The 56,304-nt window shown below is 71.2% G+C and carries 53 protein-coding genes and 1 tRNA gene (2 of these 54 cut by a window edge); 22 read left to right on the plus strand and 32 right to left on the minus strand.

Translation table 11 applies throughout. From position 1 onward, the window contains the following. The 3 genes from AH6_RS17970 to AH6_RS17980 all read right to left on the minus strand — a co-directional run. On the minus strand, positions 1–1,375 hold the 5' portion of the coding sequence (locus AH6_RS17970) for a chaplin family protein (RefSeq protein WP_067481246.1). It extends 1,022 nt beyond the left edge of the window; the window shows 1,375 of its 2,397 coding nt (coding positions 1–1,375); the start codon lies at positions 1,373–1,375; its stop codon lies off the left edge, out of view. Positions 1,376–1,555: 180 nt separating this feature from the next. Next, complete coding sequence (locus AH6_RS17975) at positions 1,556–2,323, minus strand: hypothetical protein (RefSeq protein ID WP_067481248.1); 768 nt, start codon at positions 2,321–2,323, stop codon at positions 1,556–1,558. A gap of 101 nt (positions 2,324–2,424) precedes the next feature. After that, on the minus strand, positions 2,425–3,735 hold the full coding sequence (locus AH6_RS17980) for a M20/M25/M40 family metallo-hydrolase (RefSeq protein WP_245679362.1): 1,311 nt from the start codon (positions 3,733–3,735) through the stop codon (positions 2,425–2,427). Between the two features lie 123 nt (positions 3,736–3,858). Between AH6_RS17980 and AH6_RS17985 the strand changes: the two genes are divergently transcribed. Then, a tRNA-Leu gene (locus AH6_RS17985) sits at positions 3,859–3,944 on the plus strand. A gap of 112 nt (positions 3,945–4,056) precedes the next feature. Here AH6_RS17985 and AH6_RS17990 read toward each other — a convergent pair. The 5 genes from AH6_RS17990 to AH6_RS18010 form a co-directional block, all read right to left on the minus strand. Continuing rightward, positions 4,057–4,473, minus strand: a complete 417-nt coding sequence (locus AH6_RS17990; RefSeq protein WP_067481250.1) for a hypothetical protein — start codon at positions 4,471–4,473, stop codon at positions 4,057–4,059. A gap of 2 nt (positions 4,474–4,475) precedes the next feature. Next, positions 4,476–5,288, minus strand: a complete 813-nt coding sequence (locus tag AH6_RS17995) for an aminoglycoside phosphotransferase (RefSeq protein WP_157431547.1) — start codon at positions 5,286–5,288, stop codon at positions 4,476–4,478. Positions 5,289–5,353: 65 nt separating this feature from the next. After that, positions 5,354–5,572: a DUF397 domain-containing protein gene (locus tag AH6_RS18000; RefSeq protein ID WP_067481252.1), complete on the minus strand. Its 219-nt coding sequence runs from the start codon at positions 5,570–5,572 to the stop codon at positions 5,354–5,356. 100 nt (positions 5,573–5,672) lie between these two features. Further along, on the minus strand, positions 5,673–5,855 hold the full coding sequence (locus AH6_RS18005) for a hypothetical protein (RefSeq protein WP_067481253.1): 183 nt from the start codon (positions 5,853–5,855) through the stop codon (positions 5,673–5,675). Continuing rightward, positions 5,852–6,115, minus strand: a complete 264-nt coding sequence (locus tag AH6_RS18010) for a hypothetical protein (protein WP_067481255.1) — start codon at positions 6,113–6,115, stop codon at positions 5,852–5,854. Before AH6_RS18010 ends, AH6_RS18005 begins: the two co-directional genes overlap by 4 nt. Before the next feature lie 260 nt (positions 6,116–6,375). Here AH6_RS18010 and AH6_RS18015 point away from each other — a divergent pair, with 260 nt between their 5' ends. Then, complete coding sequence (locus AH6_RS18015) at positions 6,376–7,815, plus strand: NsdA family TPR-like regulatory protein (RefSeq protein ID WP_067481257.1); 1,440 nt, start codon at positions 6,376–6,378, stop codon at positions 7,813–7,815. After that, positions 7,808–8,350, plus strand: coding sequence for a GNAT family N-acetyltransferase (locus AH6_RS18020; protein ID WP_067481259.1), 543 nt, complete (start codon positions 7,808–7,810; stop codon positions 8,348–8,350). Before AH6_RS18015 ends, AH6_RS18020 begins: the two co-directional genes overlap by 8 nt. Before the next feature lie 307 nt (positions 8,351–8,657). Here the strand turns inward: AH6_RS18020 and AH6_RS43820 are convergent, their stop codons facing one another. Both AH6_RS43820 and AH6_RS43825 read right to left on the minus strand, forming a co-directional pair. Further along, positions 8,658–11,216, minus strand: coding sequence for an SEL1-like repeat protein (locus tag AH6_RS43820; RefSeq protein ID WP_157431548.1), 2,559 nt, complete (start codon positions 11,214–11,216; stop codon positions 8,658–8,660). Next, on the minus strand, positions 11,209–11,610 hold the full coding sequence (locus tag AH6_RS43825; RefSeq protein ID WP_157431549.1) for a hypothetical protein: 402 nt from the start codon (positions 11,608–11,610) through the stop codon (positions 11,209–11,211). Before AH6_RS43825 ends, AH6_RS43820 begins: the two co-directional genes overlap by 8 nt. Before the next feature lie 1,306 nt (positions 11,611–12,916). On the opposite strand from AH6_RS43825, the gene AH6_RS18025 reads away from it, so the two are divergent. Then, complete coding sequence (locus AH6_RS18025; protein WP_169807871.1) at positions 12,917–14,578, plus strand: glycoside hydrolase family 84 protein; 1,662 nt, start codon at positions 12,917–12,919, stop codon at positions 14,576–14,578. A gap of 109 nt (positions 14,579–14,687) precedes the next feature. Here the strand turns inward: AH6_RS18025 and AH6_RS18030 are convergent, their stop codons facing one another. The 4 genes from AH6_RS18030 to AH6_RS18045 all read right to left on the minus strand — a co-directional run bounded on the left by AH6_RS18030 (position 14,688) and on the right by AH6_RS18045 (position 18,913). Continuing rightward, a complete protein-coding gene (locus tag AH6_RS18030) occupies positions 14,688–15,146 on the minus strand; it encodes a DUF4383 domain-containing protein (protein ID WP_067481263.1) in 459 nt (152 codons plus the stop codon). Positions 15,147–15,350: 204 nt separating this feature from the next. After that, positions 15,351–17,654 (minus strand): M20/M25/M40 family metallo-hydrolase, encoded by a 2,304-nt coding sequence (locus AH6_RS18035; RefSeq protein ID WP_067481265.1) that lies wholly within the window; start codon positions 17,652–17,654, stop codon positions 15,351–15,353. Between the two features lie 87 nt (positions 17,655–17,741). After that, complete coding sequence (locus AH6_RS18040) at positions 17,742–18,416, minus strand: DUF6766 family protein (protein WP_067481267.1); 675 nt, start codon at positions 18,414–18,416, stop codon at positions 17,742–17,744. A 101-nt stretch (positions 18,417–18,517) separates the two neighbouring features. Continuing rightward, positions 18,518–18,913, minus strand: a complete 396-nt coding sequence (locus tag AH6_RS18045) for a hypothetical protein (RefSeq protein WP_083983077.1) — start codon at positions 18,911–18,913, stop codon at positions 18,518–18,520. Positions 18,914–19,275: 362 nt separating this feature from the next. Here AH6_RS18045 and AH6_RS18050 point away from each other — a divergent pair, with 362 nt between their 5' ends. Then, positions 19,276–19,629 (plus strand): STAS domain-containing protein, encoded by a 354-nt coding sequence (locus AH6_RS18050; protein ID WP_083983080.1) that lies wholly within the window; start codon positions 19,276–19,278, stop codon positions 19,627–19,629. A gap of 13 nt (positions 19,630–19,642) precedes the next feature. Here AH6_RS18050 and AH6_RS18055 read toward each other — a convergent pair whose 3' ends face one another. Beyond that, the gene (locus AH6_RS18055; protein WP_067481269.1) at positions 19,643–20,827 is read right to left on the minus strand and encodes a sensor histidine kinase; all 1,185 of its coding nucleotides are present in this window, start codon (positions 20,825–20,827) and stop codon (positions 19,643–19,645) included. Further along, on the minus strand, positions 20,824–21,480 hold the full coding sequence (locus AH6_RS18060) for a response regulator transcription factor (RefSeq protein ID WP_067481271.1): 657 nt from the start codon (positions 21,478–21,480) through the stop codon (positions 20,824–20,826). The genes AH6_RS18055 and AH6_RS18060 overlap by 4 nt, the downstream gene beginning before the upstream one ends. Before the next feature lie 152 nt (positions 21,481–21,632). Here AH6_RS18060 and AH6_RS18065 point away from each other — a divergent pair, with 152 nt between their 5' ends. From AH6_RS18065 to AH6_RS18080, 4 genes are all read left to right on the plus strand, one after another. Next, positions 21,633–22,175, plus strand: a complete 543-nt coding sequence (locus AH6_RS18065) for a hypothetical protein (protein WP_157431550.1) — start codon at positions 21,633–21,635, stop codon at positions 22,173–22,175. Continuing rightward, the gene (locus AH6_RS18070) at positions 22,172–23,206 is read left to right on the plus strand and encodes a peptidoglycan-binding protein (protein WP_067481275.1); all 1,035 of its coding nucleotides are present in this window, start codon (positions 22,172–22,174) and stop codon (positions 23,204–23,206) included. The genes AH6_RS18065 and AH6_RS18070 overlap by 4 nt, the downstream gene beginning before the upstream one ends. Continuing rightward, positions 23,203–23,892, plus strand: coding sequence for an ABC transporter ATP-binding protein (locus AH6_RS18075; RefSeq protein WP_169807872.1), 690 nt, complete (start codon positions 23,203–23,205; stop codon positions 23,890–23,892). Before AH6_RS18070 ends, AH6_RS18075 begins: the two co-directional genes overlap by 4 nt. A gap of 173 nt (positions 23,893–24,065) precedes the next feature. Beyond that, positions 24,066–25,220, plus strand: a complete 1,155-nt coding sequence (locus tag AH6_RS18080; RefSeq protein ID WP_067481277.1) for an ABC transporter permease — start codon at positions 24,066–24,068, stop codon at positions 25,218–25,220. Between the two features lie 53 nt (positions 25,221–25,273). On the opposite strand, the gene AH6_RS18085 is transcribed toward AH6_RS18080, so the two are convergent. From AH6_RS18085 to AH6_RS18095, 3 genes are all read right to left on the minus strand, one after another. Further along, on the minus strand, positions 25,274–26,218 hold the full coding sequence (locus AH6_RS18085; protein ID WP_067481279.1) for a hypothetical protein: 945 nt from the start codon (positions 26,216–26,218) through the stop codon (positions 25,274–25,276). 162 nt (positions 26,219–26,380) lie between these two features. Then, complete coding sequence (locus tag AH6_RS18090; protein WP_169807873.1) at positions 26,381–27,697, minus strand: MFS transporter; 1,317 nt, start codon at positions 27,695–27,697, stop codon at positions 26,381–26,383. A gap of 145 nt (positions 27,698–27,842) precedes the next feature. After that, on the minus strand, positions 27,843–28,661 hold the full coding sequence (locus AH6_RS18095) for an SAM-dependent methyltransferase (RefSeq protein WP_067481283.1): 819 nt from the start codon (positions 28,659–28,661) through the stop codon (positions 27,843–27,845). A gap of 356 nt (positions 28,662–29,017) precedes the next feature. Here AH6_RS18095 and AH6_RS18100 point away from each other — a divergent pair, with 356 nt between their 5' ends. The 5 genes from AH6_RS18100 (at position 29,018) to AH6_RS18120 (ending at position 36,254) form a co-directional block, all read left to right on the plus strand. Next, the gene (locus AH6_RS18100; protein WP_067481284.1) at positions 29,018–29,512 is read left to right on the plus strand and encodes a hypothetical protein; all 495 of its coding nucleotides are present in this window, start codon (positions 29,018–29,020) and stop codon (positions 29,510–29,512) included. Next, positions 29,512–30,876 carry a hypothetical protein gene (locus tag AH6_RS18105; protein WP_067481286.1) on the plus strand — a complete coding sequence of 455 codons (1,365 nt, stop codon included), beginning with the start codon at positions 29,512–29,514 and terminating at the stop codon, positions 30,874–30,876. Before AH6_RS18100 ends, AH6_RS18105 begins: the two co-directional genes overlap by 1 nt. After that, positions 30,873–32,252 carry a VWA domain-containing protein gene (locus tag AH6_RS18110; protein ID WP_067481288.1) on the plus strand — a complete coding sequence of 460 codons (1,380 nt, stop codon included), beginning with the start codon at positions 30,873–30,875 and terminating at the stop codon, positions 32,250–32,252. Before AH6_RS18105 ends, AH6_RS18110 begins: the two co-directional genes overlap by 4 nt. A 10-nt stretch (positions 32,253–32,262) precedes the next feature. Further along, a complete protein-coding gene (locus AH6_RS18115) occupies positions 32,263–33,381 on the plus strand; it encodes an ATP-binding protein (protein WP_067481290.1) in 1,119 nt (372 codons plus the stop codon). 68 nt (positions 33,382–33,449) lie between these two features. Further along, complete coding sequence (locus AH6_RS18120) at positions 33,450–36,254, plus strand: DUF5682 family protein (protein WP_067481292.1); 2,805 nt, start codon at positions 33,450–33,452, stop codon at positions 36,252–36,254. Between the two features lie 37 nt (positions 36,255–36,291). Here the strand turns inward: AH6_RS18120 and AH6_RS18125 are convergent, their stop codons facing one another. Further along, positions 36,292–37,281, minus strand: coding sequence for a hypothetical protein (locus AH6_RS18125; RefSeq protein WP_157431552.1), 990 nt, complete (start codon positions 37,279–37,281; stop codon positions 36,292–36,294). Continuing rightward, positions 37,278–37,793: a SigE family RNA polymerase sigma factor gene (locus AH6_RS18130; protein ID WP_067481297.1), complete on the minus strand. Its 516-nt coding sequence runs from the start codon at positions 37,791–37,793 to the stop codon at positions 37,278–37,280. The genes AH6_RS18125 and AH6_RS18130 overlap by 4 nt, the downstream gene beginning before the upstream one ends. 135 nt (positions 37,794–37,928) lie before the next feature. Between AH6_RS18130 and AH6_RS18135 the strand changes: the two genes are divergently transcribed. Further along, the gene (locus tag AH6_RS18135) at positions 37,929–38,528 is read left to right on the plus strand and encodes a DUF459 domain-containing protein (RefSeq protein WP_067481299.1); all 600 of its coding nucleotides are present in this window, start codon (positions 37,929–37,931) and stop codon (positions 38,526–38,528) included. Positions 38,529–38,536: 8 nt separating this feature from the next. On the opposite strand, the gene surE is transcribed toward AH6_RS18135, so the two are convergent. Further along, the gene (gene surE, locus AH6_RS18140) at positions 38,537–39,310 is read right to left on the minus strand and encodes a 5'/3'-nucleotidase SurE (protein ID WP_067481301.1); all 774 of its coding nucleotides are present in this window, start codon (positions 39,308–39,310) and stop codon (positions 38,537–38,539) included. Then, positions 39,307–40,296, minus strand: coding sequence for a 1-phosphofructokinase family hexose kinase (locus AH6_RS18145; RefSeq protein WP_067481303.1), 990 nt, complete (start codon positions 40,294–40,296; stop codon positions 39,307–39,309). The genes surE and AH6_RS18145 overlap by 4 nt, the downstream gene beginning before the upstream one ends. A 137-nt stretch (positions 40,297–40,433) precedes the next feature. Here AH6_RS18145 and AH6_RS18150 point away from each other — a divergent pair, with 137 nt between their 5' ends. Then, positions 40,434–40,874: an SRPBCC family protein gene (locus AH6_RS18150; RefSeq protein WP_067481359.1), complete on the plus strand. Its 441-nt coding sequence runs from the start codon at positions 40,434–40,436 to the stop codon at positions 40,872–40,874. On the opposite strand, the gene AH6_RS18155 is transcribed toward AH6_RS18150, so the two are convergent. Continuing rightward, positions 40,871–41,092: a hypothetical protein gene (locus tag AH6_RS18155; RefSeq protein WP_067481305.1), complete on the minus strand. Its 222-nt coding sequence runs from the start codon at positions 41,090–41,092 to the stop codon at positions 40,871–40,873. The two genes, AH6_RS18150 and AH6_RS18155, sit on opposite strands and share 4 nt — an antisense overlap. A 112-nt stretch (positions 41,093–41,204) precedes the next feature. On the opposite strand from AH6_RS18155, the gene AH6_RS18160 reads away from it, so the two are divergent. Beyond that, a complete protein-coding gene (locus AH6_RS18160) occupies positions 41,205–41,918 on the plus strand; it encodes a DsbA family oxidoreductase (RefSeq protein WP_067481307.1) in 714 nt (237 codons plus the stop codon). 106 nt (positions 41,919–42,024) lie between these two features. Here AH6_RS18160 and AH6_RS18165 read toward each other — a convergent pair whose 3' ends face one another. Next, positions 42,025–42,891, minus strand: coding sequence for a 3-methyladenine DNA glycosylase (locus AH6_RS18165; RefSeq protein ID WP_067481309.1), 867 nt, complete (start codon positions 42,889–42,891; stop codon positions 42,025–42,027). A 77-nt stretch (positions 42,892–42,968) separates the two neighbouring features. Continuing rightward, positions 42,969–43,514, minus strand: coding sequence for a YceI family protein (locus AH6_RS18170; RefSeq protein WP_067481311.1), 546 nt, complete (start codon positions 43,512–43,514; stop codon positions 42,969–42,971). Positions 43,515–43,616: 102 nt separating this feature from the next. Here AH6_RS18170 and AH6_RS18175 point away from each other — a divergent pair, with 102 nt between their 5' ends. Together AH6_RS18175 and AH6_RS46655 are read left to right on the plus strand one after the other, a co-directional pair. Further along, positions 43,617–44,492, plus strand: coding sequence for a helix-turn-helix domain-containing protein (locus AH6_RS18175; RefSeq protein WP_067481313.1), 876 nt, complete (start codon positions 43,617–43,619; stop codon positions 44,490–44,492). Positions 44,493–44,517: 25 nt separating this feature from the next. Next, entirely contained in the window at positions 44,518–46,647 is a 2,130-nt protein-coding gene (locus AH6_RS46655) for a sensor histidine kinase (protein ID WP_067481315.1), read from the plus strand. Here AH6_RS46655 and AH6_RS18185 read toward each other — a convergent pair. Continuing rightward, positions 46,627–47,232 (minus strand): response regulator transcription factor, encoded by a 606-nt coding sequence (locus AH6_RS18185; RefSeq protein WP_067481317.1) that lies wholly within the window; start codon positions 47,230–47,232, stop codon positions 46,627–46,629. The two genes, AH6_RS46655 and AH6_RS18185, sit on opposite strands and share 21 nt — an antisense overlap. Positions 47,233–47,317: 85 nt before the next feature. Between AH6_RS18185 and AH6_RS18190 the strand changes: the two genes are divergently transcribed. Continuing rightward, positions 47,318–48,049 carry an ABC transporter ATP-binding protein gene (locus tag AH6_RS18190; RefSeq protein ID WP_067481319.1) on the plus strand — a complete coding sequence of 244 codons (732 nt, stop codon included), beginning with the start codon at positions 47,318–47,320 and terminating at the stop codon, positions 48,047–48,049. 14 nt (positions 48,050–48,063) lie between these two features. Next, positions 48,064–50,454, plus strand: coding sequence for an ABC transporter permease (locus AH6_RS18195; protein ID WP_245679363.1), 2,391 nt, complete (start codon positions 48,064–48,066; stop codon positions 50,452–50,454). A gap of 26 nt (positions 50,455–50,480) precedes the next feature. Here the strand turns inward: AH6_RS18195 and AH6_RS18200 are convergent, their stop codons facing one another. From AH6_RS18200 to AH6_RS18215, 4 genes are all read right to left on the minus strand, one after another. Beyond that, on the minus strand, positions 50,481–51,362 hold the full coding sequence (locus tag AH6_RS18200) for a CE1 family esterase (RefSeq protein ID WP_067481321.1): 882 nt from the start codon (positions 51,360–51,362) through the stop codon (positions 50,481–50,483). A 160-nt stretch (positions 51,363–51,522) separates the two neighbouring features. Further along, entirely contained in the window at positions 51,523–51,966 is a 444-nt protein-coding gene (locus AH6_RS18205; RefSeq protein ID WP_245679364.1) for a DUF8820 family protein, read from the minus strand. A gap of 11 nt (positions 51,967–51,977) precedes the next feature. Continuing rightward, positions 51,978–53,198: a DUF6745 domain-containing protein gene (locus AH6_RS18210; protein WP_067481325.1), complete on the minus strand. Its 1,221-nt coding sequence runs from the start codon at positions 53,196–53,198 to the stop codon at positions 51,978–51,980. Between the two features lie 108 nt (positions 53,199–53,306). Next, positions 53,307–54,227, minus strand: a complete 921-nt coding sequence (locus AH6_RS18215; RefSeq protein WP_067481327.1) for a proline dehydrogenase family protein — start codon at positions 54,225–54,227, stop codon at positions 53,307–53,309. 85 nt (positions 54,228–54,312) lie between these two features. On the opposite strand from AH6_RS18215, the gene AH6_RS46660 reads away from it, so the two are divergent. Then, a complete protein-coding gene (locus AH6_RS46660) occupies positions 54,313–55,584 on the plus strand; it encodes a helix-turn-helix domain-containing protein (protein WP_067481329.1) in 1,272 nt (423 codons plus the stop codon). A 23-nt stretch (positions 55,585–55,607) separates the two neighbouring features. Here the strand turns inward: AH6_RS46660 and AH6_RS18225 are convergent, their stop codons facing one another. After that, positions 55,608–56,304 carry the 3' portion of an esterase/lipase family protein gene (locus tag AH6_RS18225; RefSeq protein ID WP_067481363.1) on the minus strand. It continues 569 nt past the right edge of the window, so the window shows 697 of its 1,266 coding nt (coding positions 570–1,266); its start codon lies beyond the right edge, outside the window; it ends in the stop codon at positions 55,608–55,610.

A 56,304-nucleotide genomic window follows, 5' to 3' on the forward strand; every position in this document is an offset into this window, starting at 1 on the left:
CAGGCACGCCCGCGGTCCTGCTCCCCTGCTCGTAGGACTGGTAGCCGCCCCAGCTCGGGCCGTCGTCGCACTGCGGCTTGGGCTTGCCCGCGACCGCGACGACGTTGCCGCACACGTCCACCGGGGCCTTGCCCGGGGCGTTGACCTGGTTGCCGCCCTTGGTGTGGTTGCCCGAACCCTGCGGGCCCTCCACGACCGCGCTGCCGTCGCACCCGGCGGCCGCCGAGCCCAGCACCGCGACGGCGTTGCCGCACACGTTCACCGGGATGTTCACCGGCGCGTTGGCCTGGTTCCCGGCCAGCACGCCGGACTGCCCGCTGGTGGTCTGGCCGCCGCCCGAGCTGCTGCGCACGTGCGCGCCGCCCTGGCAGAACGCCCCGGCCTCGCCCAGCACCGCGACCGCGTTGCCGCAGGCGCTGACCGGGACGCTGACGGGCGCGTTGGCCTGGTTGCCGCCCAGCACGCTGTAGTCGCCGTTGGTCTGCTGGCCGCCGGAGCCGTGCCCGCCGTTGCGGACCGAGGCGCCGCCGTCGCAGTCGGCGACCGCGTTGCCCACGGCGTTGCCGCAGACGTCGACCGGGGCGCTGATCGGGGCGTTGACCTGGTTGCCGCCGCCGACGCTGGACTTGCCGGAGGTCTTCTGCCCGGCGCCGGTGTGGCCGCCGTTCTTGACGGTCGCGCCGCCCTCGCAGCCCGCCACCGCCTCGCCGAAGATCGCGGCGGCGTTGCCACAGATGTTGACCGGTGCCGAGACCGGCGCGTTCACCTGGTTGCCCGCGATGACGCCGGACTGGCCGGAGGTGAGCTGGCCGCCGCCGCTGCCGTTGTCGGCCTTCGCGCCGCCCTTGCAGCCCGCGTCGGCCGAGCCGAAGATCGCCGCGGCGTTGCCGCAGGCGTTGACGGGCACCGAGATCGGGGCGTTGACCTGGTTGCCGGAGGCGACGCCGGACTGGCCGGAGGTCTTCTGGCCGCCGCCCCCGCTGTTGTTGACGGTCGCACCGCCCTTGCAGCCGGCCTCGGCCTGGCCGAACAGCGCCAGCGAGTTGCCGCAGGCGTTGACCGGGGCCGAGATCGGCGCGTTGACCTGGTTGCCGGACGCGACGCCGTGCTTGCCGGAGGTGGTCTGGCCGCCGCCGCTGCCGCCGTTGTGGACGTGCGCGCCGCCCTTGGAGGCGGCGGTGCCGTTGCCGACGGCGTTGCCGCTGACGTCGATCGGCGCGGAGACCGGCAGGTTGACCTGGTTGCCGCCGAGGACGCCGGACTCGCCGCTGGTGGTGTCGGCGAAGGCGGTGGCGGGGACGACGGTGGCGCCGAGCGCGACAAAGCTCGCGGTGAGCGCGACGCTACGGGCGGTGCCCTTGGCCCACGTTCGCATGATGGCTCCGTTCGGGGGAGGTTCGCTGACTTGTCTGGACGGATCGAGATCTGGGCGTGCGGCGGCCGGGGAAAGGCGGTCGCACGGGTTATCTCGGGAGATGACGGACGCCAGGGGGCGTCACGTCCCGGCCACGGCCCGAGCCGCTCGGGACGGGGACCGGAGTTTTCTGGACGCGCGCTAGTCGGGCGCGAAGGACGGCTCGTCCGCTGCGGTGCGGACGGCCGGGGGCACCGCGCCTGGGGCGCGCAGCAGCACGCCTCGGGGACGGTTCAGTGCCCAGGGGCGGCGGGTCGGCGCGGCGCCGATCCCGCCGATGAGGATCAGGCCGGAGGCCGGCAGGACCGACCCGGCCTCGGCGAGCACCGGGAGCGGCGGGGCCAGGGACCGGGCGTTGCCGACCTGGTCGGCCGCTTCGGGAGCGGCGTGCCGCTTGGAGTGCTGCGCCTTGCGGACGTGGGCGCGCTCGGCGGGCCCGGCCTTCTTGGCGGGGCGCCGGGGCGTCCACGAGACGTCCGCCGCCTTGCGGACGGCGGGCGCCTGGACCTTGTCGGCGGCCTGCGCCTGCGGGACGGCCCGCTCGACGTGCCGCGCGCTCGGGGCGGCGGGCACGGCGACGGGCGGCACGGTCGGGGTGACCGGCCGCCGGTTCTTGACGACCTCGTCCGCGATGGCGCGGACGGGCAGCGCGGGGCGCGGGGCCCGGTGCGCGTGATCGGTGGCGGTCTGGGCGACGCGGACGGCGTCGCCCAGCACCGGGGCGTCGGTGACGACGCGCGCGGCGTCGGCCGGGGACGGCCCGTCGGCGTGCGCCTGCGCGGCGCCGCCGAGCAGCCAGCCGGCGGCCAGGAGGCCGAGGACGACCAGGAGCCTGCGGACCGCCCGGCTGGCGGCGACACGGCACAGCAGGGCGGAGACCGCCCGCGTCAGTGCCGAGTCGAACGCCACAGGTGCTCCCCACCGATCGTCAAGAACGGGTCATCCCGCTCCCTACGTTTGGTGACCGTAGCACCACGGATCGCACCCGTGACGGCAATACGGAGAGAAATTCAGGCGTGATCAAGGAAATGTTCGAGAACGCGCACGCCGAAGCGCAGCCCGTCCACCGGGACCCTTTCGTCGATTCCGTGGAACATTCCGGAAAAGTCCAATTCCGGGGGAAGCCGGAGCGGCGCGAACCCGTAGCAGCGCATGCCGAGCTTGGCGAAGTGCTTGGCGTCGGTGCCGCCGCTGAGGCAGTAGGGCACGGGCAGGGCGCCCTCGTCCTCCGAGAGGAGGGCGCGCTCCATGGCGGCGACGAGGGCGCCTTCGTACTCGACTTCCAGCGCCTGGTCGTTGTAGACGAAATCCCGCTTGACGTCCGGTCCGAGAAGTTCGTCCACGACGGAGAAGAATTCGGCCTCATAACCGGGCAGATAACGGCCGTCGACCTGAGCGGTGGCCGTCTGCGGAATGACGTTGGTCTTGTACCCGGCGTCCAGCCGCGTCGGGTTGAGGGTGTGCCGGAGGGTGGCGCCGATCATCCGGGCGAGCGGCCCGATCTTCTCCAGGCACGCCTCGGGGTCCCGCGGATCGAACTCGACGCCGTAGGCCATGCAGGCACGTTCGAGGAAGGCTCGCACGGTCTTGGTCATCTGGACGGGGAACTCGTGCGCCCCGAGCCGCGCGACAGCAGCAGCAACAGCCGTGACGGCGTTGTCCGGATGGACCATGGACCCGTGCCCGGCCGTCCCGGTGGCGGTGAGGTTCATCCAGGCGATGCCCTTCTCGGCCGCCTCGATGAGGTACATGCGCTTGTCACCGGGAACCGTGAGGCTGAACCCGCCGACCTCGCCGACGGCCTCGGTGCACCCGTCGAACAGCTCGGGATGCTCCTCGACGAGCCACTGCGCGCCGTACTTGCCCCCGGCCTCCTCATCGGCGAGGAAGGCGAGCACGATGTCGCGCGGGGGCCTGCGCCCTTCCCGGAGCCGCTGGCGGACGACGGCGAGCATCATCGCGTCCATGTCCTTCATGTCGACGGCCCCGCGCCCCCAGACGCACCCGTCGGCGATCTCTCCCCCGAACGGATCGCGCGACCAGTCCTCTTTCTTGGCGGGCACGACGTCGAGATGCCCATGCAGGAGCAGAGCATCGCGCGAGGAGTCCTCCCCCTCAATACGAGCGACGACGCTGGCACGCCCGGGATGCGACTCCAGGATCTTCGCCTCCAGCCCGACCTCGTCCAGCGCGGCGGCGACGTACTCGGCGGCCGCCCGCTCCCCGGGCCCGGAGTTGTCCCCGGGGTTGCTGGTGTCGATCCGGATCAGCTCCTGGCAGAGCCGGACGACCTCGTCCTCAGCGGTGGGCCGATGAGCCACAGTGATCACCTTCACGCCTGGGAGTCCCGTACCCGACCATGGTGCCCCTCGATCGACTTCGCCGCGACTCCGGACCTTTGGTATGGTGAAGCCCGCCGCAGCAGCACTGCGGCATGCACACCTGTCCGGGTGGCGGAATAGGCAGACGCGCTAGCTTGAGGTGCTAGTGCCCTTTACGGGGCATGGGGGTTCAAGTCCCCCCTCGGACACGCACCGTTCCCCCAAATCGGGGGTCACGGGATGACACGATCCGATCCGGGTCGAGGTTCGCCTCGGCCCGGATTTCGTGTTTTCCGGTGCTTGTTCGTCAGACAGGCGCTTCTACGCAAGAACGGTCGCCAGGTCAGGCAACTGGCCTTTGGGAAAGTAGATGTTGCTGTAGTCGGCCAGTCCTTCGGGGCCGAGCCAGACTTTGGAGTCCCAGCCGTCGTCGGCCTTGGTCGTCAGCCGCGGGGCGAACTGCTCGTTGAGGCTGAGGGTTTCCATCAGGGCATGCGCGTCGTCCAGCGGCATCTTCAGCCAGGCATAGCCGCGCAGGAAGGCGTGCCAGCGCTTCGGGACGGGCCACATGCCGCCGCTCGCCATGGCTTCGCCGACGTCCTGGCAGCTCATCAGGGTGGTGAGCTTGCGGTCCCACAAGGCTTGGATCACTGGCGCCATGTCGAGGTCGATGGCGGCTGTCAGGCCGCTGGGCGTGCGCAGCGAGCGAGTGGGGTGGACGTCGGTGATACGAGGCATGGTCAGGGGGCTCCTCGGTGATGTTCGGCCCAGCGCCGCGCGGCCTGGACGGTGGCGTTGCTCCAGGTGTCATCAGTGGGCTGGGGATACAGGCCGGTCCAGGTCGCCTCGGTCGACAGCACACTGACGCGCACGGCCTCGGGGTCGGCGTCGTTCCACACCGGCAGTTCGGCCAGGATCGCCTCGGCGTCGCGTGGGGTGTGGCCGCAGGTGATCAGGCACAGGCCGACGTCGGCGGCATCGGACCAGGCGACGCCGCGCGTGGGGACGGCCCAGTCCACCAGCCAGGCGCGCTTGCCGCTGACGCGCACGTTGCCGGGGTTCCAGTCGGTGTGCAGCAGCGCCTCACCGGCAAAGCGCCACAGGTGATCGGCCGGGGTGTAGTTGGCCATCCGCGCCTCCAGCGTCGGCAGCGGCGGCGTCAGATCCGGGGCCGCGGTGCCCGCCAGCGCCTCCAACGTCTCCAGCACCAGCGGCAGATCCGGGGAGGCGGGCGAGTAGTCGACGCGGCGGCCGTGGATGTACTCGAACCCCAGCAGCATCCAGTCGGCCTGATGGACCTGCCATAGCAGCGCTGGCGAGACGGCGGTGACGAAGGGGCTGATGGCGGCCTCGCGGGTCAACGAGCGGACCCGGCGCGCATCGCCGGTCTGGACGCCCTTGATGAACACCCGGTCGTGGCGGGTGTGGGCGATGAGGGTGATCTGCGAGTTGACGCCTTCGCAGATCGGTTCGGTCTTCACCACGGTCCCTGTCTGCTCGGTGACGGCTTGGCGTACCTGGAGCGGCAGGTCTTCCCACTGGACTCGCGACATGCGGGGAAGACTGCCACGGGCGAGCGCCGCCTGAGACCGAACGACGCCCGCCCGCATGACTCACCTCAACCGAGGCCGGTGTTGCCGGTCTTGATCTGGGTGAACAGCGCGGCGATCGTCGCGCGGTCCACCGTCAGGTGCCCGGCCTCGGGAGCCTGGCTGTCGCGCAGCCCGATCGAGGCGGCCGGCAGTCCGGCCAGCTCGACGCACTGGGCCTTGTTGGTCTCGTCCCCGCTGTGGGAGGACTTGCGCCACGCGGCGCGGGTTTCGATGGTCAGGGACATGGGCTCCTCCAGAGCCGTCAGGCACGGCCCGTTGCCGTGCTGAAGCCTTCGGGCGTGGCGTCCCCTCCGGGGGCGAAAGCGCCGCCACGCCCGAAGGTGTCTAGGGGTCGTCCTGGTCGGCCAGGGCGGCAAGGTTGTCCTCGGCGTAGCTACTGATCAGGATGATCGTGCTGGGCAACATGCCGTGCTGGCGCAGAGCCTCCTCGTACGCCGCCTTGACGACCTCCAACACCCGGCCGAACTCCGGGGCGAGCAAAACGAGTGCGTCCTGTTTCACCGTCATCGGTGCTCGTCCGCCACCTCGGCGAGAATCGCGGCGGCGGCGACCTCAGGCATGGTCACCGGAGCTATCTGGCCGCCCCACCGCCCCCAGCGGAAGACGGCAGCGTCCTGGCCGTTAAGCGGAGGCGTCACGGTGACCACGCGGCGAGCGACGCTTCCCACCAGTACACGGGGCTGCTCCGGAACCGCCCTGTCCAGCCGCGCGTAGACCGCCGGGTCCTGCCGGTGCAGGACGACCCGCAATTCGTCCAACTGCCGCACGGCCGCTTCCTCTTCTCCAACACCGTGCGAAGAGATGGAGGCATGCGCCGAGGGACTCAGGGATCCCGCTTCGGCCTGATCGCGCGTGGCCCTGTTTCGGCGGTGTCGAGGCATCACCGGCTCCTGGGTGTCGTGGTCGTTGCGTCGTTTTCAACCCTCCAACCGATCACCCTCGGCAACCACGTCAGCACTGCATAGGAAACGGAGCCCCTCGATGCAACGATGAATATCCGCAGCGTCCACAGCCGGGAGGCCGCGTCATGAACGGGAGCAAGAAGCTGTGCGCTTGGTGCGGCAAGCCGCTGAGCCGCTACACCACCGGAGACGTGTGCGGACCATGCGTCACCGCCGCGCGCTACGCCCCCACCCCGCCACCGGCGATCCGACTCCCGCTGGAGTTCTGGTTCTCCGAGCAGGTCGCGCGGGCGCTGGCCTCCTGGGATTGGTCAACGGTCCTGGTGACCGTTCATCAACACACCAACGCCACGCAGGCCGCCATCGCCGCGCAGACCGGACTATCCCAGGGGTCGATCTCTCGTCTCATGGCCGGACGCAGCGGTGGGCAGACGATCGAGACCGCCTTGAAGCTCCTCGATGGCCTGGGCGCACCGCGGACCCTTGCCGGGCTCGCGCCCAAGGGGCTCAGTCACATCACCGGCCGTACCACCGATCAGCAACCCGGCCAAGCGGGTAGACAGAACGACGTGAAGCGCCGCGAGTTCACCAGCACGCTCGTGCTCGCCGGCCTGTCGGTCTCCTTGATCGGACAGGCCCGCCCCCATCCGGCAGCCGATGAAGGCGAAGTCATCACCGGCCTGCAGCGCCCCTGCGACGCCGTCGCCGATCTATGGGCCCTGGACGCCAAGCACGGCGGCGCCGCCTTGGCCGACCTGGCCGAAGCCCGTCTCGCCGGTGTCCTGGCGCAGACCAAAGACCTGTCCCTCAAGCCTTCGCAGGAGGTATTCCTGCACGCTGTCATCGGTGAGATCACCTCGGCCGCCGCGTGGTTCACCTTCGAAAGCGGCAACCTGAACCGTGCCGAACAGCTCCTGAAGGACGGCCTGTATGCCGCGCACTGCGCCAACAGCACCGACCTGCGCCTTCAGATCCTCGACACCATGGCGATGGTCTCCAGCTCGCAAGGCAAGCCCGCCCAAGCCCTCGCCGTCGCCCAAGGCGCCCTGGCCTCAAGCGCGCAAGCCGACCCGCAACTTCGCGCCCTGCTGGCTATGCGCGTTTCCCTCGGTCACGCCCGCCTCGGCGACCAGGACGGCCACCGCCGCCTCAAAGGACACGCCTGGGACCTGCTCAACAAGACCGGCCCCCGCCCCGATCCCGACGAGTGGTTCCGGTTCTTCGGCGAAGACGAGCTGCGCGGCCTGGAAGCCATCGCCCAATCCTCCCTCGGCCATCACCAGCGCTCCGCCGAACTGCTCGACGGCATCACCGCCACGATGGCCCCGCGCAACCGCGCCTTCTACCGCCTGTGCCAAGCCACCGCGCTGGCCAAGGCCCAAGACCTCCGCTCCTCCATAGAGATCTTCCACGGCAACCTCCCCCTGCTCACCGAAATGATCAGTGCCCGCATCGGCAAGAAGGTCCGCAAGTACGCCGCCGCGCTCGCGCCGCACACCGACAGCGATGCCCAAGAAACCCGGCACATCGCCCTCAGCCTGATCGGAGACCTCCCGCATGCCTGACGGCGTCTCCCACACCCTGAACCGCCACGACGGCCAACAGGCCCGGGGCATGCTCGACCAGCTCGCCGACCTCTACGTCCCGGCCTACGCCGAACCGCCCTACAAGCCGCACCCGATGTTCAGCCGCGAGGCGTTCCTCGAACGCACCACCCGCCAGACCCACCGCGACGGATTCACCCTCATCACCGCCCACACCGCCACGCAGCAACTCGCCGGCTTCGCCTTCGGCTTCACCCTCGCCCTAGGCCGCTGGTGGCGCGACGTCTCCGGCTCCACCCCACCCGCCGACATCGTCAACGCCAGCAAATTCGCCGTCGTCGAGCTAGTCGTAGCCCCACCCCACCGAGACCAGGGCCTGGCCCGACGCATCCTCAACGCCCTACTGGACGGCCGCCCCGAACAACACGCCGTCCTCCTCGCCCAACCCGACACCCCAGCCCGCGCCATCTACGTCCACTGGGGCTGGACCGAAATAGCCAAGGTCCAATCCCAACCCGGCGCCGAAACCGACGACGTCCTAACCCTCAAGCTCTAGATCGTATTTTTGTGCGACCAAGGAGAGACCAACGCTTGGATTACGCCAGCGGCTGGAAATCTCTGACAAACAGCGGTGTCCCAACGGCGTCAATATCGAGTGGCGGGCCCAGCCAGCGAGGTGACTACCCAGACTGGATACCTGATCGAGGTGAAGAAAACGGAAATATAAATAATGCGGCACATCATTTATATTAAGTAAGCCGCTAACAAATCGCCCGTCTTTAATATTTGCACTTAAGAAGCAAGATAAAGCACTGCGCGAACTGGCGTACCAATGACAGTCACCGTCTTCAAAGACAAGAGTTTTAGCGACTTCGCTTCCTTCTTTGCTGGGCCTGACGCTTACGAACCTTCTTTGAGCCCTTGGTAGACGTACGCGGCTTCGAATAACCAGATTTGCCAGTGAGGCGCATCCACTCTGCCGCTTCCTTTCCCCGCCCTTGCTTAGCGCATAGATTAACCAACATAGAAGCCGCGTGTTCATGTCCGCCGTCGTATGCTAGACGGAACGAATCTTCAGCTTCCTTGATGAGGCCGCGCTCCCAGAGAAGAGCGCCGAGAACACACGCCGAATGAGTATGGCCTGAATCTATTCCTTTCTTGAGCCATATTTCTGCTTCCGAATTATCAATATCCTCTTCATAAAGCAGGCGACCTAGAGAACAAGCCGCTTCGACGGTGCCATGCTCTGCGGCCTTGGTTAGCCACCGTACCGCTTCATCATATTTCTTCTGCCTTCGATATAGAATACCCAGCTGATATGTAGCATCCACATCTCCCATCTCAGCAGAAGAAGTCCACCACTCAGTAGCTTTATGGTATTCTTTTGCGAGATAATGGCGCGCTCCCAATAGATAGGCGGACCGGGCGTCGCCATTATTAGCAGCTCGCCTCCACCAGTTATAAGCCTCGCTCTTGCGATCTAGAGAATTTAGCCGTATTCCAAAATTGGGAACTGCTCTATATTCTCCTTTATCGACCGCAATTTGTAGCCACTTTTCAGCCTCGGTAAGGTCAGTACTATCTTCGCGCGAATAGTGTTCAGCAAGGTTCGCCGCCGCAGTAGCATCGCCTTGTTTGGCAGCCTTAAGCCACCACTTTACCGCTTCTTCAGCTTTATCGCTATTTGCTAGCAGGAGGCCTAGATTGACGATTGCTGGAATACTTCCTGCCTCTGCCGCTTGACGGAGCCATTCCTCCGCTTCATCAGTCCGTCCAGTTGCCTCAAGCAGGCCTCCCAGAATTCCGGCTGCCTCATTGCTATATTTACCGGAAGTTGTAGCCGCTTTTCTAAACCACTGTTCTGCTTCCTCCGGACGACCGGACTCGCTAGTTATGCCGGCCAGGTGAAGCGCAGCATGGCCGTCACCAGCGTTAGCTGCAACTCGATGCCAAACTTCTGCCTCAGTAAGATTACCTTCCCGCTCAAATAGCATGCCCAGATCAATTGCTGCCTCTATGTTTCCTGCATCAGCAGCCTTCGCCCATATCTTCTTTGCCTTGTCAGACTGATTTCGCCGCACATACATCCTGCCGAGCATTTGGATTGTCGACACATCACCATTCTCAATTAGTCGACCCCACGCTTTTTCAGCAACATGCTGGTTGTCTTGCTGGTCTGCTGCCACGCCTATAGAAAATAGTGCACTTGCATCCATGTGCGCATAAGAAATGGCAGCTTCCCAAACGTGTCCTGGAATTGGCGAAGACTCAGGATCTCCCGCAATTGAATCTTGAAGGTAGTCAAATACCCGATAGAAGGACGGTCCTTTTGGACTTGGTAGAAGCATGCTTGTAACGCCGTATCGCCTTTCACAAGCCCATCTGACTGCTGCATCATAAGGCTCCGGGCGTAGCAATATTCCGCCCTCAGCCTCCAGATACCATTCATGCGTTTGACGGATCAGATCAATGCTTATAGCTTCCGCCATTCCTGCACGCCGCAGATCAATTGCAGCAGACACCAAAGCGGCCCCGCGCGGGTGGGAAGCTGAACCCTTAGCAATTCTCCATTCATCCAAAAGCTTTGGCCCGGCGGCAAGATATTCAGCGATTCCGTATATATCTTGGCGAGAGACTGCATCCAATATACGCCGGTCATCTGAGTGTTTTGCTCTCTCAATTTCGGATGAAGTCCACCGGCGCTGGATGATGATAGGAACGATGCGTTCGATAATTCGCACAGCTATATTTGATCGAAAACGAAGATGTTGATGTTCACTCCCTTCCATTGGCCTCTCGTAATCTTCCCTGATTATTTTTCGATAGCGCTCTGCTCTGAGAGTCGCGACAATAATATGCCGCTTAGCGTGCATATATGTCAGCAAGTTAACGTTCAAACCATCGAGCCCCAAATAAGATTCGAGATTATCTAGCCAAAATACATGCGGGTGGGGACTGGATGCAATTCCCATCAAATAATGCTTGAGTTCCTCGCCATCTTGAGGCGCGATAATTCGATGGTCTGGAAGTGTCGCATTCAGCGCTTCATAAGCGGCGCGTGTCTTACCAGCCGTTGAGTCACCCACGATTAGGACGAAACCTCCAAGATTAGCGGCTTTGGCTAATCTAGCGCGGATCGTTTCGTCTACGTCACGCGAGACATAAGGTGGTACCGCATTGCCATTGTGTACTGGCGCTCTATGAACCCCCAGCTCAAGTGCATCGAAGTCGCGCACCTTTGGGTGTTCTGTGCGCGTTAGCAGCCAAGGGGGAAGAGCATCTTGTACACCGAAATATCCTGCTTCGATGTTCAGCGCTACGTTAACCTGATCTCCCTGACCCTGTTGGAAGGTACTTCCATGGGTAGTATTTGCATTCAGGGAGAAACTTGAGGCCGTGCTACCGGCATCATGTTCAGTCATGAGTGGCGTTGCGTTGTATACCCTGACCTTGCTGGAATATGTTACCACCAAAATTGGTAGTTGCGTCGATCGAAACAGAGGAAGACTGCATATTCTGTTCAATGTTCGTTACAGAATAATTTTCAGCCCATTCTGCAAATTCTGCAGCCACGGCAGGATCTCTATCCGCATACCATTTCAATGCACTTGTCAGATCACTAATGCGTTCCCGGTCAGTGGGATCTTCGCATGCTCTATCAAGAGCATCGATGGAGCGGGCATCGTTGCAAAACAATTTACGCAGCCGTTCTCGCATTGTATGCACTGCATGGCGGGCACTATCCTCACTCAATCCGGTGACGGCACCCGTTGCCGCTATTAGGGCGACCGTTTCCGGTATCGATGCGAGGTCCACTGAAGATCACCTCTTCTGTTGGGCGGCTGAGCAGCCGTCATGTGATTTGATCAGTACTGGCGATCTGAGGTTGTCTCTGTCTGACGTTCGGTGGCTTGCCGAGGTTCACACTGCGGGCAGGGTGATGTCAAGGGCAGCTGCATCTATGAGGATGGTGCACGAGTCCTTGCAGGTCAGGGGCGTGACTCCGCGAGTGAGACGATCACCGTACAAATCTCGTGTTGGCCAACCCAAGAGAACACCTCGATGGCCGTAGATGCCAGCGAGTTTTCATCCTTGGGTGATCTTTTAGTCCTGCAGAACGACGTTGGCCCCGGCCAAGCGATCAAAAACTGATCTGTTGGACAGCCGTTCTGAGTAGTATCGCTCCGCGCACCGGGTCTCACGAAGGCTGCGGCCAAGCCCATATCCAGCAGTTTTGCGCCTAACTCGGTATGAGGCCGCAGGACAGCAGGACGGTGTAGGTATGCAGGCACGATGCATCGACGGATTCGCAGCTTTAGCATCGAAGGGCTAACCGGCCAGCCCACCCAGAACGTTCTCGACTGGTCAATCGCGGCGATCCGTCCTGCTCAGTAATGCTGGCCGCACTGCGCAAGTGGCTGGCCGCGCCGCTGAAGGCGCAGTGGTGTGGGCTGGCAGGAGGGGTACGCACGCCGTCAAAAGATGGGGTCGGTCGTTACGGCTACTGCTGGAGCGGAAGAGTTGAAGGTTGGCGATCGCGTTCTGCTCCCTGAGAACTACATCAGCAGAATCAAGAACGGTTCTGGTCCCGTCGAAGGCGTGGTGACGAAGCTCGGTTCGACCTACTGGGACGGGCCACTGTCCCGCATCATCCGCCGACTGCCCGGATAGTCGTGCCCATGGCGCCTCCGAAGATCATTTATGGATAGTCAGCGATGCGGCCAGCGGGATCGTTGGGGTAACGGGCTCGTTCCCCCCTCGGACACCAAGCATTGGTACATGGAGAGGCGCGGCTCAGGCCGGGCCTCTTCTTGTTTCTGTGGGTGGTTGTAGATCGCCTGCAGGCCGGGCTTCCCGTCCGGGTGGATGGCGGTGGCCGTCGGCTTGGTGGTGGCCGATGTGCGGGGCGATCGACGTGGGCGGCTCGGCCACTCATGGGTGTCGCGCTGGTGACTCGGGCGAGACCGTGCTCGATGTCCTAGACCGTGGCGAAGTTCCGCGCACTCCGTCTTGAACTGCGGAAACTCCGTTGTCAGGGATTCATTTCAGGTGGAATGTCGCGGGCTGTCCTCAGCGGCTTCCTTACCCGACACGCGCGGTTGCATCCGGTATGGTCCGCGACGTGGACGCTCTAGAGGGCATGGTTCCGCGCCCCAAGAATGCTTCCTTGGGGTCTTTGCATGTTGATCTGAGTGGGTGTCGGGTTCAGGGGGAGCCTGCTACCGCTCGCGCCAATGTTGCTTTGAGGCGTGTTCTCGGCAGTCCTTCGGGTGATGGTGCTGCCGTTGGTGTGGCGGTGCGGCTTGGCGGTGGGTTGCCTGCTGAGGGTTACGCGTTGAGCGTGGATCGGTCCGGTGTGGTGGTTGTTGGGGCCGATCCGGCTGGTGCCTTCTATGGGGTGCAGACGCTTCTTGCGTTGGTTGGCTCTTGTGCCGAGCATCGGTTGTGTGTGCCTGAGGTGCGGGTTCGGGACTGGCCTGATCTGGCGCTTCGAGGCACCATCGAGGGGTTCTACGGCACTCCGTGGAGTCATGCTGATCGTCTGGGGCATCTGCGGTTTTCTGGTCGGCGCAAGCTCAATACGTATGTCTATGCGCCCAAGGACGACCCGTTTCATCGGGAGCGGTGGCGTGAGCCTTATCCGTCGGAGGAGCTGGTTCGGCTCGCCGAGTTGGTCGAGGAGGCTGCGGCGCAGCACGTTCGGTTCGTGTTCGCGCTCAGTCCCGGGCTCTCGATGGTCTACAGCGATGCAGTTGAGCGGGTGGCGCTGCGAGCTAAGGCTGAGCAGGTCTGGGAGGTGGGTGTTCGGGACTATGCCTTGCTCTTTGATGACATTCCGTTTGAGTTGGCGCATCGGCCTGACGTTGAGGCTTTTGGTGCCGGGGCTGGTGCTTGTGCGGTCGCGCATGCTGCGGTGTGTCGGGACTTCGCTGAGACTTTTCTTGCGGTGCGCGGTGCTGAGCGGCCGTTGACCATGGTGCCCACGGCCTACGCGGGGAACGGGCCGTCGGCTTACCGGGATCGGTTGGCGGCGGAGTTGCCGCAGGATGTGCTCGTCTGGTGGACCGGGTCTGACGTTGTGGTGGGCACGATCACGGCTGATGATGTGGTGGAGGCCGCGGCCAGTTTCGGGCATCGGTTGGCGCTTTGGGATAATTTCCCGGTCAATGACTTTGACTTCTCCCGGGTTTTTCTTGGGCCGCTGGTCGGGCGGGATACTGCGTTGGGCGGGTTGCCTCTGGAGGGCATTACCGCCAATCCGATGGTTCAGGCGACGGCGTCCAGGTTGGGACTGGCCACCGTGGCCGACTACGCCTGGAATCTGGCCGCTTATGATCCTGCGCGCTCACATGCGAACGCTGTGCGTCTGGTGCCGGGGGCTGTTGAGTTGTTGCCGCTGGTCGAGGCTTGTTCGTCGTGGCCGCCTGGGGCTGATCAGAGTCCGCGGCTGAGTCGGCTGTGTCTGGCTGTTCTTGATGGTGGGGACGCGGAAGAGCTGCGTGTTGAGTTGGGGCGGTTGGCTGCGTTGCCGGTGGATGTTCCTGGTCCGCTGGCGCGTGAGTTGGCTCCGTGGGTGTTGGCTGCTCGGGATATGGGTGCGGCTGGGCTGGCTGCTCTTGATTTGCTGTCGGGCAGCGGTGTCGAAGTGGGTGGGGTCGTTGCGGCGTTGGTTCGTGCGGAAGGGCATCAGGCCAACGTGCTGCGCAGTGTGATCCCGTTGTTCGTCCGCCGATTGCTGGAGCGAATGGGGCACGGGGATGTCTTGCCGGGGCCTGCTGCCTGAGGAAGCGCATGTTGTTCGTCGCAGGTTGTGGGGATGAGCCTCGGGGGTTCTTAGCACAAAGCCGAGCGGTGCCCGTCGGGGGCACCGCTCGGCCGGTTGAGCGGGTGCGTCAGCCGTGGGCCGGGCGGCGCCGGGGCGGTGCCAGCAGCCCCAGCAGGATCATGCCGAGGCCCAGGCCCAGGTGGAGCCAGTTGTCGGCGTTGTTGAGCGGGACGAAGTTGGCGCCGCTGTGGTGGTCGATGACCAGCCCGTACAGCCAGAGCACCAGGTAGACGATGCCGCCGCCGACCAGGAAGCCGCGTGCGCCCGCCACCGTCCGGGAGAGTGCGATCCCGGCGACGCCGAACAGGGCGTGCACGATGTTGTGCAGGATGGACACCTGGAACAGGCCCAGGAGCTTGGCCTCCGAGTGGTGGCCCGCGAACTTCATGGTGTCGTAGTCGGTGGTGATGCCCGGGATGAATCCCAGGATGGCGACCAGCAGGAACACGACGCCGACCACCAGTGCCGCCAGTTGCACCGGCGTACGGGCGGGGCCGGCGGCGCGTGTGCTTGAACTTCCGGCCATTTTTCCTCCCGTGGTGCTATGGCCATCGGCTCGCCGGTGACGGCGAGTAACCATTATTTTACCCATGGCGCGGGGGATAAACGAGGCGGGGGCGTGGCATGTTCATTTCTTCGCGGGTGGGCCTGATGTCATGATCGTTATTTGCACTGGAAAGTGAAGGTTTATTAAAGCCTTTCGATTTCTGGGCTTTTGACCCGTCTTCCGCTACAGGCGGTAGGTGCGGGTCACGGTGGTCAGGTCGCCGTCCTCGCGGGTTGCGGCCACCAGTCCGGCGGGGCGCGGCGTGTGGCCGGAGACCGTGGGGAGGCCCGGCGTCTCGGCCATGGCCGTGAGGCGGAGTGGGGCGGGGTTCGGGACGCGGATCGTGATCTTGACGCCTGATGGGGGCAGGTCGCGGAAGCGGATCTCGCCGGGCCAGGTGCGGGCGCGCTTGCCGGAGACGGTGATCCGGACGGGGCGGAGGCCGCGGGCGGTCGCGGAGGCTTCCGTGATCGGGCGTTCGGTTCGTAGCGTCAGCGACTGTGCGCCGGGTGCCGTGGCCCAGAATGTGATCGTGTTGGCTGTGCGGGAGAGCACCTTTACTCGTGGGGTTGCGGCGCGGGTTGTTGGGGCCGGGCCCGTCCATAGGTCGCCTCGGGCGTAGCCGGGTGGCAGCGTTCCGGTGTCCCTGGATGAGACGTGCTGCTTGGTCCAGGGGGCCGGGTCGGGGTCGCCGCTGGACCAGGTGGCCTGGTTGGTGTCCGCGTTCAGGACGTATGCCAGGTGGGTTCGCCGGGGGTGCGTCTCGTTGAAGGTGTCGGTGGCCAGGCCGAGGCCGGTCAGGGCGGCCGCGAGCGTCAGGGCGGTGGTGGGTACGGCCAGGGCGGTCCGGCGGCGCAGTTTTCGGTCGGGGAAGAGCAGTTCGATGAGCGGCAGGAGTGTCAGGCCGAAGATGGCGATCACTAGGGCGGCCACGCCGCCCAGCGCCAGTCCCATGCCGTCGAACGCGACGCGTGTCCAGGAGGGCAGCAGGAGGGCGGCGGGGGCCGCGCCGAGGGTGAGGGCGATGGCTTGAGCGGTGGTGCGCGGGAGCAGGAGGGCAGTCAGTGCACCGAGGGCGCAGAAGAGGGTTGGGAGGACGAACAGGAACGCCGCTCCGGGTGCGGTCCAGGCGCATAGGACGCCGAGCGCAGCGGGCCATAGCAGCGCGCCGATCGCGAGTGCGGCCGGGCCTAGCCTGCGGCGCAGTGGCAGGTACCAGAGGGTCAGTGCCAGAGCGGAGAGGGCGGCGATGGCGGCCTGGTAGCCGAGTGGTCGGTGCAGCAGGCCGCCCATCCCGTCGTAGGCAGGTCGCCATGCCACCAGTAGGGACCACAGGATCTGTGCCAGGACCGCCGATAGCAGCAGGGGCAGGACGGTTGATAGGGCGGCGAGCAGGATGCGCGGGATGCTGGCCAGTCTCCGGCGTCGTGCCAGTGCCGCCACTGCTCCCAGGAGCATGATCGAGATCGCCGCCAGCGGGCGGACCAGGTGGTCCGGGAAGGTGATCGTCTGCCCGAGGACCTGGAAGTAGGTCGCGTCGTGGTCGGCGTCCAGGGCGCGCAGGTCGGTGTCGCCGAGGGTGCGGGACAGGGCCGACATGTTGGAGCCGTGGTGTTGCAGGCTGCCGCGGTCGAGGTTGGCGATGGAGTCGTCGGCGGTGTGGTAGCGCGAGGAGCGTTCGATGTAGGCGAAGTTCATGCCGCGGAAGCCCGCCTTGCTGAGCGGCGTGAAGTCGCTGTTGTTCGGCAGGAGCCGGTAGAGCTCGACCATCGACGAGTCCCCGCGCGGGCGCGGGACGGCGTCGGCGAACGTCTCCACCAGGCGCGCGTTGTTCCGCGACGTCTCGAACATCAGGGACGGCCCGGCGACGCCGCGCGCCTCCCAGTTGAGCAGCACGCCGCCCTTGCGGGCCAACGGGTGTTCCCGCACGAACGCCTCGGCGCCGAGGACGCCGTCCTCCTCGCCGTCGGTGATGAGCAGCACCAGGTCGTTGCGGAGCGGTCCCTGGGCGCGCAGTGCCCGGATGGTCTCCAGCATCGACGCGACCGCCGCGCCGTCGTCGGACGCGCCTGGGCCGACGGCGGCGGAGTCGTAGTGGGCCGCCAGGACCAGGATGCCGGTCGGGGCACGGCCGGGGAGCGTCGCCACGATGTTGTCCACCCGGCCGAACGTCGCCAGTCCCGAAGCGGATCTGGCTCCTATGGCGCGCTGGATTTCTACTTCAAGGCCCGCCGCCCGCAGTTGTTCGGCGAGGTAGTCGCGGGCGCGGTTGCTCGCCGGGCTGCCGAGCGGGCGCGGCTCGGTCGCGAAGCGTTGCAGGTGGGTGAGCGCCCGTGCCGCGCTGAACTCTTCGGCGGGGGCCGACGCGGGCAGCGGGCGCATCGGCCCCTCGGTCGCGGCGGCCAGGACGATCAGGACGGCGAGGGCCAGCAGCGCCGCCCCGGCGGCGATCGCACGGTGCGGGACATTGATCAACTTTTCGGTCACGTCGGCACGCTAGGCGTGGTGACTTACCCTCTGTAATGCGCTGCGCACCCGGGATCACCTGCGGTTTTCCGCAGGTGGGCCTTATGGTCAGCCCTCCACGCCGGTGGCGTGGTGCGGCGCGCCCACCGGCTTGGACTCCGGTGATCCCCGCTGGCGCAGGTAGATCGACAGGGCCGCCATCGAGGCCACCGCCAGGAACTCGGACTGCCAGTTCTGGAAGGTCCGGTTCCAGAACTCGGCGCAGGTCAGGTAGTCGAGCCACGGGATCGGGTCCTGGCGCTGGGCGAGCTGGTCGCTGTTGTAGGCGGCGCGGCCCGAGACCGACTGGGCCAGCCAGGTCAGGAAGAACAGGCCGCCCATCACCAGGCCCAGCGAGTTGGCGAACAACGTCCGGCGCAGGCCGCCCGCGCGGGCCCAGCGCGGGGAGTCGGGCCCGGCGTGCGGGCCCACCCGCTGGTCGGCGTCCGACTCCGTGCCCTCCTTGCCGGGCTCCTTCGAGTCGGGCGAGCCCCGCTGGACCAGCCAGACCGTCACGAAGATGTAGAGGAAGAACTGGAGGAACTCGGACTGCCAGTTCTCCGACACGTCCACGGCGAAGGCCGACGTCGTCAGGTAGTGGGCCAGGCTCACCGTGCCGCCGCCCTGCGCCACCTGCTGGTTGTTGTACTCGGAGTGGCCCGACAACGCCTGCCCGACCAGGGCCCCCAGCATCAGCAGGAGGAAGAACAGGGTCAGGGCGTTGTCGCGTAGCGCCTTGCGCATCGTCTCCCCCCTTCAGCGGTGCAGCAGGCCGATGGCGATGATGTAGGCCGAGCCCAGCAGGACGATCACCAGCGGCAGCGCGAACATGATGCGCATCGGCCTCACGCCTCCACGTCGCACTCGTAGGGCCGGTCCCGGCGCGGGATGCAGCCCGCCGCCGCGACCCGCCACTGCGGGCCCCAGCGGGACACGAAGACGGTGTCGTCGCCCGCCCTTACCCGCGCCTCCTGACCCCAGATCTGGACGTCGCGCAGGGGACCGCCCTTGAGATCCAGCTTCAGGACCTCCTGGGCGCAGGACGAGTCGCCGCTTTCCAGGCTTTTCGCCGCTTCCGGCAGCAGGCGCGCGCAGGCTCCCGGGCCGTCGTGCCGTTCGACCGCCGCGAAGAACGCCCCGACGGCCGCGGCGACCGGTTCCTCCTGGTCCGTGGCGCAGCCGCTCAGCACGCATCCGCCCAGTCCCACCGCGAGCAGGACCGGCGCCCCCTTGCCCCCCATGATCTTCCTGTACCCGTCGTGACCTGCCCGAATCGAGGGGGCAGGGCGGGGCGGGGGGCGTCGGCGGAGGTACCGGGTGAGGTCGGACACACCCGGCGGGCGACAGAAGGCGTACACTTACCTCAGGACCCAGGATCTCTCGACGCGGGCGGCGAAGCCCGCGGCACCCTGGCTCCGCGACATGGGCCCTCCCCGGGTCCGGACGGGTCCGGCGTCCTACCGCCGCGACATCGTCCCGTACCGCCCCGGACGTCCGTTCCGCGCGCTCGCTCCATCGTGCGCCGGTGCCGCTGACGCCCATGTCATCCCCGTCCGCGCACCCAGCGCGATCGGGACGACGAACCCCGGATCGGAGATCCACCATGGAACGCACTTCCCGGCCGCCGGCCGATCTGACCCAGGAACGGTTTCCCGGGCACACCCTCGTCACGCTGCGCGGCGAGATCGACATCGCCTCCGCCCCGGACCTGCGGGAACGGCTGCGCGCCGTCCTCGGCACGGCCGGGCCGCGCGTGGTCATCGACCTGTCCGGCGTCGACTTCTGCGACGTCTCCGGGCTCGCCCTGCTGGTCGAGGCGCGCAGGCAGGCCGGCTCGCTCGGCACCGACCTGACCCTGAGCGCGCCCCGGCCCCAGCTCGCCCGGCTGCTGAAGGTCACCGGCCTGGACCGCGCCTTCACCGTGCGCCACCTGACCCCGTGCACGGTGGCGGCCTGAGGGCGACGGCCGGTCAGCGGGCGGGCAGGCGGACGGTCACGATGAGGCCGCCGCCGGGGCGCGACAGCGCCGTCACCGAGCCGCCGTGCGCCGTGGCGATCGCACGGACGATCGACAACCCCAGGCCCGCGCCCCGGTCCGAGCGGACCCGGTCGGTGCCGAGCCGCCGGAACGGTTCGAAGATCGCCTCCAGCTCGTAGGGCGGCACGACGGGGCCGGTGTTGGACACCACCACCTCGGCGCGGCCGTCGACGGCGCGGGTGAGCAGCGACAGCTCGCCCCCGTCGCGGTTGTGGCGCACGCCGTTCTCCACCAGGTTCTGGACGAGGCGCTCGACCAGCACCGGGTCGCCCGCCGTGGGCGCGGGCCCGAGCGTGCGGGTGACGGTGATCCGGCGCTCGCCCGCCTCGGCGGCGGCCTGGTCGGCGACGTGCCCGGTGACGTCGCTGAGGTCGACCGGGCTGTGGTCGGTGACGGTGTGCTCGCTGCCCGCCAGGGTGAGCAGGCCGTCGATGAGGCGTTCGTGCCGTCCGTTGACCACCAGCAATGATTCGCCGAGGCGGCGCAGGTCGGCGGTGGCGTCGGGGCGGCGCACCGCCACGTCGACCAGGGTGCGGTTGATGGCCAGCGGGGTGCGCAGCTCGTGCGAGGCGTTGGCGATGAAGCGGCGCTGGGCGTCGAAGGCGCGGGCCAGCCGCCCCAGCATGGTGTCGAAGGTGTCGGCCAGTTCCTTCACGTCGTCGCGCGGGCCGGTGTAGGCGATGCGCTCGGTCAGGTCGTGGCTGCGCGCGACGCGGCGGGCGGTCTCGGTGATCCGGTGGACGGGCCGCAGCGCGCGGTCGGCCAGCAGCCAGCCCAGCGCCAGGGTCAGCGCCGTCACCACGCCGAGCGCGATCGCGCCCTGGGTGAGCAGGCCGTTCAGCGCGGTGCTCCGCACGTCGCCCTGGTAGCGGACCAGGTCGGCCTGGCCCGCGGTGCCCGTGATGGGCGGCGGCTCGCCGACGAACGACTTCTCGACCACGTTCGGCGCGCCGGTCACGCTGCGGCTCTCGAACCCGGCGGCCGGGGGCAGGCTGTTGTTGACCAGCAGGTACGTCAGCGCGAGCAGGCCCACGCCGCCGAGCAGGAACAGCCCGCCGTAGACCAGGGTGAGGCGGGCGCGGATGGAGGGGCGCAGGCTGTCGGCGAAGGCGTTCACGGGATGCGGTACCCCACTCCCGGCACGGTCTCGATCAGCGGCGGGTCGCCGAGCTTGCGGCGCAGCTTCATCAGCGTGACGCGCACGGTGTTGGTGAACGGGTCGGTGTGCTCGTCCCACACCTTCTCCAGCAGCCGTTCGGCCGACACGACCGCGCCGCCCGCGCGCAGCAGCTCGGCCAGCAGCCCGAACTCCTTGCGCGCCAGGTGCACGTAACGGCCGTCGCGGTAGACCTCGCGGCGGGCCGGATCCAGGCGCACGCCCGCGCGTTCCAGGACCGGCGGGGCGGGCGGGGCGGCGCGGCGGCCCAGCGCGTGTACGCGCGCCACCAGCTCCTCGAACGCGAACGGTTTGGTGAGATAGTCGTCGGCGCCCAGCCGCAGCCCCGCCACGCGGGCCGGGACGGCCGCGGCGGCGGTGAGCATCAGCACGCGCAACGGACCGCCCGCCTCCACCACGGCGCGGCACACCTCGTCGCCGTGCACGACGGGCAGGTCGCGGTCCAGTACCAGCACGTCGTAGTCGTTGACGCCGAGCCGTTCCAGGGCGGCGTCGCCGTCGTAGACCACGTCGACGGCCAGGGCCTCGCCGCGCAGGCCCTCGGCGATCGAGTCGGCCAGCATGCGCTCGTCCTCGGCGATCAGCACTCGCACCGTCTCCCCACCCTCCTGTCGGGTCGGGCACAGCGTCCGGCATCGGGCGTAACGCCGGCATAACGAGAAGTGGTTACGGCGGGGTTATCGCGCTGGGGCTGGACTTCGGAGCGCCGCCGGGAGCGTCCTGGCGGCGTTCACGAGGAGGCGACATGGGGTCCAGGTCTGGTTGGGGGGCGTTGCTGTCGCTGTTCCTGCTGTTGGGGGTGGCGGGGTGCGGCGGGGAGCCCGGTGCGACGCAGGGCAAGGTCGATGACAACGCCAAGATGCGCGAGTTCGCCAAGTGCATGCGCGCCAACGGCGTCGACATGCCCGATCCGTCCGGTGACGGCCGCGTGGAGATCCGGCAGTCGGCCCGTCCCGGCGACGGCAAGAGCGGCCCGGAGGCGATGAAGCGGGCCGAGGAGAAGTGCCGGCACCTGATACCCGACGGCGGCAAGCCGCGCAAGCCGAACGCGAAGGAGCTGGCCCAGCAGCGCGCCCACGCCAAGTGCCTGCGCGAGCACGGCATCGACTTCCCCGATCCGGACGACGACGGCCGCGTCACCGTCACCAAGAACCCCGGCGAGGACGACGGGCCCAGCCTGAACGGCCCCGAGAACTCCAAGTTCCGGGCGGCCGACAAGGCGTGCCGCAAGTTGTTGCCTAACGGCGGCAAGGGTGGTCCGGCGGGCGGCGTCGGGAGCCGAGGGTGAGACGGTGGCGCGCCGCGCTGCTGGGCGCGGCCGGGATCGCGGCGGTCGCCGGGGCGGGCCTGGCCACCGCCGGGCTGGGCGGCGGTGGAGGCGCGCCGCCCGCGCGCGGCGCGGTGCCGCCCGCGACCGCGTCCGTCGAGAAGACCACGCTGGTGGAGACCCAGAAGGTGGGCGGCACGCTGGGCTACGGCGACACCCGTACCGCCGCGAGCGCCGGGAGCGGCACGCTGACCTGGCTGGCGCGGCCGGGGGCGCGGATCGTGCGCGGCGGGACCGCCTTCAAGATCGACAATCGGCCGGTGCCACTGCTGTACGGGTCGTTGCCGCTGTACCGGACGCTCAGGAGCGGCGTCGAGGGGGCCGACGTGCGGCAGGTCGAGCGCAACCTGCGGGCCCTCGGCTACACCGGCTTCACCGTGGACAAGGTCTACAGCGCCGCGACCGCCGCTGCGGTCAAGCGCTGGCAGGACGACCTCGGCATGGCCGAGACGGGCGAGATCCGCGCCGGGACGGTGCTGGTGGTGCCCGGCGAGATCCGCGTCGCCGCGCGCAAGGCGGCCGTCGGGGATCGCGCGGGCGGACCGGCGTTCACCTACACCGGCACCGCGCGCGTCGTCAGCGTGGATCTGGACGTGCAGTACCAGCGGCTGGCGCGCACCGGCGCGGAGGTGACGGTGGAGCTGCCGGAGGGCGGCACGGTGAAAGGCCGCGTCAGCGAGGTCGGCAAGGTCGCGACGGCCGGGCGGGCCGACGAGCCCACGACGGTGAAGGTGCTGGTCAAGGTCGGGCGGCAGGGCGCGCTGGGCTCCTACGACAAGGCGCCGGTGGAGGTGCACCTGACCGCGCGGCGGCATCCGGACGTGCTGGCGGTGCCGGTCGGGGCGCTGCTCGCGCAGGCCGACGGCGGGTATGCGGTGCAGCTCGCGAGCGGCGCGCTCGTGCCGGTCGAGACCGGGGTGTTCGCGGAGGGCAAGGTCGAGGTCTCCGGCACGGGGCTGGCCGAGGGCGTGAAGGTGGGGATTCCGAAATGACGGCCACGCCGGTGGTGGAGCTGCGGTCGGTGACGCGGACGTATGCGGGCGGGGTGACGGCGTTGGACGGGGTTTCGCTGGTGGTGCCGCGCGGGGAGCCGGTCGCGATCGTGGGGCCGTCGGGGTCGGGGAAGTCCACGATGTTGCATCTGCTGGGCACGCTGGACCGGCCCAGTTCGGGGTCGGTGCTGGTGGAGGGGCGGGACGTGGCGCGGCTGAACGATCGGCGGTTGTCGGCGCTGCGGGCGCGTCGGATCGGGTTCGTGTTCCAGCAGTTCCATCTGGCGGGCGGCGTGAGTGCTTTGGACAACGTCGCCGACGGGTTGTTGTACACGGGCACGCCCGCGTCGCGGCGGCGTCGGCGGGCGCGCGAGGCGTTGGAGCGGGTCGGGCTGGGCCACCGGCTCGACCATCGGCCGCACCAGCTGTCGGGCGGCGAGAAGCAGCGGGTGGCGATCGCGCGGGCGGTGGTGGGGGAACCGGCGTTGTTGCTGGCCGACGAGCCGACCGGCGCGCTGGACTCGGCGTCGGGCGCGGGCGTCATCGGCTTGCTGCGCGAGCTGGCCGGCACCGGCACGACGGTCGTGCTGATCACCCATGACCGGGACATCGCGGCGCTGCTGCCGCGCCAGATCACGATGCGCGACGGCCGGATCGTGCACGACGCGGCGGGGGCGAACCGGTGAGCCGCTGGAACGCCGAGGAGCGCAGGGGCCGTGCGGGCGGGCGCAACGGCGGGGACGGGCGCGACGGTGGGGACGGGCGCAGCGGCAGGCGTGGCGGGCGCGGCGACCGTGGCGGCGGGCGCGGTGGGGATGGGCGCGGTGGGGAGGGGCCTGCTCGGCTTGGGGCCGCCGATGTGCTGCGCGTCGGGGCGGCCGGGTTGCGGGCGCGGCCGTTGCGGGTGTTCCTGTCGGCGCTCGGCATCGCGATCGGGATCGCCGCGATGGTCGGCGTCGTCGGCATCTCCGCCTCCAGCCGCGCCCAGCTCCGGGCGACGCTGGACCGGCTCGGCACCAACCTGCTGACGGTCGCGCCCGGCCGCGACTTCTTCGGCGACGAGGCGCGCCTGCCGCCAGCGTCGGTCGCGATGATCGGGCGGATCGCCGGGGTCGAGTCGGCGTCGGCGGTCGGGAAGGTCTCCGGTGCCAAGGTCTACCGCAACGACCGCATCCCCGAGGGCGAGAGCGGCGGCATCGCCGTGCTGGCCGCCCGCCTGGACCTGCCGCGCACCGTCGGGCTCGCGCCGTCCTCGGGCACCTGGCTGAACGCCGGGACGGGCCGCTATCCCGCCGTCGTGCTGGGCTCGGCGTCCGCCGAACGGCTCGGGATCACCGGGCCGGGCGCGCAGGTCTGGCTCGGCGGGCAGTGGTTCACGGTCGTGGGCGTCCTCCAGCCGAGCGGGCTGGCCGCCGAACTGGACTCGGCCGCGCTGGTCGGGTGGGAGGCGGCGCGGGCCCGGCTGGGCTTCGACGGCCACCCCACCACCGTCTACACGCGCGCCGCCAAGCCCGAGGTGGAGCGGGTCCGCGACCTGCTGGCCGCCACCGCCAACCCCGAGTCGCCCAACGAGATCGAGGTCAGCCGCCCCTCGGACGCGCTGGCCGCCGAGCAGGCCAGCGACCAGGCGTTCACCGGGCTGCTGCTCGGCCTCGGCGGGGTGGCGCTGCTGGTCGGCGGCGTCGGCGTCGCCAACACCATGGTCATCTCGGTGCTGGAGCGGCGCGCCGAGATCGGGTTGCGCCGGTCGCTGGGCGCGACGCGCGGGCAGATCCGGTTGCAGTTCCTCACCGAGTCGCAACTGCTGGCGGCGCTCGGCGGGGTCGGAGGCGTGGCGCTCGGCAGCGCGGTGACGGCCGGGTACGCGGTGGCGCGGGGCTGGCCGACGGTGGTGCCGCCGTGGGCGATGGTCGGGGGCGTCGCCGCGACGCTGCTCATCGGCGGGGTCGCGGGGTTGTACCCGGCGATCCGTGCCGCGCGGCTCGCGCCGACGGAGGCGCTGAGCGGGCCTTGAGGCGGTGGCGGGGGCGGCGTCCGCCGGGCGCGGGCCCGGCGGACGTCCCCTCGTCAGCCGTGGTCGCGCATCCACAGGCCGATCAGCTCGTCGGTCTCTGCGGTCCGCGCGGCGACGCTCTGCGCCTCGTGGTCGACGTCGATGCCGACCGGCCGCAGGTCGGGCGACATCCCGCTGGACAGCGCGTGCTCCTCCGGCAGCTGCTCGTAGGCCCCGGGCCGCCACCAGTAGAGCTGCGGGGTGATCGCCTTCTCGCCCGCCTCGTGGTGCCGGGCCGCGAGGTCCTGCATGGTCTCCATCGCCCAGAACAGGTGCGTCGCGCGGCCGATGACGTGCACGACCACGTACTCGGGCACCGGCAGCGCGACCAGCGCGCCGTACGGGGCCGTCGCCGGGTCCACGTGGCGGCGCAGCACGTGCACGTGGGCGCTGACGTACCGGTGCGTGCCGCCGACGTGCATGATCGGCACGTTCTGGAAGTCGTCGGTCTGGACGTAGTGCTCCTCGCGCCCGACCGAGGCCGCCACCGCCGCGCCGAACACCTGCTCGGGCGGCAGGCCGCCGGTGTCGGACCGGTTCAGCGTCATGACCGCGTCGGGGTAGTCCACCACGACCGTCTCCAATAGGCCGGGCGCGAGCCGCCGGGTGACCAGCGCGGCGGCCATGTCCCCGGTCAGCGCGTCCTCGGGGTACAGGCGGACGCGCAGGCGGTCGGCGTCCAGGGTCCGGGCGATCTCGGCGTGCTGCGCCAGCCGCGCCGTCCCCTGCAGGACGGGGCCCGCCTTCCTGACGAAGCCCTCCACGAACGACGCGGCGATCTCGGGCAGGTCGGCCCGGGAGTTGCGGCCCGCGAAGGCGCGCCATTCGGCGATGTCGATGGGGCTGGAGGGATCCGGGACGTGGAGCTGGAGCCGGGTCGGCCGCGGCAGCGTGGCCTGGAAGCCGCGGTCGGCGAACGCGCGGACCAGCGCGTCGCCGATGACGTCGGGGGCCGTCATGGTCCTCCTGTCGTGAGGGGGGAGCAAGATCCGCACCCTACGACTCCCCGGCGCGGTCCGTGGTTCATCGGGACGGCGAGGCCCCGGCGTCCGCCTGGTCGGGCGGGCTCCGGGGCACGCAGGACGCGGGGGCGGACGGCCGGTCGCCCGCCCCCGCGAGTCTCATTTGGCGGGCTCGGCCGCGGCCTCGGTCACGGGCTCGCCCTCCTCGCCCCGCGGGTGGCGCGGGACGGCCAGCGCGGCGGCCAGGCTGATCGCCGACACCACGGTCAGGTAGCCGGTGATCGACATCCAGGTGCCGGTCGAGGCGAAGATCGACGCCGCGATCAGCGGGGTGATGCCGCCGCCCAGCAGCGAGGCGAGCTGGTAGGCGACCGAGGTGCCCGAGTAGCGGATCGCCACCGGGAAGAACCCGGCGGTCAGCGTGCCCTGCGGCGCGTGCGTCACCGCCAGCACCCCGCCCATGACCAGCATGAACACCGCGATCAGCGGCTTGTTGCCGGTGTTGACGACCGGCAGGATCGCGAGGGCGCCGAGCAGCAGCACCACCGAGCCCCACGACAACACCGCGCGCATCCCGACGCGGTCGCACAGGTGCGCCCAGATCGGCGCGGTCGCCAGCCACACCGCCGCGCCGCCGATCACGCACGTCAGCAGGAAGGTGCGCGACAGGTGCGCCTCGTCCTTGCCGTAGTTGAGGATGTAGACCATGAAGATGTAGGCCAGCGAGCTGTTGCCGACGATGACGCCGATGGTGTGCAGCACCGCGCGCCAGTGGTCGCGCAGCACGACCACGACCGGCAGCTTGGCGGGCTCGCGCTTGTCGACCAGCTTCTCGTAGTCGGGGCTCTCCTCGATGCGCAGCCGCAGGTACATGCCCACCGCGACCAGCGCCAGGCTGATCAGGAACGGGACGCGCCAGCCCCACGCGAGGAAGCTCTCCTCGCTGAGCAGCGAGGAGGTGCCGAGGAACACGAGGTTCGCGCAGAGCATCCCGGCGGGCGTGCCCATCATGGGGAACGCGCCGTACAGGCCGCGCCTGCCCTTGGGCGCGTGCTCCATCGTGAGCACGACGGCCCCGCCCAGCTCGCCGCCGAGGCCGATGCCCTGCGCGACGCGCAGCAGCACCAGCAGCACCGCGGCCCACAGGCCGATGTTGTCGTAGGTGGGCAGCACGCCGATCAGCGCGGTGCCGATCCCCATGATGAGCAGGGAGGCGACCAGGGTGTTACGGCGGCCGATGCGGTCGCCGAAGTGCCCGAAGACGACGCCGCCGAGCGGCCGCGCCAGGAAGCCGACCGTCATGGTGCCGAACGCCGCGATCGACCCGGCGACCGGGTCCATCGACGGGAAGAACTGCTTGTTGAAGACGAGGGCGGCGGCCGTGCCGTAGAGGAAGAAGTCGTACCACTCGATGGTCGTGCCGATGAACGCCGCCCACGAGACGCGGCGTGCGGCCTGACGGCGCTCTGCGTCCAAGTCCTGCCCCTTCGTGTCGAATATCACGAAGAGGATGCACGGACGAGGTATGCCAAGGCGAATACCGATCTGGCCGCAAGATATGCGCTGCGGAACATATCTCAGTGCAGATATGCCGCCGAACCAGGCTGGTATAGCGGCTTTCCTACAAGGGTTTGCGGGCGACGATCCCGGCGAACGCGTGGTAGGTGGCGCCCTGCTCAAGGATCGGATCGCCCGGGTCGGGACGCCATTCCGCCAACGGCACCAGGCCCGGCTCCAGGACCTCCAGGCCGTCCACGAAAGCCAGAATTTCCTCACGGGTGCGCCAGCGACCTGTGCCGAGCGTGGCGTTGAAGACCTTCTCGCCCTCGCGCGCGACCCGCGACGCCTCCGGGTGCGCGTCGCCGGGGTCGTGGAAGTGGGAGATGGCGACGTGGCTGCCGGGCGCGAGCGTGCCGCGCAGGACCGCGAGGACGCCCGCCGGGTCCTCGTCGTCGTCCAGGTGGTGCAGGATGCCGAACAGCAGCAGCCCGACCGGCCGCGTGAAGTCGAGGAAGTCCTTGGCCCGCGCCAGGATCCCCTCCGGGTCGCGGACGTCCGCCTGGAGCACGCGCGTGGTGTCGTTGTGGGTCAGCAGCGCCCGGCCGTGCGCCAGCACGATGGGGTCGTTGTCGACGTAGACGACGCGGGCGGCTGGGTTCACCGCCTGCGCGACCTCGTGCACGTTGCCCTGCGTCGGCAGGCCCGAGCCGAGGTCGAGGAACTGGTCGACGCCGGCCTCGGCGGCCAGGTGGCGCACCGCGCGGCGCAGGAACGCCCGGTTGGTGAGCGCGGAGCCCCGGCCCTCGGGCGCGATCCGCAGCGCCGCCTCCGCCATCTCGCGATCGACGGCGTAGTTGTCCTTGCCGCCGAGGAAGTAGTCGTAGCTCCGCGCGATGCTCGGGCGGGACGTGTCGATCCCGGAGGGTGCTTCCTCGCTCATCGGGCCTCCGCCGTAGAGATCATCGGGCTGCCCTCATTGAACCGCACCGCTCCCGGATGGGCACCGTTTTCCGCCGGATCGGCGCGATGTGTCGGAAAGTTCCACCGCGCCGGGCGGGGCTCGCAGGCCGCCGGGACAGCGCCTCCGAACGGGCCCGGAACGCCGTTGTGCAGGGGGAATCCGATTCTGTCCGAGGCACCCCGTAATGTTCGGAACGTAAATCGGAGCGCCCCCCGCTCCGGTTTCACGGATACCCCTCGTTCAGGTGCCTGGCCTGCTCTTTCACGCTGCCTGTCGAGTCGGGAGTCCGTTCGGCTATTTCCCCATTCGGCAGCGAAGTCGGAGGCCATTTGCAAATGCTGGATTCCCAGGAAAGCGCCGCTCGGGAGCGGCGCAGCACCGTGCGGGTGGTGCCGCCGGTACGGCCGCGCAAGCTGGCGAAGGTGCCCTTCGTCGAGCTGGCCGACGGGCGGTTGCAGGGCGTGGTGTCGAGCGGTTCGGACATCGCGCGGGTGTACGTGTCGTCCGTCGCCGCCGGCTCGCGCACCTTCAGTTGCAGCACCAACAACAACCGGCCGTGCGGCGGCCTGCGCGGCGCCCCTTGCAAGCACCTCCAGGCGCTGGTCGCCGAGGCCGTCCTCCAGTACGGCAAGGAGCGCGTCGCGCGTTACCTGCGCGTCGAGGCGGGCCCGGACGACGATCTGGTGCGGCTGCTGGACGGCGGGCAGGAGAGCGCGCAGGCGGCGGTCGTGTTCAGCCGCTTCCTGCGGCACCTGTCCTACCTGGAACTGCCCGACACCACCGAGCCGGTCGCCGAGATGCACTGGTTCCCGGCGATGGGGACGCCCTGATGATCGGCGTGCAGCTGGAGAAGCTGGTCGCGGAGGCCCCGGCGGGCGTCGAAGAGGCGCTGGCGCTGGCCGACGGCTTCGACGACGCGCTCGTGCACGGCCTCGCGCGCATGAACGACGTCCAGGCCGCGGCGGTCGCCGCGCTGGCGGGCGCGCTGGGCGCCTCGCCGCTCGGCCCGGCGGCGGCCGAGGCCGCCGCGAAGATCGCGAGCGGCTCGGTCTCCGAGGAGCACCTGGTGGCGCTGGCCGGGGCGCGGACGGCGGTGTTCGGCGCGGTGCACGACGCGCTGCTCGCCCACCTCGACGGCGCGCTCGGCCGCGAGCGGGACGCGTGGGAGGCGGCGCCGCAAGCGCCGTCCGGCGACGCCCTGGCCGGGAGCCGGTCGTGGTTGCAGGAGCTGGCGATCACCGGCTGGCGCGGCGTCGGCGACGAGCTGGTCTCGGCCGCCGACCAGACGTTGGAGACCCTGTGGGACGCGCCCGCCACGCGCGGCACCGCGATGTTGCTCGACGGCCTGGCGGCCGAACTGCGCGCGGCAAGCCCGATCGCGACCATGGACGTGGTCCCGGCGCGGCGCTGGGCCGACCTGTGGGCGCGGGCGCTGCTGGCCCGTCCGGTGGCCGCGCGGCCTGCGGAAACGGTGTCGGGGCGGCTGCTGCCGCTGGGTGTGGAGGTGCAGGAGCACGGCACCGCCGTGCAGATGGTGATGCACGCCGTCCTGGAGACCGGCGGCGCGACCCGGCTGGTGCGCACGAGCGTGGCCGCTCCGAAGGTGGACACGATCGTCGGCCCGGCCGTGTGGCGGCTGCTGCACCGGTACCCGCTGTTCCTGAAGGCGGTGGCCGAGCACCGTTGCGTCGAGGTCACCGGGCTGCCGCTGACGGCGGGCGGCGATCTGCTCTGGTCCGAGGAGGGAGCCGCGATCCGCGCCGCCACCGACCCGTTCGTCACCGCGCGCGTCCAGCTCGCCCAGGCGACGGCCCCGGCCGTGCCGCCGCTGGACCGGCACCCGGTGCGCATCGCCGAGCCCGTCCTGCTGGAGGACTACAGCGTCGCGGACGGCGTGCTCACGCTGCACGGCCACGGGCTGGCGCTCGACCTGGACCGGCTTCCGGCGGGCGGCTCGGTCACGCCGGAGCTGGTCGCGGCGTCCACCGCCTGCATCGGGCTGCTGCGCTGGGACGGCCGCTGGTCGCTCCAGGTCCTAGGCGCGCGGGGCAAAGTGAAGCGCACCGAGGTCGAGGCCCACAACGGCGACTGGGCACAGGGCCCCACCGACCCCAAGGTGCTCAAGGCCGAGGCCCGCACCGGCGACGCGGTCGCCGTGCTGCGCGAGCGGGCGGGACGGTTGTTGCGCAAATGAGCGATGCCAACGAGAACCGCAGGCAGGTCCTGTACTGGCGGCTGCTGGCCCGGTTGTTCGAGTCCGAGGAGCAGCCCGCGCTGGAGTCGGCGAGCGTCGCCGTCGTCAACGACCTGGGGCTGCCGCCCGCGCTGCTCGACCCGGGGGTGTCGCTGGACAACCTGGTGCAGCGCTTCCCGGAGCTGGACGGCGCGTTCGACGGCCTGCTGGAGAACGCCGACGACGACCCCGAGCAGCAGGTGCGGCGGGCCGCGCTGGTGTCGAAGCTGCTGCTGAACGTCTTCCAGACCGGCACCGGCAACGTCAGCGCCACCCAGCTCGCCGACTGGCAGAAGGACGCCCGGTGCCTGATGCAGGCGCTCGGCATGGGCCCTGGAAACGGGCAGGGCGACGGCGAAGGTGCGGGCGCAGGTCGGGGCGGCTGGAGCACCACCCCAGGTGGCGCGCAGGGCGGCGGCGGTCCGGGGCGCGGCCTGGGTGAGGGCCGCGGCTTCGAGCTGTCGGGCGAGCTGGCGGAGCTGGAGGCCGAGCTCGTCGCCCGGATGCACCTGCGCGAGGTGCTGGCCGATCCGCGGCTGGCCAAGCGGCTGTCGCCCAGCATGTCGCTGATCGAGCAACTGCTGCGCGACAAGTCGAATCTGTCGGGCGTCGCGCTCGCCAACGCCAAGGCGCTGATCCGCCGGTTCGTGGACGAGGTCGCGCAGGTGCTGCGCACCCAGGTCGAGAAGACCAGCGTCGGCACGATCGACCGCTCGGTGCCGCCCAAGCGCGTCTTCCGCAACCTCGACATCGACCGCACGATCTGGAAGAACCTCACCAACTGGAGCCCCGAGGACGAGCGGCTCTACGTGGACCGGCTCTTCTACAAGCACACCGTGCGCCGCACCACCCCCGCCAAGCTGATCGTCGTGGTGGACCAGTCCGGCTCGATGGTCGACGCGATGGTCAACTGCACCATCCTCGCCTCGATCTTCGCGGGGCTGCCCAGGGTGGACGTGCACCTGATCGCCTACGACACCCGGGCGCTGGACCTGACGCCGTGGGTGCACGACCCGTTCGAGGTGCTGCTGCGCACCACGCTCGGCGGCGGCACCGACGGCACCGCCGCGATGGCGCTGGCCCGCCCGAAGATCACCGATCCGCGCAACACCGTGCTGGTGTGGATCTCCGACTTCTACGACGAGCGCTCGCTGATCACCGACTTCGAGGCCGTGCACCGCTCCGGGGCGAAGTTCATCCCGGTCGGCTCGGTCAACAGCTCGGGGCGGGCGAGCGTCGACCCCTGGTACCGGCAGAAGCTGAAGGACCTGGGCACCCCCGTCATCTCCGGCCACATCCGCAAGCTCGTGTTCGAGCTGAAGAACTTCCTCGCTTAGGAGACTTTCCATGACCGACGACATGTTGCGCGCCCCGGCCGAGGTCAAGTACGCCGCGGAGCTGGACTGGCTGGAGTCGATCGACGACGGGCCCAAGCCGTTCTCCTGGCGGCTCAGCCCGAAGATGGTCCGCACGTTCGTCCTCGGGTCCGAGCGCGCCGACGGCCTGGACCGCGAGGTCGCGCAGAAGTGGTTCGGCGACCGGAGCTTCGTCGAGCGCAGCATCGTGACGCTCGCCTCCGACCGCGGGCTGCTGCTGATCGGCGACCCGGGCACCGGCAAGTCGTGGCTGGCCGAGCTGCTGTCGGCGGCGATCAGCCGCAACTCCACGCTGGTGGTGCAGGGCACCGCGGGCACCACCGAGGACCACATCAAGTACTCCTGGAACGTCTCCCAGGTGATCGCCAAGGGGCAGTCGCGCGAGTCGCTGATCCCCTCGCCGATCATGACGGCGATGGAGCGCGGGGTGATCGGCCGGTTCGAGGAGCTGACCCGCTCCACCAGCGACGTGCAGGACGCGCTGATCTCGATCCTGTCGGAGAAGTACGTGTCGATCCCCGAGCTGGACGACGACAACATCGTGTTCGCCCAGCCCGGCTTCTCGATCATCGCGACGGCCAACAGCCGCGACCGGGGCGTCAACGACCTGTCCTCGGCGCTCAAGCGGCGCTTCAACTTCGTGCGCATCCCGGTGGTGACCAGCAAGAAGAGCGAGGCCGAGATCGTGCGGTTCCGCACCACCGAGCTGATGCGCCGGCACGCGATCGAGCTGGACGTGCCGCCGACGCTGCTGGACATCCTGCTCCAGAGCTTCGCCGACCTGCGCACCGCCGCCGCGTCGGCCACCAGCGACGACGAGAAGCTGGAGTCGGCGCTGTCCACCGCCGAGCAGATCGGCGTGCTGGAGGACGCGATCCTGCACAGCCAGTTCTTCGGCGACCGCACGCTGCGCGCCCAGACGCTGGCGGGTTCGCTGGTCGGGTCGCTGGCCCGCCGCAACCCCGAGGACCTGGCGATCCTGAACAAGTTCTGGCACGGCGTGGTCGAGCCGCGCAGCCAGAAGGACTCCGACGGGCCCTGGGCGGAGTTCCTGGAGGGCGGCCGCGAGGCGATCGGGAAGCTGTCTTGAGCGAATCCGACGTGAGCACGGCGGCGAGCGGGCCCGGAGTGAGCGGGCCCGGGGCGAGCGAGGGCGGAGTGGGCGGAAGCGAGGCGGGCGGAAGCGGCGCGGCCGGGCCGTTCGCCGCGCTCCGCGAGCAGTTGCTCGGCGCGGCCGGCACGTTCGGCGGCGCGTCGGCCGTGCCGGGCATCCTGACCGGCATCGTCGACGACGTGGACCGCGCGCTGCGCGAGGAGCTGGAGATCTTCCCGGTCTGCCACCACTCCCCCGCCTCGGCGCTGGCGATGGCGCGGCGGTTGCGCGAGAAGCGGCCCAAGGTCGTCTACCTGGAGTTGTGCGAGGACCTGGCCCCGCTGCTGGCCGAGCTGCGGCACTGCCGGCTGCCGGTCGCGGTGCAGGCGTTCGCCTCGGAGCTGGAGGGCTTCCCGGCCGAGATGGGGCCGCTCAGCGTGATCGCGCCGATCACCGAGGCGTCGGCGGAGTACCAGGCCGTCGCGTACGCGCTGGACACCCCGGGCGTGGAGCTGGTGGCGGTGGACCGCTCGTCCGACCACGTCTTCCAGTGGGAGCCGCGCGGCGACGAGGCGAAGCCGGACGCCGACGCCGAGGAGCCCGAGGACGACGAGGCCGCGCTGCACGGCGACGCCGTCGGCCTGGAGATCGGCGACCTGCGGCCCCGCTTCGCCGAGCTGGAGGAGCACCTGCTGCACCACGGCAAGGTGCGGCACTGGTCGGAGTGGTGGGACCAGTACGTCGAGCAGCCGCTGTCGGGCGCCGACTACGCCACCTACCGGCAGGTCATGGTGATGATCGGCAGCCTGTTCCGGCGGTTGCGGCCCGAGGACGACCGCCGCACCGGCATGGACGAGGAGCGTGAGCGGTACATGTGGACGCGGATGCGCGAGCATCTGGCGGCCACCGGCGCCGACCCGGCCGACTGCCTGTACGTGTGCGGGTCGTTCCACGCCGCCAGCCGCGTCGAGCAGTTCGGCGTCGCCTCCGACGCGCCGTACGAGATCTCGCCGCGCACCAAGACGCGCTGGCAGTACGGGCTGATCCCGTCCAGCCACTCGGCGATCGAGGCGCAGTTCGGGCTGGCGGCCGGGTCGGTGTCGATCGCGTCGGCGACGTGGGGCAAGGCGCTCGCGCGGACGGGCGTGAAGCCGTTCCGGCTGTCGGGCCAGAAGGGCGGCCCCAAGCGCGCGCCGAAGGCCAAGCCCGCGCCCGCCCCGGAGCCGACCACCGACCGGCTGACCGAGTACCTCCAGCGTCCGCCCGCGCTGGACGGCCTGGACGAGGCCGAGCTGCTGGGCTGGAGCGTGGACATCGTCCGGCTGGCCCGCCGCAACGGTTACCTGGCGAGCACGGCCGACGCCATCGCGGTGTTCGAGACGTCGGTCCTGCTGGCCGGGATGCGCGGCCGCGCGCGGCCCACGCCGTACGACTTCCAGGACGCGGCGATCACCTGCATCGAGAAGGACTCGGTGCCGGGCCGCCGCGACGTGCGGCGGTTGTGCGAGATCCTGCTCGGCGGCGACCGGATCGGCCGGGTCGGCTACGAGTCGTTGCCACCGCTGGCCCGCGACGTGCTGGACCGGCTCGAACCGCTCGGCCTCGACCTGGACAAGCGCACGATCCAGCGCGCGCTGCTGGATCTGAACGCCGATCCCGACCTGCGGCCGTGCTCTGACCTGCTGTGGGTGCTGCGGCGGTTGCTGCCCGCCGACGCGCTGCGCCCGATCATGGGATCGCGGCGGCTGGGCGAGCGCTCGATCCAGGAGAGCTGGGACCTCGCGATCGGCCGCCACCAGCGGGCGCTGGTCGAGCTGGGCTACGAGGGCGTGACCGTCGAGCAGGTTTTGGAGCAGCGGCTGCGGCGCGCGGCGTGGGCCCCGAAGGCGACGGCCGCCGACGCGCTGGAGGCCGTCGAGGACGCGCTGCTGTTCCTGAACGGCCGCCGCTTCGCGGGCGAGCTGGGCAACCGCGCGGTGGAGCTGCTGTCGGCCGAGCGCACGGTGGACGACGCGCCGGAGGTGTTGCGCCGCATCCGGCGGCTGCTGGCCTACTACCGGGGCGTGTCGCCGGAGCTGCCCGCGTGGGTCAAGGCGTTCGTCACCGCCGGGTACGCGCACTACTGCACGCTGCTGCCGAAGGCGTTCGTGGACGACGACACCGGCGTGCGGCAGGTCGGCGCGATGCTGGGCTTCCTGTTCGGCATGGAGGGCCTGGCGCTGTCGCTGGGTTGCGACCACGCGCAGCTCGAACTGGCGGTGCGGCAGTCGCATCCGGAGTCGCCGGAGAAGGTCGCGCTGCTGTGGGCGGCGCGCCACCAGCTCGGGCTGATGTCGCGGGCCGAGTTGCGGGCGCGCTGCGACGAGCTGCTGGACAACCCGCTGGCGGTGCCGTCGTTCCCGCTCTACCTGAGCGGGTTCGTGCAGGCGCTGGAGTCGGTGTCGGGGCTCGCGCCGTTCGTGGTGGAGACGATGTCGAAGGCGTTCGGGCGGTTGCCGGACCCGGTGCTGCTGCCGTGGCTGCCCAAGCTGATCGTCACGCTGCGCAAGCAGGCCCGGGAGCTGGTGCCGGTGCTGGTGCGGGAGGCGGCGCGCACGTTCCCCGGCTCGCTGGCGGCGCTGGACGCGTGGGAGGCGCCCTGGGACGCGGCGGAGAGCGCCGCCCCGGCCGCGCCGCCCGCCGCGTCCGGCCCCGTCGCTGACCTGCTGGCCGCGCATCCGGCGGCCTGCGACGCGGTGGCCGGGCTGCTCGGCTACGAGGCCGGGTGGCGGGCGACGGGCGGAGCGCCCGGCGGTACGGCGGCGTCGGCCCTGCTGGAGCGGCACCCCGAGACGGCCGACGCGCTGGCGGCGCTGCTGGTCCGGGCGTGAACGACGGGGCGGGCCCGGCCTCGGGCCCGCCCCGTTTTCACTTGCCCACGCGCTCGATGCGCAGGCCGGAGCGGATCTGCTGCACCCATTCCTGGTCGGTGTCGCTGCTACTGATCCGCACGGCCACGCCGCCCTTGCAGAGCTGCCAGCCGGGCAACCCGACCGTGCCGGGGATCGGCCCGTTCGCGGTGCAACCCGTCACCCGCGCGACCTGGACTCGGCGCGGGCGCTTCTCGTCCAGCGAGGGCGAGGCGAGCGCCGGGCCCATCCACTCGATCTCGTCGGCCTTGTCGGCGGGCTGGAAGCGCAGCGGCCCGGTGCCGCCGACCACCAGGTAGCCCTGCGCGGTCTCGTGCACGGCGAGGGCGCGGACGAAGTCGGCCAGCTCTCGCCAGCGCGACTCCTGGCCGACCGGCTCCTGGTCGGCGATGAACAGGTACCAGCGGCCGAACCGCGCGAACAGCGCCTGGCCGCTCTCGGGTTCCACCACGTCCTGGGTGAACGACGCGACGCCCCGCCAGATCTCGACGGGCTTGCCGTCCGCTCCGGGCAGCGTCCGCACCAGGCGGGGCGCGCCGGTGAGCCGGGTGGTGGCCTCGCAGCACTGGTCGTCGAAGGACGAGGTCAGGCGGACGCGCGGCTCGAACCCCAGCCCGGCGATCTTCTGCTGCTTCGGGTAGCTGAGCTCGACAACAGTCCCGTCGGGCACCACCAGTTGCAGGGACGTGCGCTTGCCCACCGTGCCGGTGGGCGGCACGAAGCGGGCCGCGCCCTTCTCCGGCTGCACCGTCGTCAACGAGGGCGGCACGGCCGGGCGCACCGGCGGGGCGGCGCGGTCCCCCGCCCCGGGCAGCAGCCCGAACCCGGCCACCGCCACTGCGGCGGCGGTGACCAGCGCCCCGGCCGTCCGGCGACGGCGGCGCCGGGTCCGCGAGGTGCGCAGCACCCGCTGGTAGAGGTCGGCGGGGGCCGCCTCGGCGGCGACGCCCCGCAGGTCGTCGCGCAGTCGCTCGGTGTCCATGGTCATGCCCGCCGCACCCCCTGTGCCTCCGGTTCGGCCGCCATCAGCACGCGCAGCCGGGCCAGTCCCTTGGCGGACTGGCTCTTGATCGTTCCGATCGAGCAGCCCAGCAGCGCGGCCGCGTCGGCCTCGCTGCGGTCCTCGAAGTAGCGCAGCACCAGCACCGCGCGCTGGCGGGGCGCGAGCCGCAGCAGGGCGCGGCGCAGGTCCACGCCCGCGTCGCTGAGATCGCCGCCGTCGGGCACCGCCAGGTTCCGGGCCTGCTCGGGCACGTGCTCCAGCGGCGTCTCGGCGAACCTGCGCCGCCGCCACCGGCGCACCTGGAGGTGGTACATGACCTTGCGCGTGTAGGCGTCGGCGTTGCCCGCGCGCTCCAGCCTGCGCCAGGAGCCGTGGGTGCGGGCGAGGGCGGTCTGCACCAGGTCCTCGGCCAGATGCTGGTCGCCGGTCAGCAGGTAGGCCGATCTCAGCAACGCCGGAGTGCGCGCGCGCACGAACTCCTCGAACTCATCGTCCATCCGGTGGAGACCCTTCCGTCGGTCCGTCGGACGGATAGAGGCCCCGGCCGTCCCGGAAGGTTGCCACCGTTTCCGGGGAATTTTCCAGCGTGGCCGGGCGGCGGCGCGCCCGCCGCCGATGCGAAGATCATCCCCATGGTTCGTGATCTGCGCGTCTGCTTCGTCGGGGACTCGTTCGTGGCCGGGGTGGGCGACCCCCGGCACCTGGGCTGGGCGGGCCGCCTGGCCGCCCGCGCCCATGCCGCCAAACTGCCGCTGACCTCCTACAATCTCGGCGTGCGGCTCCAGACCTCCGCCGACGTCCGGGCCCGCTGGCGGGCCGAGTGCGGGTTGCGGCTGCGCGACGGGGACGACCTGCGCGTCGTGTTCTCGTTCGGGGTCAACGACGCCATGCACGTGGACGGGCGTCCGCGCGTGGCTCCGGAGGAGTCGGCGGCCAACCTGGCGACGATGCTCGGCGAGGCGGCCACCGAGGGCTGGCCCGCGCTGGTGGTCGGGCCGCCGCCGATCGACGACGACGGCCACAACGCCCGGACCGCCCTGCTCGACGAGCTTTTCGCGGAGGTGTGCCGGGACGCGTCCGCGCCCTACGTCTCGGTGCGCGGACCGCTGCTCGGCAGCGACGTGTGGACGCACGAGGTCCGCGCGGGCGACGGCGCGCACCCGGGCGCGGACGGCTACGACGTGCTCGCCGACCTCGTCGAACCCCGCTGGCAGGAGTGGCTCGGGTACTGATGCCCCGGTCAGGTCCTGCCCGCTCCCGGTTCCGGGGGCCGCCAGCCGCGCGGCGGGGCGGACTGGCAGACCGGCTCCAGGAAGGTGACCGTGGCGTGGCCCCGCGCGAGCAGGCCCGCGTCGCTGTCGGGCTCCCCGGAGGGGTCCACCGCCTCGACGGCCGTGCGCAGGAAGCCCTGCCCGTGCTCGGCGATCGTCGTCTGGACGGCGCCGAAGGACGCGAGCGGGGCCAGGCGCAGCGGGCGGACCTGCGGGTAGGGCAGGTTCGGGACGTTGACGTTGACCGCGACCGGCGCGTCCACCTGGAGCAGCGACGCCAGGACCTCGGCGGCGAGGGCCGCGGCGGTGTCCCAGCGCGGGTCCTCCCCGACGTCCAGCGACACCGCCATGCCCGCGACGCCGTTGGTGCGGGCGGTCAGGACGGCCCCGACCGTGCCCGAGTGCAGCACGGCGTGCCCGGCGTTGGCGCCCAGGTTGATGCCGGACAGCACCATGTCGGGCGGGTCGCCGAACGCGCCGTTCACGCCGACCAGCGCGATGTAGCCGGGCGCGGCCGCCACCGCGTAGGCCGGGACGCCGTCCAGGCCGGGCAGCTCGCGCGCCTCGGCGGCGACGCGGCCCTCGCGCCGCACGGCCGTCAGGCCCGCGCCGCTACCGCTCGCCTCCTCGCGCGGTGCGGCGACGACCACGTCCAGGCCGCAGTCGCGGGCGGCGCGGGCCAGGTGGTGCAGGCCGGGCGAGTCGATGCCGTCGTCGTTGGTGATCAGGACACGTTTGATCATGTGGGCCTCGTGATGTCCGCCAGTTCGGACGGGGAGAGGGAGCGGGTGGACTCGGGCTCGGCGGCGGCGTCGAGCGGGTGGAGCTCGACGCGCTCGGCGAGCTGGCGGGCGGCTTTGGGGTCGAGGGTGCCCAGGCCGTGGCGGGTGACGTTCAGGGCGCCCGCCGCGACGCCGAGCCGGATCGCGTCCACCGTCTCCAGGCCGCCGACCAGGCCCGCCGCGATGCCGGCGGTCATGGAGTCGCCCGCGCCGCGCGGGTCGGCGGTGCGGAGCTTGGGCAGCGGGACGGTGAAGATCTCCTTCTCGATCATCACCAGCACCGGGTTGGCGGCGCGCGACACCACGATGGTGTCGGCGCCCTCCGCGCGCAGCCGGTGCATGGCGACCACCAGGTCGGGGATCTCGTCGCGCTCGGCCCGGCCGTCGGCGATCAGCTCCTCGTGGCTGACCTTGAGCACGTCGACGCCCGACTCCAGCGCGGCCGCCATCGGTTCACCGGTCAGGTCGACCACGACGCGCCCGCCGTTGGCGCGCAGGTCGTGGCCGAGCCGCCGGTAGACGTCGGACGGCACCAGGCCGGGCCCGGCGGGGCCCGACAGCAGGCTGATGTCGGCGACCAGGCCCTCGGCCAGCGTGACGTTGTAGAGGTGGTCCAGGTCGTGGCGGGTGAGCGGGTCGCCGGGGTTCTCGGCCAGCGTGTCGCGCTCGCCGTCGCGGCGGTCGTGCACGTAGACGCCGTTGTTGCCGGTCCGCTCGACGGCGCGGACCTCGACGCCCTCGTCGGCGATGTAGTGCCGCAGCGCGGGCCCGGCCTCGCCGCCGAACACCCCGCACAACACGACCCGCACGTCCAGCGCGGCGAGCACCCGGCCCTGCCATAAGCCCTGGCCGCCCGCGTGCAGGTGCACGTCGTCGCCCCCGTCGTGCGCCTCGATCGTCACCGTCAGCACCGGTATCGGTGCGAAGATCATGGCTGTGCCGGGCATCGGTCCCCCCTCGCCGAGCTGCGTCCCCTGCCGGGGATGATCCCCGCTCCCCCCCGACTCATGCGTGAAAGCGCAGGCCACAGCGGTGTCGAGGCCCGATCACATGATCATCCGCGGGGTGCGGGAGAATGGCGGCCATGGCTCAGGTCACCGCAACCACGACGGCCGCGATCGCCGCCCCGCCCCAGCGGGTGCTGGCGGCGCTGGCCGACTACACCACCGTCCGGCCGCGGCTGCTCACCGCGCACTACAGCGAGTACGAGGTGCGCGAGGGCGGGCAGGGCGCGGGCACGGTCGTGCACTGGAAGCTCGCCGCCACCTCCAAGCGGGTGCGCGACTGCCTGCTGTCGGTGACCATGCCCGACGCGAGCACGCTGGTGGAGACCGACGCCAACTCGTCGATGGTCACCACCTGGAAGGTGACGCCCTCCGGCGAGGGCTCGCGCGTCCAGGTGACGACGACGTGGAAGGGCGCGGGAGGCGTCGGCGGCTTCTTCGAGCGGACCTTCGCCCCGCGCGGCCTGACCCGCATCTACGACGAGCAGCTCGCCAAGCTCCCCTCCGTGCTGGACGCCTAGGCGGTGGGGCCGGTCTTCTCCGGCGGCTCGCTGTCGGGGTCGTCCTCGACGGCGGGCCGGTCCTCGGCCTCGCCGACCTCCTGGAGGCCGTCCGGTAGCTCGGTGTAGTCGTCGATCGGCACGTCCCTGGGGATGATCTTGTCCTCGTCGCGCTCCTCGGCGCCCGAGCGCATGGCGATCGCGTCGGACTCGCCGCCGAGCCTGCCCGGCCTGGTCATCGCGGACTCCTTCCGATGGTTGTGCGTCCGCCTTCTGTTATCTCCATCCGGCGGAAATCAATCCAGGTCAGGGCGTGTTGCACGGAAAGTCCCGCTTCAGGAAGGCAGTGTCGTGCGCGTCGAGATCTGGTCCGATCTGATCTGTCCGTGGTGCTACATCGGCAAGCGCCGCTTCGAGAAGGCGCTGGCCGCCTTCGACCACCGCGACGAGGTGGAGGTGGTGCACCGGTCGTTCCAGCTGGACCCGAGCACGCCGCGGGGCGAGGCCCACGACCTGGCCGAGATGCTGGCCGCGAAGTTCGGGATGCCGCGCGAGCGGGCGGTGTCGATGAACCGCGAGATGGAGGCGCGCGCCGCCGAGGACGGCCTGACGTACAACCTGGTGGGCGGCTCGGTGGGCAACACGGCCGACGCTCACCGCCTGCTGCACCTGGCGGAGGCGAAGAACATCCAGCCTCAGGTCCTGGAGGCGTTCTACAAGGCGTACTTCACCGACCAGAAGTCCCTGTTCGACCGCGACTCGCTGCTGGCGGTGGCGACCGAAGCGGGCCTGCCCGCCGAAGAGACGGCCCGGGTACTGGACTCGGACGAATACGCCGACGCGGTGGTGTCCGACCAGCAGGCGGCGCAGCAAATGGGCGCGACGGGCGTGCCGTTCTTCGTACTGGACAACCGCTACGGAGTCTCGGGGGCCCAGCCGACAGAGCTGTTCGCCCAAGCCCTGACGCAGGCATGGAACGAGTCACGCCCGGTGCTCCTGGAGGGCCCCGGCGAAACCTGCACCGACGACACCTGCGCCGTCCCGGAATCCAAGACCGGAGCCTAAGCGGCGCGGCGAGTTCGCGGTGGCACGCCTGACCGGCCTGAGCCGGGCATAGGTGGTACGGGCGGCTGAGGTTGTTGCACGTCTGTCCCGGCGGTCGGGCCTGTGGTCACGGGCGGAGCGCGGGCACGAGGTTGAGGAGGTGGGTGCAGGCTTTGAGCAGGTGTTCGCGTAGAGGGTGGGCTCGGGTCGCGAAAGCGCGTTGTAGGGCCGCGTACTCTGCGCGGCCCTCTGCCGTCTCGATGCGGATGGGACGATAGCCCAGTGCGCTCAGGTCGTACGGGCTGGCTCGCATGTCCACCGCTCGCACGTCGCGGGCCAGTTCGAAGCAGTCGGCCACCAGTTCTCCGCTGACCAGCGGCGACAGTTTGTAGGCCCACTTGTACAGGTCCATGTTGGCGTGCAGGCAGCCCGGCTGCTCCAGTTCGGGCTGGCGTTCGCGGGTGGGCTGGAGCACGTTCAGCGGGCGTGCCTTCGGCGTGAAGAACCGGAATGCGTCGAAGTGGCTGCATCGCACGCCGCGTTCCTCCACGACCGCCGCCGTCTCGTCCGGTGTCAGGCGCAGCGGCCATGCCTGGTGGCGGATCTCCTCGGCCCGGTAGACCATCGCCCACTCGTGCATCCCGAAGCAGCCAAAGTGCGCGGGACGGGACGCGGTGGCGCGCAGCAGCTCCGCGATCCACTCGACGGACGAGCGCCGCCGTTCCAGCAGGCCCGCCGTGTCCAGCGTCGCGCCGCCCTCGACGTCCAGGTAGTCCTTGCCGAACCCGGTCGCGCCTTCGAGCAGCACCCCGGCTCCGGGGTGCCATTCGCGCAGCCGGGCGGGCCGGTGGCTGTAGTAGGTGAACAGGAAGTCCTCGACCGGGTGCGCCTCGCGGCGTGCCTTGCGCTCCACGTGCGGGTCGATCCATGCGGCGACGCGCCGCCGGTGCGCCGCCTGCCGCGCCCGCCACTGATCTTCGGCCAGAACCTCCACGCGCAGCAGGATATGTGGGGTCGGGCGGCGTGCCGTCCGACCCCACATGCGATGGGTTGGGAAATCGGCGCGTTGGGTCAGGACGGTTCGATGAACTGGAGGTCCAGGCTGATCTTCACCACCTCGCCCAGGAGGCCGGGGGCGAAGTCCAGGCCGTAGTCGCGGCGGCGGATCTCGCCCGTCGCCTCGAAGCCCGCGTGGCGGCCGGTGCCGCCGAAGTCCTCCACGCCGCCGAACTCCAGCGCCAGGGTGATCGGCCGCGTCACCTCGCCGATGGTCAGCTCGCCCTCCAGCTTCCAGTCCTCGCCGTCGGGGACGATCGCGGTCGAGCGGTAGGTCAGCGTCGGGCGCTTCGCCACGTCCAGCAGGTCGGACGCCAGCACGTGGGCGTCGCGGTCGTTGTTGCCGGTGTTGATGGAGGCGACCTCGATCGTGGCGGTGACCGAGGTGGTGTCCAGCGTCTCGCCCACCGTCAGGTCGGCGGTGAACTTCTCGAAGCGGCCCCGCACCTTGGAGATCCCGAGGTGGCGGATCGTGAAACCGACCGCCGAGTGCAGGGGGTCCAGCGCCCAGTGACCGGCGGCGAGGGGGACGGAAACGGTGTCGGTGCTCTGCGTCGTCATGTCCGCAACGCTGCCGGGCGGCGTGGTGTGTAGGGAGACCGCGCTGAGACTGGCCCTGCCGGGGCCACGCTAAGCGCCACCCCAGCGGTTACCGTTTTCAGGGTGAGCGACACTCTCGCCAGTGACAACGAGCTGGGCACGTTCCTGCGCACCCGCCGCGAGGCCGTCGCCCCGGCCGAGGTCGGGCTGCCCGCCGGGTCGCGCCGCCGCACGCCCGGCCTGCGCCGTTCGGAGCTGGCCACGCTCGCCGGGATCAGCGTGGAGTACCTGACCCGGCTGGAGCAGGGCCGCGACCGCCGCCCGTCCGCGCAGGTCCTCGGCGCGCTCGCCGACGCGTTGCGGTTGTCGATGGAGGAGCGCATGCACCTCAACTACGCCGCCAACGCCGCCGAGGGCGCGAGCCTGTTCCCCTGTCCGAAGGCCCGGCCGGTGACGCAGGCCGTGCGGCCGACGGTGCGGGCGCTGCTGGAGACGCTGGAGCCCACGCCCGCCGTGCTCGTCAATCACCTCACCGGCGTGCTGGCGCACACCGGCGGCTACGCGCGCGTGTTCGGGGCGGTCGGCGCGCTGGACGGCGCGGAGCCCAACCTCGCCCGGTACGTGTTCACCGACGGCCGGTCCCGCGCCGCCTACCCCGACTGGGACCGCGTCGCCGACGAGATGGCGTCCTGGATCCGGCAGGTCTGCTCGATGGACCAGCCGCCCGTCCCGCAGCTCGTCCGGGATCTGACGATCGGCGCGGGGGCCGCCTTCTCCAAGCGGGTCGAGTCGCAGCCCGCGTTCGTGCCGCGCACCGGCCTGCAACGCCTCCACCATCCGGAGGCGGGCGAGTTGCGCCTGTCGTACGAGGCGCTGGAGCTGCCGCCCGACGACGGGCAGCGCCTGCTGGTCTACCTGCCCGCCGACGACGCCACGGCCGCCGCGCTCGACCTGCTCGCCGGACGCCGCCCCGGGGGCCTGCGCGCGGTGAACGCCTGACCGGACCCGGCCTAACATGGCCGGAATGACCCTTTCGCACGGTTCCGCGCTCGCCCCGCGCACGGCGCGCGCGATCGCCGTGGCCGTGCTGGCGGCGTTCACCTGCGTCTACCTCCTCGCGGCGATCAGCGGGCCGGGCGACGCGGCCGTGGTGGTGCCGCTGTCGCTGGCGGTGCTCGCGCTGCACCTGCCGCACGTGCTGCCGGGCCTGCGCCGGTGCCGGGGCCGGTGGCTGGCCCCGGTCCAGGCGGTGCCCGCTTGTGTCGCGGTCCTGGGGTTCGGCGTCACGGTCGGGATGCTGGGCCTGGTCGTGGGCGCGCTGCTGCTGCGGTCGGCGTGGCGGATGGCGGCCCTGGCGACGGCCGCCGCCGCCGTGGTCGCGGCGGGCCGGGCCGGGACGGCGGCGGGCGCGCTCGACATGACGATCACCGTGGGCCTGACCGGGCTGGTGTCCTACGGCCTGTGCCGCCTGGCCGACCGGTTCGAGGAGGCGCACGCCGCGCGCCGCTCGCTGGCGATGGCGGCCGTGGAGGAGGAGCGGCTGCGGATGGCCGCCGCCCTGAACGACGGCGTCGGGCGCGGCCTGGACACGATCGCCGCCGCCCGCCCCGACGATCTGGACGCGACGCTGGAAACGACGCGCCGCGCGCTGGCCACCGCCCGTGCAGCCGCCTCGGAGCTGCGCAGCCTCTCACTGGCCCCCGAGATGGCGGCCGCGCGCGGAATGCTGGCCGCCGCCGGCATCGCCGCGACCGTCCGCACCGGCCACGCCGAACCCCTCGGCCAGGCGGGCACGCTGCTGGCGGCGGTGCTGCGCGAGGCCGTCACCGACGTGGTGCGGCAGGGCACCGCGACGCGCTGCGAGATCGAGACGACCGGCCGGGACGACCGGGTCGTCCTGCGCGTGACCAGCGACGGCGTGCGCACGGCGGCGCGCGGCGCGGAGGCCCTGACGCCCCTGGCCGGGCGCGTCGCGGCGGCGGGCGGCGACCTCGCCATGGCCCTGGAGGACGACGGCCGTTTCACCGTGACGGCGTCGGTCCGCGCCACGCCGCCGCCCAAGCCCCGCCCCAGCGGCGAGTACCGGCTGTCGCTGCTGGTGCTCGCGATGGTGCTGGCCGGTTTCTCGGTCAAGGCGCTGCTGCTGATGCCGCCCGCGCACGCGCTGGCGGCCGTCCCCCTGCTCGTGGCGAGCTGCGCCCTCACCCTGCGGCGCTCCCGCGAGCACCGGGGCTGGGCGCTGGCGGCCCTCGCGCTGCTCGCCTACGTGCCGTTGTTGTGGTTCGGGAAGGCATGGGGCGGCACGCCTGGCTTCCTGACGGGCGCGCTGCTGGTGTGGTTGCCCGCCGCCGTCGCATGGCCGCTGGTGGTGGCGATCATGGCGAGCATGGGCGTGCTGGCGCAGGCGTTCGGGCAGGGCACCCCCGTCGTGGTGAATTCGGTGGTGAGCGTGCTGGTCAGCGGGCTGGTGGTGTCCGGGCTGGTGCGCCTGGCGCGGCTCGCCGACGAGTTGCGCGCGGCGGAGACGGGCCTGGCGCGGGCGGCGGTCGTCCAGGAGCGGCTGCGCACTGCCCGCGACCTGCACGACCTGCTCGGCCACACTCTCGCCGCCATCCTGCTGAAAGGCGAGCTGGCCCGCCGCCTGCGCGCCGTCGCGCCCGAACGCGCCGACGCGGAGCTGGCCGACATCGTCGCGATGGCGGAGCAGGCCCGCGCCGACATGGAGACGGTGACGGGCGCGGCCCCGAACCTGGACCTGGCCAAGGAGCTGGAGTCGGCTCGCTCAGTGCTGGCCGCCGCCGGTATCGAGGTGCAGGTGACGCGCGACGACGACGTCCTACCCGAGCACGAGGCGGTGCTGAGCACGGTGCTGCGCGAGGCGGTCACGAACGTCCTGCGGCACAGCGCCGCCGAACGCGTGGAGATCGAGGTCGCGCGCGACGGCCTGACCGTGCGCAACGACGGCGTTCCGGCGCAGGTGAAGCCGCCCGGCGCGGGCATCGGCAACCTGTCCACGCGGCTGGCCGCGCTGGGCGGACGCCTGGAGGCGCGCCCGCTCGGCGGCGGCTCGTTCCAGCTCACCGCGCGACTCGACGCGGCGGACGGCCCCGATCCGGCCGCCCGTCAGGTCGGCTCAGAGCCAGCCCGCCTCTGACGCGATCCGCACCGCGTCCGTGCGGCCTCGCGCGTTCAGCTTCGCCACGATCGCCGTCAGGTTGTTGCGGACCGTGCCCGCCGACAGGTGCAGCCGTCCCGCGATCTCGTCGGGCTCGGCCCCCTCCGCCGTCAGCCGCAGCACGTCCTTCTCGCGCGGCGTCAGCGGGTCGTCGGCCAGGTCCCACGCCGCCACCGCCAGCTCCGGGTCCAGCACCCGTTCCCCGGCGGCCACGCGGCGGATCGCCGCGACCAGCTCGTCCGGCGGCGCGGTCTTGAGCATGAAGCCCGCCACCTTCGCCCCGAGCGCCCGCCGCAGGTGGCCGGGCTTGCCGTGCCCGGTCAGCATCAGCGAACGGCAGCCGGGCAGCTTGGCGTGCAGCTCGGCGGCGGCCGTCAGCCCGTCGCCGCCCGGCATGTCGATGTCCAGGACCGCCACGTCGGGCCGGTGCGCCAGCGCCGCGCGCACCGCGTCCGGGCCCGACGCCACGTCGGCGACGATCTCCAGGTCGGGCTCCAGGTCCAGCAGCGCGACCAGCGCGCCGCGCACCACGTGCTGGTCTTCGGCGATCAGTACCCGGATCACGGCACGACCCTACCCGTGACGATCTCACGGGCGGCCGGTGACGGCCTCTCTGGAGGATCGCGCCGCAGGTCAGCAGGCTGGAGGCATGGACGAAGCGGTGGTGCTGGACGCGGTCAGCAAGGTCTACGGCAAGGGCGGGGGCGCGGTCGCGGCCCTGCGGGAGGTCTCGGTGGGGCTGCCCAGGGGCGGGTTCACCGCCGTGATGGGGCCTTCGGGTTCGGGCAAGAGCACCTTCCTGCACTGCGCGGCGGGGCTCGACCGGCCCACGTCCGGGGTAGTGCGGCTCGGCGGGCAGGACCTGTCGGGCATGAACGAGACGGCGCTGACCAGGCTGCGGCGCGAGCGCGTCGGGTTCGTCTTCCAGGCGTTCAACCTGGTGCCGTCGCTGACGGTCGCGCAGAACGTCGCGCTGCCGCTCAAGCTCGCCGGGAGCCGCCCCGACCGCGCCCGGCTGGCGGAGGTGCTGGAGCGCGTCGGGCTGGCCGGGCGCGCCGGGCACCGGCCCGCCGAGCTGTCGGGCGGGCAGCAGCAGCGCGTCGCGATCGCCCGCGCCCTGGTCACCGGGCCCGAGGTCGTGTTCGGCGACGAGCCGACCGGAGCGCTCGACACCGTGACCGCGCGCGACGTGCTGGCGCTGCTGCGCGGCGTCGTGGACGAGCTGGGCCAGACCGTCGTCATGGTCACCCACGACCCGGTGGCGGCCGCCTGCGCCGACACCGTCCTCTACCTGGCCGACGGGCGGATCGTGGACACGATGAGCGCCCCGACCGCCGCCGGTGTCGCCGACCGCATGACCCGTCTGGGGGCCTACGCCTGATGTTGTCCTTCGCCTTGAGCACGCTGCGGCACCGCCGCGCCTCGTTCGCGGGCGCGTTCGTCGCCCTGTTCTGCGCCGCCGCGATCGTCTGCGCGTGCGGGACGCTGATGGACACCGGCCTGCGCGGCTCGGTGGAGCCCGAGCGGTACGCGGGCGCGCCGGTCGTGGTGGCCGGTGATCCCGAGTCGCACTTCGTCAAGGACAAGGGCGACGGCGAGACCAAGCGCAAGTCCAAGCCCAACACCGCGCGTGCCTGGCTCCCGGCGGAGCTGGCGGACAGGATCCGCGCCGTGCCGGGGGTGCGGCGGGTGGTCACCGAGGTCTCCTTCCCCGCCGGGGGCACCGAGGGGCACGGCTGGGAGTCGGCGGCCATGGCCCCGTTCACGATCAAGACCGGGCGCGCGCCCGCCGCCGACGGTGAGATCGTGGTGGACGCGACCGCCGGTCACCCCGTCGGAGCAGGGGTTCCGCTGGTCACGCCCGCCGGTACCCGCACCTACCGAGTGGTAGGGATCACTCGGGAGGCCCTCGCGCACCAATCAGTGACCTACTTCTCACCTGACGAGGCCAAAAAGCTCGCCGTGCGTGCCGGGAAGGTGACCGCGATCGGCGTCTGGCCGCAGAGCGCCGCCCCGGCCGTCCGGGACGCGGTGCGCGGCACCGGCGCGACCGTCCAGACCGGCGACGGGCGCGGCCGCGTCGAGTTCCTCGGCGTCGACGGCGCCCGCGTCAAGCTGGTCAGCATGGGCGCGGCGCTCGGCGGCACCTCCCTGGTCGTCGCGCTGCTCGCGGTGACCGGCACGTTCGGCCTGGCCGTCCAGCAGCGCGAACGCGAGCTGGCCCTGCTGCGCGCGGTCGCCGCCACGCCCCGGCAGCTCCGCCGGCTGGTCGGCGGCGAGGCGCTGCTGCTCGGCGGGCTGGCGGCGGTGCCCGGGGCGGTCGCCGGGCTGTTCCTGGGGACGGCGCTGCACGCCGCGTTCACCGGCCTGGACGCCATCCCCGCCAACCTGCCGCTGGAGATCGGCCCGTTCCCGCCGCTGGCCGCCGTCGCGGTGACGGTGCCCGCCGCCTGGCTGGCCGCGCGCCTGTCGGCCCGCCGCGTGGCGCGGCTGCGGCCGGTGGAGGCGCTGGGCGAGGCCGCCCTCGCCCCGGCGCGGGTCTCCCCGTTCCGGCTGGTCGCCGGGGTGCTGGCGCTGGTCGCGGCGGTGGTGCTGACGATCCTGCTCACCTCGATCCACACCGAGCCCGCCGCCGGGCCGCTGACGCCGCTGACCGCGCTGTTGTGGACGTCCGGGCTCGCGCTGCTCGGTCCGCTGCTGGCCCGCGTGCTGCTCGCCGTCGTCACGCTGCCGCTGCGCGCCGCCGGGGGCGTCCGCGACCTGGCCGCCGCCAACCTGCGCGCCGGTGCCCGGCGCATGGCCGCCGTGATCGCGCCGCTGACGCTGATGGTCGCGCTGGCCTCCACGCTGCTGTTCTCCGACACCACCATGAAGGGCGCGGCGCAGGAGCAGGCCGCCGCCGGGAACGTCGCCGACTACGTGCTCGGCCCGGCCGTGCCCGCCTCGGCCGCCGCCAAGGCCCGCGCCGTCCCGGGCGTCGAGGCGGTCACCGAGGTCCTGCACACCCGCGTCCGCGCCGTGAACAGCCCCTACAGCGCCCAAGGCGTCACCCCCGCCGGGCTGGCCAGGACCATGGACCTCGGCGTCACGGCCGGGTCGCTGGACCGGCTCGGCGACGGCACGATGGCCGTCCGCGAGGGGCTGGGCAGGAAGGTCGGCGACCGGGTGGCGTTCGCGATGGCCGACGGCGCGCCGGTCTCCCTGACCGTGATCGCGATCTACCGGCGGGGGCTCGGTTTCGGCGACTTCACGCTGCCGCACTCCCTGGTCGCCGCGCACGTGGACGCCCCGCTGGGCACGGTCCTGATCGCCGCCCCGAAGGTGCCGCGCGACGTGCTGACCCGCGCGGGCCTGCCGGTCGTGGAGCGCGCCGCCGCGCCCGCCAAGTCCAGCAGCAGCGCCGTCAACCACCTGTCGCTCGGCCTGATCGTCGCGTTCGCCGCCATCTCCATGGTCAACACCTTGGCGATGGCCGTGGCGGGCCGGTCCCGCGAGCTGTCGCTGCTGCGGCTGGCCGGGGCGACCCGCCGCCAGGTGCTCGGGATGTTGCGCTGGGAGACCCTGGCCGTGACGCTGATCGCCGCCGCGCTCGGCACCGCGATCGCGCTGGTCACGCTCACGGCGTTCGCCTCCGGCATGACGGGGACGGCCAGCCCGCGCGTCGCGCCGCTCGGCTACCTCGGGATCGTCGGGGCGACCGCCGCGCTGGCCCTCCTCGCGACGGCCCTCCCGGCGCGGGCGGCGCTGCGCACCGCGCCGGTCGAGGGCCTGGCCGCCCGCGAATAGGCGGCCCGGCCCCGCCCTTCGCCCTCCTAGGCCTTGGGGTGGCGGGCGAAGAAGTCCCAGATCACCGGGCTCGCGTCCACGCCCTTGCCCGTCCCGCGCGGCCACTCGTGCCCGCCGTCGGTGATCGTGCACAACGTCACCGTCGTGCGCGCCGGGGGCGAGGCGCGGCAGAGGGTGTCGCGGGCGTCCAGGACGATGTCGCGCAGCGGCTTGAGCAGGTTGACCCCGAGCCAGAAGTCCATCACCTGGGCGACCGACGGGAACGGGTTCTTGTTGTCCCAGTCCAGGTTGCCGCCGCCCTGGTAGGGCACCGAGAAGTCCGCGGTGCCGTGGAAGGCGATCACCGAGATGGGCTTGGCGGGCTTGCACGGGGTGGCCAGCGAGCCCGACACCACGCCCACGGCCGCGACCGTCCCGGACCGCTCGCACGCGTACCGGTAGGCCATGCCGCCGCCGTTGGAGAAGCCGGTCAGGTAGATCCGCCGGGGGTCGGCCTGCCCGGACCGCACCAGCGAGGCGATCAGCCGGTCCAGGAAGCCGACGTCGTCGATGCCCGCCAGCCGCGCCAGGAAGCAGCAGCCGCCCGCGTTCCAGGAGCCGAGGAAGCCGTTGGGGTAGGCGACCAGGAAGCCGTTGCGGTCGGCCACGCCGTCCAGCCCGCTGGTCTCGCGCAGGTAGTTCATGTCGTTCAGGCCGCCGTGCAGCGCGACCACGAGGGGGCGGGGCTTGGCGGCGGGCCGCCCGGCGGGCACCTTCAGCAGGTACTCGCGCTGCCAGCCGTTGTCCATCGTGACCGTGCGCTTGTGGACGCCGGGCGCGGGCACGGGGGCGGCCGACGCCAGGGGGGCGGGCGCTATAAGCCCGACCAGCAGGCCGAACACCAGGGCGGCCCGCGACAGGATTCTCATGGGAATGATCTACAGGTCCGGCCGCCCGCCTCGCTATGGAGAAAGTAACGACTTTCTTGCACGCTTCCCACCTTCCGGGACGTGGCGGCACCGGCCCGTTTTGCGGCGGGCGCAGGGGCCGGGCCGGTGCCGCCCGGAAAGTGTCACCGGATGAGCGGGCTCAGTCCGCGACCAGCCGGTCCAGGCGGTTGCCGCCGTGCTCGCGCTGGCGGCGGATCACGTAGGTGCCGGGCGCGATGCCGCTGCCGCCGTGCTCGGGATGCAGCAGGTAGGCCGGGCCGGTGGTGCGGAGCGCGCCGAGCGCGAGCCGCATCGAGTCGCGGATCCAGGGCGTCCACTGGCAGACGCCCGGGTCGGCGACCAGCGTGTGCGGGTTGCCGCCCGCCGCCCCGCGCAGCACCTCTACGCCCTCGGCGGGCACGTCGGCCCATTTGGGGCCGCCGCCGTGGAAGACGACGGCGTGCTGGATGACGTGCAGCGGGACGACGATGAGGTCGCCCTGCGCCTGCAAGCCGCCGAGGACGGGGACGGCGGCGTCCCGCTCCAGGTGGTCCAGGACGTCCAGGCCGGTGCGGCGGGTGAGATCGGCGAGGGTGACGGTCACGGCTTCTCCTCTCATGTGCGTCGGGCGAGCTGGGCGTACTGGGGGCCGGACAGGCCGTAGGACCAGGCGGCGGCCGCCACCGGGTCGTCGAGGTGGCCGGGGACGTTCAGGCCGTAGCGGCGGCGCTCCCCGTCGCGCTCCACCGAGCCGTTGACGGCCAGCAGCACGCGCGCGGACCCGCCCCACGCCTGGTGCGGGACGTCGTAAAGGTGCAGCTCGAAGCCCGGATTACCGGGGTCGGGGGCGCTGGACACCAGGCGCATCCCGGCCTGGCCGAGGTAGGCGTCCCAGCCGATCCGCTCGACGGCGCAGCGCCGCACCTCGACGTTGGGCTCGCCGCCGATGCGCTCGGCCGTCGGGTCGGTGATCACCCATTCGGGGACGCGGGTGCCGTGCCAGGAGTGCAGGCTCCAGCCGTCGGCGTACCGCACGGCGGGGCCGTCGGGGTGGTGGAGCCAGTGCTCGCCCTGGGTGCGGCCCGGCATCGGCTCGGTGTGCACGGCGACGGGCCGCTCGGAGACCACGCACACCTCGTCGTAGGGCCACCACCAGCCGCACGACCGCGCCAGCGCCGCCCACAACCCGAGCTGGTGGCGCTGCTCGGACGAGTAATGGGCCAGGCCGAGCCGTTGTTGCGCGTCGTAGTGCGCGATCCAGTAGGCGTCGTGCTGCCCGTGCCAGGCGAGGCCGGGAGAGGCCCCCGCCTGCTCCCTCAGCATCATGGTCAACGGGGTGCACACCTGGTCGCGGACGAACAGGCGCAGGGGGTCGCGGACGGCGTGGTCGACCACGTCCCGGAGCGGCGTGCCCTCCAGCAGCGCCGTCTCGACGTCCATGAGCCGGGGTTCGCGCCTGTCCCAGCTCGGGACGGCCCAGTCGCGGCCCACCCGCTGGTCCAGGTCGGCGCGGAACGTGCTGACCATGCTGGCGAGCAGGGAGGCGACCGGCCAGACGTCGGGCAGGTCGTCGGAACTGAGCGAGAACGGCCGGTCGGTGGGCGCGGCGGCCAGGGCCGCACCGGGCGAATCCACCCAGACGAAGCGGGGCGGAGGTTGCCCGGCCAGCCGGTACAGCCCGGCGATGGCGGCTTCGGCGGCGGGACGGTCGGCGCGCTCGACGCTCAGCGCGTGCCGCAACCATTCGGCACGGATCTCAAGGGCCTGGCGGCCGAGTGCGAGGATCTTCGGAACGTCGCGGGGCTCCGCCCGGCGCGACGTTTCCCGGGCGCTCAACGGCGCGGGGCGGGACGCCCCTCTCTGTCGATCATGTCTCGGATGGTGACAGGGCCGGTCGCGGCCCGCAAGGGGTTATCGCGACCGGCCCCGGGCCCGAGGGCGCGCTCAGACGAACGAGCGCAGGAAGAACGTCAGGTTCGCGGGACGCTCGGCCAGGCGGCGCATGAAGTAGCCGTACCAGTCGCCGCCGTAGGGGATGTAGGCGCGCACCCGGTGCCCGGATTCGGCCAGCCGGTGCTGCTCGTCCACGCGGATGCCGTAGAGCATCTGGAACTCGTAGTCGCCGGGCTTGCGGCCGTGCCGCACCGCCAGCTCCTGGGCGATCGTGATCAGCCGCGGGTCGTGCGAGCCGATCATCGGGTAGCCGCCGCCCGCCATGAGGATCTTCAGGCAGCGCACGTAGGCCCGGTCCACCTCGGCCTTGTCCTGGTGGGCGACCGAGGCGGGCTCCTTGTAGGCGCCCTTGACCAGCCGGACGCGGGAGCCCCCGGTGGCCAGCGCGCGGGCGTCGTCCTCGGTGCGGAACAGGTACGACTGGAGCACCGCGCCCGTCTCGGGGTACTCGCGGCGCAGCTCGGCCAGGACGCCCAGCGTGGAGTCCACGGTGGTGTGGTCCTCCATGTCGAGGGTCACGGTGGTCCCGGCGGCGCGGGCGGCCTCGGCGACGCGCCGGGCCCCCTCCAGCGCCAGTTCCTCGCCGCCCGTCGGCAGCGCCTGCCCGAACGCCGACAGCTTCACCGACACCTCGGCACGCGGGCCGAGCCGTTCGGCGGCCAGGGCCTCCAGCAGGCGCAGGTAGGCGTCGCGGGTGGCGGTGGCCTGCGCGGCGGAGGTGATGTCCTCGCCCAGGTGGTCGAGGGTGACCTCGATGCCGTCGGCGGCGAGGGCGCGCACGGCGGCCAGCGCGTCGGGCAGGGTCTCCCCGGCCACGAACCGGTCCACGACCGGGCGGGTCACCGGGGCGGCGGACACCAGGCGGCGCAGCCGGTCGCTGCGGGCGGCGGTGAGCAGGACGGGACCGAGCATCGAGACCTCCAGGTTCGGACGTCTCCGAAGCTAGATCGCGGTGCGGGGCCCGGCCAGCGACAGCGGGCGGAACATACTTGGACACATGTACGAAGGCGATCTCCAGCGGCTGGCCGACGAGGTCTCGGCGCTCCTGGGCGCGCCCGCCACGCTGGAGGACCGGGACTTCCGGCTGCTGGCGTTCGCCGCCCAGGAAGGCGACCTGGACGCGGTGCGCACCGGCTCGATCCTGCGCCGCCGCTCCACCGCCGAGGTCCGCGCCTGGTTCGAGGGCTTCGGGATCGCCCACGCGGCCGGACCCGTGCGCACCCCCGCCGACCCGCGCACCGGCGTGCTCGCGCGGTTGTGCCTCCCCGCCCGCGACGCCGGGGTCACCCACGGCTACCTGTGGTTGCTGGACGAGGGCAAGATCGCGCCGGACGACCCGCGGCTGCCCGAGGCGATGCGGCTGGCCGCGCTCGCCGGGGCCCTGCTGGCCGAGCAGGGCCGCCCGGCGCGCGGGCTGGCGGGCCTGCTGGCGGACTCGGCCGCCGAGCGCGCCGAGGGAGCGGCGCTGCTGGCGGGCCATCCGGCCGCCACCGGCCCCTACGTGATCATGGCCGTGGCGGCGGAGCCCCGGCCCGCGCCGCTGGGCGCGGTGGTGCACCGGAACGCCCTGCTGGTGCCGGTCCGCGACCTCGCGGACGCGCGGTCGCAGGCCGCCCGGGTCGCCGAACGCATCCGGGACGCGGACGCACCGCCCCCGCCCGCGCCAGGCCCCGCCGCAGGCACGCAGGCAGGCTCAAGGGCAGGCACGCAAGCGGGCGCACAGGCAGGCGCACAGGCAGGCGCACAGGCAGGCATCGAGGCAGGTGGCACGGCGGCTACTACAGCGGCCACTCCGCCGGGCGGCGGGAAGGACCGCGGGCGAAAAGGGCCGGAGCGGTCCCCGGCCCCTGAGGCGCGACGCCCCGGCGTCGTCGGGGTCAGCCAGGTTCGGCGCGGGCTGGAGCACGTCCCCGACGCGTGGGCGCAGGCTCGCGCGGCGTTGCGCGTGGCGCGTGGCGTCCCTGAGGCGGGGCCGGTCGTCACCTGGGACGGCATGGGCCCCTACCGGCTGCTCAGTGCCCTGCCCGGCGGCGATCCGGTCGCCGCGCCGCTGCTCGACCCCGCCAACGCCGCGCTCCGGCACACCGCCGAGACCTACCTCGACCACGCCGGGCACGCCCAGCGCACGGCGGCGGCCCTCACCGTGCACCGGCAGACGCTCTACTACCGGCTGTCGCGCATCGAGGCCCTGACCGGGCTCGACCTGGACTCCGGCGACGACCGGCTGCTGCTGCACATGGCCCTCAAGGCAGCCCGGCTCCAGGAGTGACGCAGCTCCAGGAGTGACGCGGGTCAGCCCGTCGCCTCGTCGCCCGCGGGCTCGTCGGCGGGCCGGTCGGTCAGCCAGTCGCGGATGCGCGCGTACACCTCGGGATGGTTGAGCAGGTCGAAGTGGTGCACCCCGGCGACCCGGCACACGTGCTCGCCGGGCAGGTCGAACCGCCGCTCCCCCGCGTCGTCGCCGCACGCGCTGCGCGGCCGGACCAGCAGGTCGCCCAGGAGGTCCCCCGACCACGAGCCGGGGCGGCGCGTCACCGTGCCCACCACCACGAAGTGCCGCGCGCCCGCGTGCAGCGGCACCGCCGACGGCGGCGGCCCGCCCAGCGCGTCGGGGTGCCGTCCCGCCCAGTCGGCCTCCAGCAGGCTGCCGTGCCGCAGGTCCTTGATCCCGGCGCTGCGCGCGGCGAGGACGGCGGCGACCGCGCGGGTCTCGCCGACGCGGTTCAGGGCGTGCGTGAGGACGGCCGCGCCCTGCTCCAGGGGCGCGCCGAGGTGCGGTGTGCCGAGCGTGACGGTGTCGCGGACCGCCGACGGCCACGCCGCGCCGCGCTCCACCGCCTGCGCCAGCGCGCTGCGGATCACCAGGCCGCCCATCGAGTGCCCGACGAGCAGCAGGTCCTCCACCGGCACCGGCCACGCCGCCACGAGATCGGCGAGCAGCGCGTCGAGCCGCCCGCCGTTGGCGGAGATCCGCAGGCCCGTGTTGTAG

Origin of the sequence: Actinomadura hibisca NBRC 15177 (assembly GCF_001552635.1) — a bacterium.
Classification (GTDB): domain Bacteria; phylum Actinomycetota; class Actinomycetes; order Streptosporangiales; family Streptosporangiaceae; genus Spirillospora; species Spirillospora hibisca.

Coding starts and splice junctions, on each gene's coding strand:
- AH6_RS18030 (WP_067481263.1), bottom strand. CDS start 15,146: ATGGCCGGAAGTTCAAGCACACGCGCCGCCGGCCCCGCCCGTACGCCG.
- AH6_RS18065 (WP_157431550.1), top strand. CDS start 21,633: ATGGGGTCCAGGTCTGGTTGGGGGGCGTTGCTGTCGCTGTTCCTGCTG.
- AH6_RS18095 (WP_067481283.1), bottom strand. CDS start 28,661: ATGAGCGAGGAAGCACCCTCCGGGATCGACACGTCCCGCCCGAGCATC.
- AH6_RS17990 (WP_067481250.1), bottom strand. CDS start 4,473: ATGCCTCGTATCACCGACGTCCACCCCACTCGCTCGCTGCGCACGCCC.
- AH6_RS18115 (WP_067481290.1), top strand. CDS start 32,263: ATGACCGACGACATGTTGCGCGCCCCGGCCGAGGTCAAGTACGCCGCG.
- AH6_RS18170 (WP_067481311.1), bottom strand. CDS start 43,514: ATGACGACGCAGAGCACCGACACCGTTTCCGTCCCCCTCGCCGCCGGT.
- AH6_RS18050 (WP_083983080.1), top strand. CDS start 19,276: ATGGAACGCACTTCCCGGCCGCCGGCCGATCTGACCCAGGAACGGTTT.
- AH6_RS18150 (WP_067481359.1), top strand. CDS start 40,434: ATGGCTCAGGTCACCGCAACCACGACGGCCGCGATCGCCGCCCCGCCC.
- AH6_RS18075 (WP_169807872.1), top strand. CDS start 23,203: ATGACGGCCACGCCGGTGGTGGAGCTGCGGTCGGTGACGCGGACGTAT.
- AH6_RS18155 (WP_067481305.1), bottom strand. CDS start 41,092: ATGACCAGGCCGGGCAGGCTCGGCGGCGAGTCCGACGCGATCGCCATG.
- AH6_RS18130 (WP_067481297.1), bottom strand. CDS start 37,793: ATGGACGATGAGTTCGAGGAGTTCGTGCGCGCGCGCACTCCGGCGTTG.
- AH6_RS17995 (WP_157431547.1), bottom strand. CDS start 5,288: ATGTCGCGAGTCCAGTGGGAAGACCTGCCGCTCCAGGTACGCCAAGCC.
- AH6_RS18190 (WP_067481319.1), top strand. CDS start 47,318: ATGGACGAAGCGGTGGTGCTGGACGCGGTCAGCAAGGTCTACGGCAAG.
- AH6_RS18110 (WP_067481288.1), top strand. CDS start 30,873: ATGAGCGATGCCAACGAGAACCGCAGGCAGGTCCTGTACTGGCGGCTG.
- AH6_RS18000 (WP_067481252.1), bottom strand. CDS start 5,572: ATGTCCCTGACCATCGAAACCCGCGCCGCGTGGCGCAAGTCCTCCCAC.
- AH6_RS18045 (WP_083983077.1), bottom strand. CDS start 18,913: ATGGGGGGCAAGGGGGCGCCGGTCCTGCTCGCGGTGGGACTGGGCGGA.
- AH6_RS43820 (WP_157431548.1), bottom strand. CDS start 11,216: ATGACTGAACATGATGCCGGTAGCACGGCCTCAAGTTTCTCCCTGAAT.
- AH6_RS18100 (WP_067481284.1), top strand. CDS start 29,018: ATGCTGGATTCCCAGGAAAGCGCCGCTCGGGAGCGGCGCAGCACCGTG.
- AH6_RS18125 (WP_157431552.1), bottom strand. CDS start 37,281: ATGACCATGGACACCGAGCGACTGCGCGACGACCTGCGGGGCGTCGCC.
- AH6_RS18105 (WP_067481286.1), top strand. CDS start 29,512: ATGATCGGCGTGCAGCTGGAGAAGCTGGTCGCGGAGGCCCCGGCGGGC.
- AH6_RS46660 (WP_067481329.1), top strand. CDS start 54,313: ATGTACGAAGGCGATCTCCAGCGGCTGGCCGACGAGGTCTCGGCGCTC.
- AH6_RS18215 (WP_067481327.1), bottom strand. CDS start 54,227: ATGCTCGGTCCCGTCCTGCTCACCGCCGCCCGCAGCGACCGGCTGCGC.
- surE (WP_067481301.1), bottom strand. CDS start 39,310: ATGATCAAACGTGTCCTGATCACCAACGACGACGGCATCGACTCGCCC.
- AH6_RS18200 (WP_067481321.1), bottom strand. CDS start 51,362: ATGAGAATCCTGTCGCGGGCCGCCCTGGTGTTCGGCCTGCTGGTCGGG.
- AH6_RS18145 (WP_067481303.1), bottom strand. CDS start 40,296: ATGCCCGGCACAGCCATGATCTTCGCACCGATACCGGTGCTGACGGTG.
- AH6_RS18005 (WP_067481253.1), bottom strand. CDS start 5,855: ATGACGGTGAAACAGGACGCACTCGTTTTGCTCGCCCCGGAGTTCGGC.
- AH6_RS46655 (WP_067481315.1), top strand. CDS start 44,518: ATGACCCTTTCGCACGGTTCCGCGCTCGCCCCGCGCACGGCGCGCGCG.
- AH6_RS18015 (WP_067481257.1), top strand. CDS start 6,376: ATGAACGGGAGCAAGAAGCTGTGCGCTTGGTGCGGCAAGCCGCTGAGC.
- AH6_RS18020 (WP_067481259.1), top strand. CDS start 7,808: ATGCCTGACGGCGTCTCCCACACCCTGAACCGCCACGACGGCCAACAG.
- AH6_RS18040 (WP_067481267.1), bottom strand. CDS start 18,416: ATGCGCAAGGCGCTACGCGACAACGCCCTGACCCTGTTCTTCCTCCTG.
- AH6_RS18085 (WP_067481279.1), bottom strand. CDS start 26,218: ATGACGGCCCCCGACGTCATCGGCGACGCGCTGGTCCGCGCGTTCGCC.
- AH6_RS18135 (WP_067481299.1), top strand. CDS start 37,929: ATGGTTCGTGATCTGCGCGTCTGCTTCGTCGGGGACTCGTTCGTGGCC.